Here is a 57000-nt window from a genome sequence, read left to right on the forward strand (position 1 = left end):
ATGTTGAAGTGGTGCCCGGGGGCGGAATCGAACCACCGACACGAGGATTTTCAATTATCAAAAGCCATCTTCCGATATTGGTCAAAACGATCTGAACCAATTGGATTTTATCGATAAATGAGTGCGATCTGAATACGATGGTATCGGAAGCGATTGGGGTCAATCGTGAACATTCTGTGCTTGGTTACACACAAGTTACACAGGTCTGGTGCGATAAAAACCAATAGCAGCTTATGGAACTTGGCATGCCTTTTGAACCAACAGCGCGCGAGTGTTTCCCGCAAGGCTTCAGATGTCCGGTTTGGGCGACGGCGGACATTGGGGCGGCGCGGCAAAAGTCCGGAAGTACCGCAGACATTCATTGAAGGAGACGCAAAGGAATGGCCGGTTTGGGCTGCGTTAAACATGTCGAGCCAGTTGATGGGGCTCTCATGGCAAATGCATGCAGCCTTCTTTTGGGCAGACGTCGTTCAGTTTCTGCCGGCTAGATTACTTCGTAGACCGGGAACTTTTCGCACAAGCTGAGTACGCTTTGCTTGATCCGAGCTTCGACGGCTAAGTTTTCTTGTCCGTCAGCGTCACGAAGCCCATCCAGAACTTCGACGATCCAATCGCCAATCTGACGGAATTCAGGTTCAGAAAAGCCTCGTGTCGTTCCGGCTGGTGAGCCCAGGCGGAGCCCCGACGTGATGGTCGGCTTTTCTGTGTCGAATGGAATGCCGTTCTTGTTGCAGGTGATATGGGCGCGTCCGAGTGCGGCCTCGGCCTTGTTTCCCTTAACGCCCTTTGGACGCAGGTCGACCAACATCACGTGGGTATCTGTGCCGCCTGTCACGACATCCAAACCGCCCTTCTGCAACTGATCAGCCAACGCCTGAGCGTTCTTTACGACCTCCTGCTGATATTGGCGAAAGGACGGCTGCAGCGCTTCGCCAAAGGCCACGGCCTTTGCGGCGATCACGTGCATCAACGGGCCGCCCTGAATACCAGGAAAAATGGCAGAGTTGAACTTTTTGGCGAGCGCTTCGTCGTTCGTCAGGATCATGCCGCCGCGCGGTCCTCGAAGTGTCTTGTGGGTTGTCGTGGTTGCGACGTGCACATGCGGGAAGGGCGACGGATAGAGCCCCGTCGCAATCAGTCCGGCAAAATGGGCCACATCCGCCAGAAGGTACGCGCCCACCTTGTCCGCAATCTCGCGGAACCGCGCGAAGTCAAGCTGGCGCGGAATGGCCGATCCACCAGCGATAATCATCTTAGGCTGATGTTCCACCGCCAGCGCTTCAATCTGATCATAATCCACGTCCAGCGTCTCGCGATCCACGGCGTAGTGGACTGCATTGAACCACTTGCCCGACTGGTTTGGCTTTGCGCCGTGGGTCAAATGCCCGCCTGCGTCCAGCGACATGCCCAGGATCGTATCGCCCGGCTGCAAAAGAGCCAGAAACACACCCTGATTGGCCTGACTGCCCGAGTTTGGCTGCACATTTGCAAAACCGCAGCCAAACAGGGCGCAGGCCCGCTCGATGGCGAGCGTTTCCGCCTGATCAACGAACTGGCAACCGCCATAGTAGCGACGCCCCGGATACCCTTCGGCATATTTGTTTGTCATCACAGAGCCTTGCGCCTGCATGACAGCGCGGGAGACGATATTCTCGGATGCGATCAGCTCGATCTCGTCGCGTTGGCGGCCCAGTTCACGGGTGATGGCGCCAAAAATCTCTGGATCCGTGTCGGCCAGATCAGCCGAAAAGAAACCTGTGTCACGGTGGGGTGCGTTCATCTGTCTGGCTCCATTAGGTCAGGCGACGCGATCGCGCGGCGCTTTGCCCTCAAAAAAGTCGTTGAGGTTGTCGAGCACACGAAAGCCCATTGCTTGCCGCGCCTCGCGGGTTGCGCTGCCAAGATGGGGCAGCATCACAAGGTTGTCGCATTGTGCCAGCATCGGATTGATCACTGGTTCACGTTCGAACACATCAAGTGCTGCACCGCCAATGGTGTCGAACATGAGTGCTTGCGCAAGGGCTGCTTCGTCCACGACCTCGCCGCGGGCGGTGTTGATTAGGAACGCATCGGGTTTCATCATGTCCAGACGGCGCGAGTTAATCATCTTGGCGTTACTTGCTCCGCCAGGGCAGTGCAACGAAACGAAGTCGCATTGCGGCAGCAGCGCATCGATGCTGGGCGCCTGCGTGGCGTTAAACCTTGCCAGAATGTCAGGCCGTACCTCGGACCGGTTGTATACGACGATATCCATGCCAAACCCGAAATGCGCTCGTTTGGCCACTTCCTGACCGATCCGACCAAATCCGATGATACCTAGCGTCTTGCCAGATACCTTTGTCCCAATCAAATGCGTAGGACGCCAGCCATACCAGTGGCCCGCGCGCAGTTCGCGCTCACCGTCGCCCGCGCGGCGGGCCACCATAAGCATCAGCGTCATGGCAAGGTCTGCTGTACACTCCGACAATACGTCGGGTGTATTGGTGATGGCGATACCGTGGATCTTGGCCTTTTCCACGTCGATATGTGTGAAACCGACACCGTAATTGGCAAAGATCTTGGTCTGCGGCTTGGAGACATCCAACGCCTCGGCGCTGATCTTGTCCGTGACGGTGGGCAACACGGCGTCATAGCGCTGGATCGCCTCGCGGAACTCGGCAGCTGTCAGCGGACGGTCGCTGCGGTTCAATTCAACATCATAATGCACGGCAAGCTGCGCCTCGACTGCAGATGGCCACCGTCGGGTGACCAGTACACTTGGTTTTGCCATCACGCGACCTCCATCACTTTTGCAATTGTTGCGCCAATCACCGCTGGGTTGTCGGCCACTGTCACACCAGCAGCGGATAGGATTTCCACCTTTTCCGATGCGCTTTCCCCGAAGGCCGAGATGATGGCACCTGCGTGCCCCATCGTGCGGCCCTTGGGTGCCGTCAGACCAGCCACGTAGGCGACAACAGGTTTGGATACGTGATCGCGGATGTATTCGGCAGCTTCCGCCTCCTGCGGTCCACCAATCTCACCAATCAAAGCAATGACATGAGTGTCTTCGTCCTGCTCGAACCGCTCAAGGATGTCTTTAAAGGATGACCCGTTGATCGGATCACCGCCAATCCCCACAGACGTGGACACACCGATGCCCAGTTCCTTCAACTGGCTTGCAGCTTCATAGCCCAGCGTGCCCGACCGCCCCACGATGCCAACATGGCCTTTTTTGTAGATGTGGCCGGGCATGATGCCCAACAAAGCCTTGCCCGGACTGATCGTGCCTGCGCAGTTCGGACCCGTCAGCACCATGCGCCGTTCTTTGGGATAACGGTACATATACCGCTTCACACGGATCATATCCTGCGCCGGAATACCGTCGGTGATGCAGACGCAATAGCGAATACCAGCGTCTGCCGCTTCCATAATGCTGTCGGCCGCAAAGGGCGGGGGCACAAAAACAAGCGACGCTTCGGCTCCAGTTGCCGTCACAGCCTCTTCAACCGTGTCAAAGACCGGCAATCCTTCGACGGTTTCACCACCCTTTCCTGGGACAACGCCGCCGACCACATTCGTGCCGTACTCGATCATGTCCCTGGTGTGAAAGCGCGCCATTTTACCGGTGATGCCCTGGACGATAACGCGGGTGTTTTTGTCGAGAAGAATGCTCATGACACGGCCCTCAAGTTAACCCCTTGAGAGAGGTCGTTTCTCCAAGCCCCCACTGCACGTTCGGCGGCTTCATTCAGTGTTTTTGCGCGGATGATCGGCAGACCGGACTTGGCCAGGATCTTCTGGCCTTCTTCAACATTCGTTCCGGCAAGCCGCACAATAACGGGCACCTCAACGCCCACCTCTTTCATGGCCTGCACCACACCTTCCGCCACCCAATCACAGCGGTTAATGCCAGCAAAGATGTTCACCAAAATCGCCTGAACACTCTTATCCGACAGCACCAGACGAAAGGCCTTAGCCACACGGTCGGGCGTTGCGCCACCGCCAATATCCAGGAAATTCGCTGGCTCACCGCCCGCTAGCTTGATTGTGTCCATGGTCGCCATGGCCAGACCCGCGCCGTTGACGATGCAGCCGATGTTGCCGTCGAGTCCTACATAGTTCAGACCTCGATCCGCCGCGCGGCTTTCGCGGGGATCTTCCTGGCTCTTGTCGCGCAACTCAGAAATTTGCGGGTGCCGAAACAGAGCATTTCCGTCAAAGGTCATTTTGGCATCCAGCGCAATTACCCGGCTGTCTTCAGTGATGACCAGTGGATTGACCTCGACCATCGTCGCGTCCAGTTCAGTAAATGCGCGATAGCAACCCTGCAGCGTGCGAACCATTTGTTGGACCAACGCAGCATCAATACCCAGTTTGAAGGCGATCTGGCGGCACTGGAATTCGCGCAAGCCAACGGCAGGTTCGACTACCGCCCGCACGATGCTATCTGGCTTCTGTTCCGAGATCTCCTCAATCTCCATACCACCTTCGGCCGAAGCGACGATCATCACACGCTGCGTGGTCCGATCCAGCACAAAGCCCAGGTAAATCTCCCGCTCGATCGGCACTGCCGCTTCGACATAGACGCGATAGACGCCCTTGCCTTCTGGACCCGTCTGGTGCGTGACCAGCTTCATGCCAAACATCGCTTCGCTAGCGTCCTGTATCTCGGTGTCGCTGCCGCACACCTTCACGCCGCCTGCCTTGCCACGCCCACCTGCGTGGACCTGTGCCTTGACCACCCAACGCTCACCGCCCAGTTCGCGGGCACGATAAGCCGCCTGCTCCGGGCTGTAGGCCAGCGCGCCGTCCGGGACGGTCACGCCAAACCCAGCAAGGATTTCCTTGGCCTGATATTCGTGGATATCCATAGTGTTCCTCCCGATTATTCGGCTGCGATTGCTGTGCCGTAGTGCCCCTGAAGCACCGCATCGATTTGCGTCTGGTCCACATCCGCCCCAAGGTCCCGCAGGGCGGTGGCAAAGCGGTTTACGATGTCAGTAATGGCCGCCTCGGACAGCAGGTTCAGAATGCCAATGCGCACCTGAACCGGCTCTGACAGGGTGGGCCAAATGCCAAAATTCTGCGCCCGGCAATGCTGCACCAGCTCCATTTCGCGACCGGCCAGCGCGTCAGGCAAATTCAGAACGACGAGCGAAGGCATGTTCGAGGTGGCACGACACCCCATCGCCTCAACGCATTGGCGCAACGCCGTTTCGTGGAACGTGTAATCCGCCGCCCGCTGCGTGATGGTCTGTTGCAGGCAGATGCGCAGAGCCTCGTGAAAGGCCGACACGGCATAAGCCGAATGGGTCCGGTGATAGGTGCCCTTCTCAACATCCTGACCATCGATGATCCCCCAATGACGCGCCTCAAGGATGGGGTGGTGGCAGAACGTGCGCGTGCCTGTCGTTCGCAACGTCTCAATATACTGGTCGCTGAAGGATACGGGTGCGTAGGTTAGCGGCAGACAGCAAATGCCTTTTTGCGGGCAGGACGCCCAGCCGTGCACGCCGGGATAGTCATCAATGCGGAAATCGCCTACGCCCAGGCTCGAGACCGCATCGACCAGCCCCATCGCACCATGCCGCTCACAGGCGTTGCTGAAGCCTTGGATGTCGTTCACGCGACCCGATCCGGTTTCCCAATGCGCCATGGCGGCCCATTTGGGTTTGTGTTCGGCCAGCGCCGCCTCGACGATCTCTCCGGTCACGCTATCACCATGCGGTACGTCGATGATCACCACGTTGTCGGTCTGTGGATCCAGCGAGTTTGCAGCCAGCTCTTCGGCTGACGCGGCTTTCATCCGCACTGTCAAACCGTCAATGCCCGAGAATGTGCCATTCACAAACATCACCACCTTGTCGCCGGGCATGACGGCCGCGAACATCATGTCCAACCCGCTCCACCCCGTGCCAGCGACACCAAACGTGTGCGTGTTGCGGGTGCCCATGACCTCGCGCAGCATCTCCTTGCACTCGACCATCCCGCGCAGAACGTCCGCATGCATGTGATCTGCCAACCCGGCACCGGCATATCGCGCCAAAACTCTTGCATCGGTATTGCCCGGACCCGGACCAGCAGCGATTGTGTTCGGAATTTCAAGCTGTGGGAAGGCGATCGTGTTGGTCATAGTGTCTCCTGTCACGCTGGTCCGCGAAAGATCATTGCGGAAAAGATTGGCAGGATGATTGATAAATACGTTGCAGACCAAGAAAACGCCCCTTAGTCCTACTTATGGGTATCTATATGGGTGGGAAATTTACTACCCTTAAGTCTAAATATACCGGGGTATACCGAAAAATTTACCACCCTAATGGGTAGTTTATTGGAAATAGCGTATATGAATCAAAATCTTGATAATTCTGATGCACCCATCGAGATCATGCTCGCCGACAGCAATCCGCTCGTATTGTCGGCCTTGTCCGAGATTATCGACCGCGATCCGCGATTCTCTTTGGTGGCCACCGCCGCCACGGCCGAGGGGTTTCTCGGCACTGTCATGCGCGTGCCAGTTCAGGTGGGCGTAATCGACTGGAACTTGCCCGCGCTTGGTGGTGCGAAACTCATCGAAGTGCTCCGCGATCAGGAAAACGCGCCGCGCATCGTAGTCTATGCCGAAGATACTGGCGACCTGCCCCGCCTGGCCATGACGGCAGGGGCCGCCGCCTTTGCGCCCCGCTCCAGTGAAGCGGAAACGCTCCTCGACACCTGCATTGACGTAGCCGCAGGCAAGATGGTGTTTCCCTTTCTCGACGTCCGGGACCTGCAAAGCGACCCGATCCACCAACTGTCGCGCAAAGAACGCGGTATGCTCGAAGCGCTGTCAAAGGGGCTGACCAACCGTGAGCTGTCGAAAGAGCTTGGTATCACCGTCAACACTGTAAAATTCCACCTGTCCAACCTCTACGAAAAACTCAGCGTCAAGAACCGCGCCCAAGCCATTGCATTCTATTATTCGTCGCGGCTCGCGCTCGAACGGGATGACGCGGACGGTATACCCAGATAGACTGAAACTCTGCTTGACAGAATCTTACGTCGCTGACCTTTCTCGCGCAATTTTAATACGCACGAAAGGCTGCGCCATGTCGTTTCACCCGGTCACTCAAGCCCCCGGTCGTCTCAATCGTTCTGAACTTGCCGTTCCCGGAAGCCAGCCTCAAATGTTTGAAAAGGCGGCAGAATCCGATGTCGATGTTATCTTCCTCGATCTTGAGGACGCGGTGGCGCCCGATGAAAAGGAACAAGCGCGCAAGAATATCATCAAGGCGCTGAACGAGATTGATTGGGGCCGCAAATCCATGTCGGTTCGGATCAACGGGCTCGACACGCACTATATGTATCGCGACGTTGTCGACGTAGTTGAACAGGCCGGCGAGCGCCTAGATCTTATTATGATCCCCAAGGTCGGGACGGCCGCCGATGTCTATGCCGTCGACATGATGGTCACCCAGATCGAGGATGCGAAAGGCTACAAGAAACGCATCGGGTTCGAGCACATCATCGAGACCGCGCTTGGAATGCAGAACGTAACCGAAATCGCAGGTGCCTCCCCCCGTAACGAAAGCCTCCACTTCGGAGTTGCTGATTACGCTGCCTCAACCCGTGCCCGCACCACGATCATCGGTGGCGTGAACAAGGACTATGCCGTTCTGACTGACCCGGACGAAGCCGGACAGCGCGACACTCACTGGGGCGACATGTGGCACTATGCGCTTGCCCGTATGGTCGTCGCCGCGCGTGCAAATGGACTTCGCCCGATTGACGGCCCGTTCGGAGATTTCCAGGACCCCGACGGCTACCGCGCTGCCGCCTACCGTGCAGCCGTTCTGGGATGCGAGGGCAAGTGGGCTATACACCCCAGCCAGATCGCTCTCGCCAACGAAGTGATGAGCCCGTCTGACGCCGAGATCGACAAGGCACAACGCATCCTCGCCGCCATGGCCGAAGCCGAAGCTGCTGGCAAAGGCGCGGTCAGCCTTGATGGCCGGTTGATCGACTATGCATCTATTCGTCAAGCCGAGGTTCTAGTCGAAAAAGCAAAACAGATCTCGGACGGCTAAAAGACGATCCACCGATCAGCGAAGGGCCAAAATGAAAGACCCTTCGCGAATATCAGCAACCACCATGAGTAAAAAAAGTTGCACGCGGAGAAAATATCTGGAACGTTCGCTCCAACAAGCGCAGCGACCAGAATGAGTCTTCCGTGAAAGACAATGCTCTAACCCACCACCAGATCGACGGCCGGGCCGTCGCGTCGCGAATTCTAGATGACTGCCGCGCGTTCATTCGCAACAGCGGTCCTATCGGTCGCCTTGTCTCGGTCTCGATCGGTGACGTGCCGGAAATTGCGGTCTACGTGCGCAATCAGCAACGGGGCGCAGCCCGCGCCGACCTGCCGTTTGAAACCCAGTTCTGGCCCGGCGACATCACCCAGGATCAGGCGAAGGCACAGATTCAAGCGATGAATGATGACGCCGATGTACTGGGGATCATCCTGCAGCGCCCTGTACCCGACCACATCAACCTGCGCTCGCTGCAATCGGCGATCCACCCCCTCAAGGATGTGGAGGGGATGAACCCCGCCTCCATCGGCAACATCGTCTATTCTGACGTGGCCCTGGCCCCCTGCACGGCGGCGGCCAGCGTCGAGTTGATCAAGGAAACAGGCCTTGATCTCAAAGGGCTGGAAGTGGTCATGATCGGCCACTCGGAAATCGTTGGCAAACCTGCCGCCATGATGCTGATGGCCGAAGGGGCAACCGTCACCGTCTGCCACCACCTGACCCGTTCGGTTGCCATGCACTCGCGCCGGGCCGACGTGGTCGTCGTGGCCGTCGGCATTCCGCACTTTCTGGGACCCGACATGATCAAACCCGGTGCTGCGGTGATCGACATCGGGATCAACCAGATCGATGGGCCGGACGGCACACCCGAAATCGTGGGCGACGTCGACACAGACGCGGTTGTAGACATCGCAGGCTGGATCACCCCGGTACCGGGGGGCGTCGGGCCGGTCACGGTGGCAATTCTGATGCGCAACGCAACCGTAGCGCACCAGCGCCAGGTCGCAGCAGGATGGATGGATTGAGATGGGCAAACCCGACAATCGCTTTGACGTCGCCGCCGCAATAGACACCCAAGCGCAGTCGCGGATGATCGAAATCCATGTGGCCAAGGGGTTCAGTGGGCTAGAACTGACATCAATCACCCACGTGCTGGCCACCGCCAACACGCTTTTGGGGCGCGATCTGTTCTCCTGGCGCTACAGCACTGACACACCGGGCATCATCGCAGGCGATCAGGGCGCCCTTGTGCGGGCCGAGCCGGCCATTGGCGACCACCGGCTGGCCGACATGATGTTTGTGGTCGGTGGTAAAGGGGCCGCAGCGGGCAAATGGCTGGCAAGGGCACGTGCGATGCAGCGCAAGGCACGCACCGTGGTGCTGCTGTCGGATGCCGCCACCGCCTATATTCAGACGACCAAGGCCCCCAGTGGGCGCGTCACCACCCACTGGCGCGACATCACCAACCTTGTCGAAACGGGCTACCACCCCAAACTCACCACGCATCTTAGCGAAAACTCCGATGGGATCATCACCGCAGCAGGAGCGGGGGCCACGCTTGAATTGATGGTGGGGCTTGTCGCGCCCCACCTGACCAGCCCGCAAGTGGCCGAACTTGGCAACCATCTGCTGCTGCAGACCCTCCGCAAAAGCGACGCGGAACAACCCAAAGGCATGGCGGACAACGAAGGCATGTTTGACGCGCGGCTGACCAAGGTCATCCGCCTGATGGAAGACACGGTGAATGATCCCCTGTCCATGGACGACATCACGGCACGGGTCGGCGTCTCGACCCGGCATCTGGAGCGCGTGTTCCGCACCACGTTCAATGACACGCCCGCGCGGTTCTACAAGCGCCTGCGGGTGAAACGTGCGCGCAAGATGATCGAAGAGTCTCTGCTGCCCATGATCGACATCGCCATTGCCTGTGGTTTTGCGTCCTGCACAACCATGTCCAAAGCGGTCAAAGGGGAATACGGCGTAACGCCGTCCAAAATGCGGTCACGCAAAAGCATCCAGCTTTTGACTTATGAAGGTCGCTAGACGGCCAGATAGCCAATCGCCGCAAACACGACCAAGATCCCGAGCCACTGGATGCGGACCACCGCCTCGCGCAGAAACACGGCAGCCAGAATGATGGTCAGTACCCCGAAGGTTGACGCCGCCACAGACGCAAAGGCGGGATAGGCAAAGCTGCCTGCCAGCATCACCGCACCAATCGCGGTCGCGTCCAGCACGCCCATAACCGCCAACACCGGCAACGCAGACTTGGCCGGCATGATCGGTTGCCGCAGGATCAACGCAGCTGCCCCAACGACACCGACCGCAGCCACGCGCGCAATCGCGATGGCTGTCATCTCGGCCCCGCCGTCAACGGACAATTGCCCAACGGCAAAAGATACCGCGAACCCGATGGCCGCCAGCGCGGACCACAGGATGGCTGCAGGCTGCGCACCGGCGCCTGTATCATCCTTTGACGTGGCTGCAACGAACCCGCAGCCCGTGACGACGATCAGCACCGCAACCCATTGAAAGGCTGTCACGGTCTGTCCATTCATCACCGCCCAGCCCACCGAAAGGATGGGAAAGCTTGCAACAATCGGCGCTACGACCCGCACCGGCCCAATCGCCAGCGCCTTGTAAAATGCGGCCCCCGTGAGGCCAAAGATCACGCCGGACAGAACAGCATAGACGGCAGCATTCGTTGCAAGCCCGCCTGCGCCAAGCGCGCCTGCTAATATGGTCGTGGCGATACATCCGCTCACCAGCACCGGAAACAGGGATTGGAACACGCCCACCCTTTGCGAAATGTAGCGCACAAGCGTATCGTGCACGCCCCAGCAAAACGCCGCGATCAGGCCGAGCGTCAGTGCGCCCATTGTCGGCCCGTCAAGATCGGAAATGTTTTTCGCACGCGGCGCTGCCCCTTTGCTTGCGGCATGGCCACCGCCTCGTTATTCTCACAGTTAAACATTTATTCCGCTAGTGCAAAGTTTGGCGGCGTGGGAGGCGACAATGCTTGACGATCCTTATCCCAAGGTGAAGCCCGGTCCGCCGCTTCCCAGCCAGATCATTCAGCCTGCCCAGTTCTCTTTGCCGCCCGGCACTGAACGCTATGTCGTGCAGGGCGGTGGGGCCGTTCTGATTCCGGTCGAAGCTGGCGATCAGGTCTTAATCATCAATGACGAAGGTGGACAGGTCTGCGAAGTGGTCTGCGCAGACGGCCAAGGGCGTGTAGCGGACAGTGTGCTGGATCGTCCAGCGGACGCGCCTGCCGATGGTCTGCGAGCTTTGCTAGCGGGCAGTGATCAGTCGCTGCGCGGCTTACGGATGGGCCTTGATGCGCGGCGCATTGATCTGGCCGCGGCGCGCGCGGTTCGGCTGTTTGAATTGGGCACCCGCGCCAAGGCCGAAGAAGACATGCGCGTCACCGGCGATGGGACGCTGATCATCGCGGCCCCGGGCGGTGCCATGGATGCCGAAGTACAGGACACCGTCACGCCCCTGACCGTGATGATCAAGCGCGCCACAATCAAAAGCCACGTAAAGTTCGAATTGCCTGACCCTTTGGCCGACCCGGTGGCTGACATCCGGGTGCACAGCGCCACAGCCGAGGCCTTCTTTGTCAAAGCGGGCGACTACATACAGATTATCGACGTCGATGGCCGCCAATGTACGGATTTCGAATGCTTTTCGGCCCGCAAGCTCGACAAGGGGATCGAACACGCGCTTGACGTCACCACCACCCGTACGCTGATGGGCCACGCCTATCCGATGCCCGGCCTGCACGCCAAATACTACGATCAGGAGATGCTGCCGCTGGTCGAAGTGGTGCAGGACACTTGCGGGCGCCACGACGCCTTCGCGCTTGCCTGTTCGGCCAAGTATTACGACGACATCGGCTATCCCGGTCACATCAATTGCTCGGAAAACTTCAACACCGCCTTGTCCGAGTTCAACGTCACAGGACGCCCTGGCTGGATGGCGATCAACTTCTTCTTCAACACCTATCTCGACGAACACGGCGTCATGTATTCGGACGAGCCATGGTCGCGCCCCGGCGACTACGTCCTGCTGCGCGCGCTCACGGACATCGTCTGCGTCTCCTCTGCCTGCCCCGACGACACCACTGCCGCCAATGGCTGGAACCCCACCGACATCCACGTGCGCACCTATAGCGGGCGCGAAACCTTCCAACGCAGCGTCGCCTACCGGCCCACCCCTGATGCGGACCCCAAAATGACCAAACAAACCGCCTTCCACGACAGCTTTGCCAAGCACACCCGCAACTTTGTCAATTACAACGGCTACTGGCTCGCCAACTGCTTTGCCGAAGCGGGCCCGATTGAGGAATACTGGGCCTGCCGCCAAAAGGCGGTGATCATGGACCTCTCCCCGCTCCGCAAATTCGAGATCACCGGCCCCGATGCCGAGGCGCTGTGTCAATACGTCTTCACCCGCAACATGAAAACACTGGCAGTGGGCGGGGTGGTGTACACCGCCATGTGCTACGAACACGGCGGCATGATCGACGACGGCACGGTCTTCCGGCTCGGCAAGGACAACTTCCGCTGGATCGGTGGAAATGACTATGGCGGCGACTGGCTGCGCGAACAGGCCGACAAGCTGGGCCTCAAGGTCCTCGTCCGCTCCTCCACCGATCAGCTGCACAACGTCGCCGTCCAAGGCCCCGAAAGCCGCGATCTCTTGCGCAAGATCGTCTGGACCGCCCCCCATAACCCCGAGTTCGACCAGCTCGGCTGGTTCCGCTTTACTCCGGCCCGCCTCAACAACGAAAGCGGCACCCCCTTCGTCATCTCGCGCACCGGCTATACAGGCGAACTGGGCTATGAAGTCATGTGCCACCCCAAACACGCCTCTGAAATCTTCGACGCGATCTGGGAGTCAGGTCAGGATCACGACCTGCGCCCCATGGGGCTCGAAGCGCTCGACATGGTGCGGATCGAGGCCGGGCTGATCTTTGCCGGTTACGACTTTTCGGACCAGACCGACCCGTTCGAAGCCGGGATCGGCTTCACCGTCCCACTCAAATCCAAACCCGACGACTTCATCGGGCGCGACGCGCTGATCCGGCGCAAGGAGCACCCCAGCCGCAAACTTGTCGGCCTCAACATCGACAGCAATGTGCAGGTCGATCACGGCGATTGCATCCACATCGGCCGCGCCCAGATTGGCGAGGTCACGTCCTCCATGCGCTCACCACTCCTGGACAAGAATATCGCACTGGCCCGCATCGATGTGGCCCACGCCGACATCGGCACACAGGTCGAGGTCGGCAAACTCGACGGCCACCAGAAACGCCTGCCCGCCGAAATCGTCCCCTTCGCCCACTATGACCCGAAGAAAGAGCGGCCCCGCTCATGATCCGCCGCGCCTTCCTTGCCGGACTGCTCACCCTCGCCCTGCCCGCCCACGCGCAGGCAGTGAAACTCAAGGCGCACGAGATCGACGCGCTGCTGTCCGGCAACACCGCCATCGGCAAGTGGGAGGGCACCGGCTACCGCCAATACTTCAACCCCGACGGCACCACGATCTTTGCACTGGAAAACGCCCGCTCGACCCGCGGCGAATGGCGCATCGACGCGGACAAGCACGAATACCAAAGCATCTGGCCCCGCGACGCCGACTGGGAGGGCTGGTTCGTCATGGAATGGGACGGCACGTTCTACTGGGTCAGCAAGGCAACGCCGCCCACACCGTTCAAGCTGGTCGACGGCGAACAACTGGTGGCCGAATGATCCGCCACGCGGCCCTCCTGACGCTTGCCGCCACAGTGGCGCATGCGGATACGTATTGCGCGAACCTCACAGCACTCACCCAAGGCACCACGACCGAAATCGCCTTGCCCGACGGCACGCCCGGCATCTGCGCTATGTCGCTCGATCTGACCGGTGCCAGAGCCATCAACTGCCGTTGGCCCTTCGACTACCGCGCGCAGGCCGCAACCGACACGTTCACAGAATTGCTTGATGCAACAACGCAATGCCTGAACACGGATGGCCTGACCGACCAGGGCGTGAACCACCCCGACAGCTATGACCTGCGCATGTTCGACACAGACACCGCGCAAGTCAGCATTTCGATCAAAGACAAGGGCGCGCTGCAGCAGACTTTCATATTCCTGCGCGTCGCGCCCAAAGATTGAACGCCTGCGACCTCGCGTCGTTTTTGCACAAGACCGGCATTGGATTTGCGGCTCAGACTCTCGGCATGAATGCGAATGATGTCTTTGAAAACCTGTTGCACGCAACCCGCACGGTCTGCATCCGGCACCCGGACGTCCGCGCCTTCGTTCCTTTCCCGACCGACGTGACGCAGCAGGATATGACACCCAAATCCTGTCCCTGCGGCAGCTATCTGGCGCAAGAAACCCGCTGGCGTCACCACCCGACCTACGAAGCGCTGAGCCAGGCCATCATTCGCGCCGGACCAACGGCACATTGGCGCGAAACCTACAAGGATACGGATATCGGCGACGACTTCATGGACCGGTTCGGCTGCTACTGCATTATCGGACCAGACGCCCCGTTCTGGTCAAACACAGCGCGCGTCTTCATGGTCTATATGCCGCCCGGCCTGTACTACCGGTGGCACCACCACCCCGCCGAAGAGCTTTACCTCGTGCTGTCAGGCTCTGCCGTCTTCCGCAAGGCTGGCGCACAAGATACGACGCTGCGCGCCGGAGACGCTTGCTTTCACGCGCGCAACCAGTCGCACGCGATGGAGACGCGCGATGATCCTGTTCTGTGTCTGGTGCTGTGGCGGAATGAGTTCGACACACCGCCCATCCTCGACGCGCAGGTACAAACGGCCCTCGCATAGATCAAAGGCTAGTTCTGCAAATACACCTCAAGGCTGTCGTCCAGCGCATCCACCCACGGTGTGTGGTGCTTAGGCGCCATCGTCCCAGTCATCACCGATTTGTAGCCATTGTCGCGGAACGTCATGATCCCCTGCTTCTTGTGGCCCTTCCACTCCTTGAACGCCTTGCAGGCCCCTTCGACGTCAAAGGACGGATAGTCCGTCTCAGCAATCAGTTCCTTGATGTAGTCCCCCTGATACCAGATCGCGTCATAGTCATCCGCGCCCGCATCCTCGCGCGCGACGCGGTCGACCACATCGGCCTCCATCTCGGCCTTCGACGGCATCGCGATCTTACCCATGATCGCATCGCGCACCCACCAGGCCTGCGCGTCGAACATGTTGAAGGTGAACCACTGGTCCTGCATGCCCAGATAATACAACGCCGGATTATGCACCCAAGCCACACCTTTATACAGGTCTGCTGTCGCCAGCCGGTTCGCCGTTTTCAGGCATAAATCCTCTGCCATGAAGGGGAAGTGGTGCTGATAGCCCGTGCACAGAATAACCGCATCCACATCGCGGCTGGTGCCATCCTTGAAATGCGCCGTTTTGCCATCGACATGGGTCAAGAGCGGAACCTCGGCCCAGTTGTCGGGCCAGTCATAGCCCATGGCCGCCGTGCGGTGTGACACGGTGATCGACTTGGCGCCGTACTTCCAGCATTGCGACCCGATGTCTTCCGCCGAATAGCTGGTGCCGACAATCAGAATATCCTGATCCTTGAACTCCAGCGCATCGCGAAAGTCGTGGGCGTGCAAAACCCGACCCTTGAAGCTTTCAAAGCCCGGGAATTCCGGCACGTTGGGGGTCGAAAAGTGACCTGAGGCGCAGATCACATGGTCGAACTCTTCGGTGTATTCCCGGTCGTTCGGCAGGTCTTTGACCGTCACGCTGAAGACCCCGCCTTCAAATTCGACCCGGCGCACCGCCGTCTCGAACCGGATCCAGTCACGCACGCCCGCCTTTTCAACGCGCCCTTGGATGTAGTCGAACAAAACGGCGCGCGGCGGATAAGAGGCAATCTGCTTGCCGAAATGCTCCTCGAACGAATAGTCGGCAAATTCGAGGCCCTCCTTCGGCCCGTTCGACCACAGATACCGATACATCGACCCGTGCACAGGCTCACCATACTGATCCACGCCTGTGCGCCATGTGTAGTTCCACAGCCCACCCCAATTCGCCTGCTTCTCGAAACAGACGATCTCGGGAATGTCTTCGCCATTCATCTTTGCCGATTGGAACGCGCGCAGTTGTGCCAAACCCGATGGGCCGGCCCCGATGATGGCGATACGTTTGGGCATGGTGCGACTCTCCTGGCGATTTTTGCTTCCCTTCAATTCGACCGCTATCACCCCTGCAAGTCAACTAATTTGAACTACAGTGAAAATAATTTGGTGACTTTTGCACGTGCTTGGTGTTCGGATTGGGCGTATTCATGGGATGGGACAGACAGGTTCACACATGGTGAAACCACATTTCAGTTTCTGGATCATCGCTGGCTTGGGTCTGGCTTGGAACCTGATGGGATGTCTGAACTTCATCACCCAGATGAACGCAGATGCCGTCGCCCAAATGCCCGAGTTGTATCAGCTGATTATCGCCGCCCGCCCCCTCTGGGCCACGCTCGCTTTCGGTTTTGCCGTTTTTGGCGGCGCGCTCGGCTGCATCCTGTTGCTCTTGCGGCGTCGGATGGCCACGACAGCCCTTGCGGTGTCACTGCTGGCGATTGGACTGACAGTGATCCAGACGATTTCGGTGGTCGGGATGGCCCCGAGTACGTTCCTTGCGTTGCTCGTCGGCGCCGCCCTCTTTTGGTACGCCACCATCGCACAAAGAACGGGCTGGTTGCGCTAGGAACCGGCGACCGCCTACCTGCGGCGTCAGCATGCCAAAAACGTGGTTAGAATCCGGCAAACGCAACGCGCGCAGAACCAAGTGTTTGATCCTGCGCGAGAATGCCAAAAACGTTCAGATATGGTAACGGCTGCGAACAGCTTGTCCCCGCGGGGACAGACTCAGATATCCAGCGTATTGTCCTTTTCCCACTGCGAAAAATGCGCCGTGAAATCGTTCCATTCCTGCGTCTTCATCTTGATGTAAGAGGCCGAGAACTCTTCTCCCATCGCGGCCTTGAGGCTCTTGTCCTTATCGTATTCGCGGATCGCATCCAGCATGTTCAGCGGCAGCTTTGGCGCACCGCGCACCTTGTGCCCCTCGGCATACATATCGATGTCATGGCGCTTGCCCGGATCGGCTTCGCTGCGGATACCGTCGAGGCCTGCCGCGATGATTACCGCTTGCAGCAGATAGGGGTTCGTGGCCCCATCCGGCAGCCGCAATTCGAAGCGGCCAGGGCCCGGCACGCGTACCATGTGGGTCCGGTTGTTGCCGGTCCATGTCACCGTGTTGGGTGCCCATGTAGCTCCTGACATGGTGCGTGGCGCATTGATGCGCTTGTAGCTGTTGACCGTTGGGTTGGTGATCGCAGCCAATGCGCTGGCGTGTTTCATGATCCCGCCAAGGAAGTGGCGACCTTTTTCGGACAGGCCCAACTCGGCCGTCTGGCTGCTTTCATTGGGTTCCATGGCGAACACATTGGTTTTTGCATCGGGCCCAGCGGCGTCCCAGACAGAGATGTGGGCGTGGCAGCCGTTGCCGGTCAGACCCTCGACCGGTTTGGGCATGAAGGTCGCGCGGAAGCCGTGTTTTTCAGCCACGGATTTGGTCATGAACTTGAAGAAGGAATGCTTGTCCGCAGTGCGCAACGCATCATCGAACTCCCAGTTCATCTCAAATTGACCATTCGCGTCTTCGTGGTCGTTCTGGTACGGACCCCAGCCCAGATCGAGCATGTAGTCGCAAATCTCACGCACCACGTCATAGCGGCGCATCACGGCCTGCTGGTCATAGCAGGGCTTGGCCGCCGTATCATATTCGTCACTGATCTGGCTGCCGTCCGGTGTCATAAGAAAGTATTCAGCTTCGATCCCGGTCTTGACGTGCAAACCCTCTGCAGCGGCCTCGTCGATCAGGCGGCGCAGCACGTTGCGGGGGGCTTGAGCGACGTCTTCGTCCTCCATCACGCAGTTTCCAGCCACCCATGCCACTTCGGGCTTCCACGGCAATTGGATGACCGAGGACGGATCTGGCACCGCCAGCATGTCGGGATGGGCCGGTGTCATGTCGAGCCAGGTAGCAAAGCCCGCAAAGCCTGCACCCTCTTCCTGCATGTCGGCGATGGCCTGGGCGGGCACCAGCTTGGCCCGTTGACCGCCGAAGAGGTCGGTGAAGGAAATCATGAAGTATTTGACGCCGTTATCCGCGGCGAACTTTGCAAGATCAGTCGTCATCTGTCGGTTCCTGTTGGTCTTCTTTTGTGATGAGGGCGCGTACCGTGGTGGCCGCGCCCTTCGTTTTGGTGATCAATATGATGTGCCGGGTTTCCCGGGGTACCAGTCGGTACCCGCCAGGGGGATTTTCGCCATCGCCGCCGCTTCGAGTGTGATGGCGCAAAGGTCCTCAGGCTCAAGATTGTGCAGATGGTTCTTACCGCAGGCCCGTGCGATGGTCTGGGCTTCCAGCGTCATGACCTTGAGGTAGTTGTTAAGCCGCCGACCGCCCTCGATAGGGTCAAAGCGAGCCATCAACTCCGGATCCTGCGTGGTGATGCCCGCCGGATCCTGGCCCTCGTGCCAGTCGTCATATGCGCCTGCCGTTGTACCAAGGGCGTTGTAATCGGCCTCCCATTTGGGATCATTGTCCCCAAGCGCGATTAGGGCGGCGGTGCCGATGGCCACTGCGTCCGCACCAAGGGCCATGGCCTTGGCCACATCCGCGCCCGTACGGATACCGCCCGACACAACAAGCTGAACCTCGCGGTGCATGTCGAGATCTTGAAGCGCGCGCACAGCTTCGCGGATGCACGCGAGGATGGGTTGGCCGACATGTTCGATAAACACGTCCTGTGTTGCCGCCGTGCCACCTTGCATCCCGTCCAGCACAACCACATCAGCGCCCGCCTTGACCGCAAGCGTGGTGTCGAAATAGGGGCGCGCCCCGCCAACCTTGATGTAGATCGGCTTTTCCCAATTGGTGATCTCGCGCAGTTCTAAGATCTTGATCTCGAGGTCGTCGGGCCCCGTCCAGTCCGGGTGACGGCAGGCCGAGCGCTGGTCGATCCCCTTGGGCAGATTGCGCATCTCGGCTACACGGTCGCTGATCTTTTGACCCAAGAGCATACCGCCGCCGCCGGGCTTGGCCCCCTGACCCACGACAATCTCGATCGCATCGCAGCGGCGCAGGTCGTCGGGGTTCATACCATAGCGCGAAGGCAGGTATTGATAGACAAGCTTGTTGGAATGGCCGCGCTCTTCCTCGGTCATGCCACCGTCGCCGGTTGTCGTTGACGTACCCGCCATAGTGGCCCCACGACCCAGTGCTTCTTTCGCACCGCCGGACAGAGCGCCGAAGGACATGCCCGCAATCGTCACCGGAATGTCGAGTTGGATCGGGTTTTTGGCAAACCGTGTACCGAGCGTGACATTGGTATCGCAGCGCTCGCGATAGCCTTCGAGCGGGTAGCGCGAAATGGAGGCGCCCAGAAACAGCAGATCATCGAAATGGGGCAGCTTACGTTTGGCCCCGCCCCCGCGGATGTCGTAAATACCGGTGGCCGCCGCGCGTCGGATTTCGGCGTTCACGGGATTGGAGAACGTGGCCGACTGGATCGGCATTGTGCGTGGAGCGCCGTTTTGATCGTCTTTCATGTTTCGCCCCTCAATACGCGTTGTCGATGTCGAAGTTATAGAGTTTGCGGGCCGAGCCGTAGCGCTTGAATTCAGACGCTTTGGCGTCGCAATGGCCGCGTTCCAGCAATTCCTCGAGAATGGCGATGTGTTCTGGCCGCATTTCTTTCTCGATGCAGTCGGCACCGAGCGACTTCACTGAGCCGCGCACAAATAGACGCGCTTCATAAAGTGAGTCGCCCAGTGCCTCGCCCGCATCCCCACAGACGACCAGATTGCCCGACTGCGCCATGAACGCCGACATGTGCCCGATATTGCCGTGCACGATGATATCGATCCCCTTCATCGAGATGCCGCAGCGCGACGAGGCGTTGCCCTTGATCACAAGCGTGCCGCCATGACCCGTGGCCCCGGCATATTGCGAGGCATCCCCTTCCACGATGACTGTGCCGGACATCATGTTTTCGGCCGTACCCGGACCGACGGAGCCATGTACATGCACGGTCGCCTGCTTGTTCATGCCCGCGCAGTAGTAACCGGTTGAGCCCTTGATGTTCACCTCGATCGGCGCATCCAGACCCACGGCGATGGCGTGACTGCCCTTGGGGTTCACGATTTCCCAATGTGTCTGGTTGGTGTTGTCCGACTGCGCGTGCAGGGTGGAATTGAGCGCACGAAGCCCCTGCGCTTCCAAGTCAAATGTTTGCATTTATGCCGCTTTCTCTTGCGCGGTTGGGGCCGCATTGTGCGACCAGAAATAGACGGTGGCGGGCTCGGGTTCCCACACTTTGGCGGTGTCGATACCGGGCAGGTTCACGAGTGCCCGGTATTCCGACCCAAAGGCCACATATTGATCAGTTTCGGCCATGACCGCTGGTTTGCAGGCAATCGGGTCACGCACGACGCCAAACCCGTCCTTTGTGCCCACAACGAATGTGAAGAACCCGTCGAGATCATCAAGGCTGGATGTCAGCGCTTCGCCCAAGGTCGATCCTGTCTGCATTTTCCAGGTGAGGTAGGCCGCTCCCACTTCGGTGTCGTTTTCGGTTTCAATGTGCACGCCGAGGCGGCGCAGTTTGCGACGCAGCGAGTTGTGATTGGACAGCGATCCGTTGTGCACGAGGCATTGGTCAATTCCGGTGTTGAACGGATGTGCGCCCATTGTTGTCACCGCCGACTCGGTCGCCATTCGGGTGTGCCCGATCCCGTGCGTTCCGGACATTTGCCGGATCGCAAAGCGCTCTGCCACATTTTTGGGCAGTCCGACCTCTTTGTAGATTTCGAGCGTGGAACCATGACTCATGACCCGCAGATTGGGGCGGATTTCAGACAGGATTTCACGCGCTTCTTTCACCTGATCGGCTTGGAGTGACAGGACTGCATGGGTGTCCTTGATGTCCATCGACACCTTGCCTTTGACCCGCTTGCGCAAGTCATTGTCGAGCTTGTCAAAGTCGACATCCGGTGTGTTCGATTGAACCGTCAGCTTTGCGTTACCCGTTGTTTCATCACCATAAATTGCGATCCCGGCGCTGTCGGGGCCACGATCCGTCATGGTGATCAGCATGTCCGTAAGCATGTCGCCAAGTTTCGGTTCCAACGCGGCGTCCTTCAGAAAAAGTCCGACAATCCCGCACATGGCGAAAGCCCTCCCAAAAAGTGATCTGTCGTTCGACTCGAACGCTAGCATCGTTACATCACATGCTCAACCAATGGGAAACTATTTTTCACTGCAGTTAAAAAAAGAGTCGCCAGACGAAACGTGTCGTGTTTCAATTTGGCCAGCGTCGCGCACTGCATACGACGGCGCACGAAGCCAACAGTCCAACACGGGGGTTCATCGTGGAAGAGCAAATCGCAGAATTGACGGCCCAGATTGCCGCGCTGCAAAGCAAGGGTGGTGTGACCAACACCATGTTTGCCGAAACATTCTATTATCTGACGATCCCGCTGATGATCATCATTCATGCGGGGTTTCTGGCCTATGAGATGGGGGCGTCGCGCCTCAAGAACGTGCTGAGTTCGGGGGTCAAGAACATCTTGGCCTTCGCGTTTATGATCCCGACTTTCTATTTCTTCGGCTGGTGGGTCTATTGGGGCTTCCCAACCGGGCTGCCCGGCGCAGCAGGCCCCGCAGGCATCTCGGGCGTGGAATATGCCAATGCCATCGCATGGGGCTGGGGCGAGAGCGCGCAGTACATGGGGCCGAACATCGCGGATCAGGCATCTGGCGTGTTCTTTGGGGCCTTTGCGCTGTTTGCAGCCACAACGGCCTCGATCATGTCCGGCGCGGTTATCGAGCGCATCCAGACCGTGGGCTTTGTGATCCTGGCCGTCGTGCTTGGGTCGTTTGCCTGGGTCGTGGCCGCCGCTTGGGGCTGGCACGCAGATGGCTGGCTGGTCACGCAATGGGGCGTGCATGACTTTGGTGCAGCGGGCCTTGTGCACGCGGTGGCCGGGTTCTTTGCCCTTGGCGTTCTCATCAACCTTGGACCGCGCATCGGCAAGTTCAACGCCGATGGCACGGCCAACCACATCGCAGGGCACAACATGCCGCTGACGGTGACGGGCCTGATGCTGATCATTGTGGGCTTCTGGGGCTTCCTCATGGCCTGCGTGATCGTGCCCGGAGAAGCGTGGAGCTGGTTTGCGGACAAACCGTCCACCATCTACGGCACACCGATCACCCTTTCAGCGCTGGCCTTCAATATATTGATGGCCGTTGCAGGTGGCATCATAGGCGCCTGGGTGCTGACACGTGATCCATTCTGGATGATGTCGGGTGCGCTGGCGGGGATCATCTCCACTGCCTCCGGTCTCGACATCTACTACCCTGCACTGACGTTCATCGTGGCCTTCTCGGCTGGTGTGATCCTGAAGCCTTGTGCCACGTGGCTTGAAAACCGCGGCATCGACGATGCAGTGGGTGCGGTAACGGTGCACGGGACGATCGGTCTGTACGGTGTGGTCCTGCTGGGCGTGTTTGCCTCGGGCTATCCTGCACTACAAGGAGCTGCGGGCGAAGTGCCGACCATCAGCCTAATGGGTCAGATCGTGGGCGCGATTGTGTTCTTCCTGCTCGGGTTCGTGCCCGGATATGTGGTGTCTTACATCCTGAAGATGTTCGGCATGTTGCGCATCCCCGAAGGCGCGGAAATAGCTGGCATGGACATGGTGAAAGTTCCGGCTGAGGGCTACCCCGAAGGCATCCCCGCACCAGGAATCAACCTGGCGCCCGGCGAGTAATCGAACAGAAAGGACGAAATCATGGGTTTTCCATATGACGAAGCAAGCTGGTCGGTGGTCGACGGGGCCATGTTCATGGGTTGGGGCGGTAGCATGCCGGGCCTCTACACCCTGATCGCAATGTTGATCTGCGTGGCAGTGCTGGTGTTTGGACAAAAGACCGAAAGCGCCAAGACCAAGCAATACGAGAAGTAAGCACGCCAGACGTGTGCGAGGGGCGGCCGGCGGTCGCCCCTTATCTATTCAATATTTGCCCAGCAGGAAAAAAAGTTGCATCGCATTCTTGCTTTTCAAAATGGGCTGAGGCTCAATACGCCGTAACAAGACTCATAACGAACAGGGAAAAACACCATGGCCATTCTATGGAGAACCTCGGCACTTGCCGGACGTCACGCCGAAATCGGCGGAGAGCTGGAAGACTGGAATGGCATGGGTACGGCGTGGTTCTACGACAACACGCCCGAGCGCGCTAAAGCTGACTACGAGGCGATCCGCACCAAGGCCGGCCTGATGGATGTATCTGGTCTTAAGAAGGTGCATGTGGTTGGCGAGGACGCGGCCTATGTGATCGACCGGGTTACGACACGCAACGTCGAAAAAATCGCGCCGGGCCGCGCCGTTTATGCCTGCATGCTGGATGATCGTGGGCTGTTTGTTGACGATTGCGTCATCTACCACATCGCCGTGAACTCATGGCTGGTGGTGCATGGCACCGGTATCGGCATGGAGCAGCTGACGACCGTGGCGGCAGCCAAGAACTGTTCAGTGATCATGGATGATGATCTGCACGACATGTCGCTGCAGGGGCCGAAGGCGGTCGACATTCTGGCAAAGGACATCCCCGGCATTCGGGATCTGGCCTATTTCGGAATCATGCAGACCCGCCTTTACGGTCGTGACGTTATGATTTCGCGCACTGGCTACACCGGTGAACGCGGGTATGAGATTTTCTGCCGTGCCAAGGATGCAGTCCACATTTGGGACAACGTTCTTGAGGCCGGTGGCGACGATGTGCGCCCCACGCAATTCTCGACACTCGATATGCTGCGGATCGAGAGCTATCTGCTGTTTTACCCAGGCGACAACTCCGAAACCTTCCCGTTCGAAGACGGGACACCTGCGGGCGACAGCCTGTGGGAACTGGGCCTCGATTTCACCGTGTCGCCCGGCAAGGAAGGGTTCATCGGGTCCGAGAACCACTATGCCATGAAGGGCAAGGAACGGTTCAAGATTTATGGTGTGCAGCTGGAAGGCGACGCCATGGACCAAATGGAGATGTTTGCGCGGGTTCACCACGACGGCAAGGATGTGGGCGTCATCACTTATGGCCTGTCATCCGAGTTGAACGGCTATTCGGTCGCTATCGCGCGGCTTGACCCGTCGGTCGCCAGCCCCGGCACGAAGTTGACTGTGGTTCAGCCTGACGGCACCGAACTGGCTGCGACGGCGGAGGAAATGCCATTCTATGACAAGGACAAGTCGATCCGCACCGCCAAAGGCTGATTTTTCAAAGGGCGCAGGTGTCAAACACCCGCGCCCTTTACACGTGACGAGGACAGGTATGTCGAAATTCGAATTTCCCCCGTCGATCAAGAGCAGGCCGGTCTACGGCACGCTTGAGGCGCGACCAGGCAAAGGGCATCTGATGATTGCGGATGCCGAAGGGGCCGAGGCCATTCTGGACATCGCGACGCCGGAATTGATGGCAAAGACTCACATCATCTACATTCCCCGCGGCTGCGATTTCGCAGACAAGCTGCGCGCGTTGAACCCGGCGCAATTCTATGAAGGGCCCACCTATGCCGCATCGGTCCAGCGCATCCGCCGGGTCTTGCAGGATGCGCATATGGGATTGCAGGTCTATCTGACCGGCACCGAAGGATTGATGGGCCAGGCCCAAAACGAAGCGATGCAGGCGGGCATCCCGCACACCGCCATTCAGACCGAGCATCGCGGGTCCGTCGCGCGCCGCATGCAGTGCGTTCATTGCAAGGGCATCACCGAGGACGTGGAAACCGACCCGTTTGTGTGCAGCCATTGCGGGCTGAACCTGTTTGTGCGCGACCACTACTCGCGCCGCTTGGCTGCGTATCAGGGTGTGCGCGTTGACGCCGAAGACCACGGCAATGTGCCCGAGCCAAAGGGGATCTACGAATGAGCGCCGCCCCGCAGAAAGCCAAGCCCGGAGCCGAAAAGATCGACGTTGTCGTATCGGCCGTTGTTCCGCTCAATGACCTAGTCACCCGGTTCGAATTTCAGCGCCGCGATGGTGCGCAGTTTCCGCCTTTTTCCGGCGGCGCGCATACAGTTGTGAGCATGCAGGACGGGGATCGCACCCGCCTGAACCCCTATTCACTGATGTCCGACCCGGCCGATCTGACCACCTACGCCATTTCCGTGCGACGCGATGACGAGGGGCGGGGCGGGTCACTGTTCATGCACCGCAATGTGTCGGTGGGTGACGAAATGACAATCACCTATCCGGTGAACTTGTTCTCGCTCGATCTGCGCGCACGCAAGCATGTGTTTTTTGCGGGCGGCATCGGCATCACCCCGTTCATGTCGATGATTGCTCAGCTTGAGCGTATGGGCGGGGCTTGGGAATTGCACTATGCCTGCAGGACGGAAGCGTTGGGCACTTATGTGGATCAGTTGACCTACAAGCATCCCAACAAGGTGCATGTGTACTACGACGATCAAAGCCAATCGATTGATCTGGAACACCTGTTGGACGGGCAACCGTTGGGCACGCACGCTTATGTCTGTGGCCCAAAAGGCATGATCGACTGGGTGCACGCGACGGCTGACGCTGCGGGGTGGCCCGACGCCCATGTGCATTCCGAGGAATTCCTGGCGCCTGCGCCCGGTGTGCCGTTCGAAGTGCGCCTGTGCAAGTCTGACAAGACCATCACTGTGGGCGAGCACGAGAGCCTTCTGGAAGCCATCGAGCGCGCCGGGGTCGAGGCACCGTTCCTGTGCCGTGGCGGGTCCTGCGGGCAATGCGAAACAGATGTTGTGCGCGCGGATGGTGACTTTGTGCACCGCGACCACTGGCTGGACGATGGCCAGCACGCCAGCGGGGACAAGATCATGCCCTGCGTCAGCCGCTTTATCGGAACATTGGAGCTTGAGCGATGACCATTCAATTCAACGACGAGACGTTCCGCGACGATTATTCGTTTCACAACTCGGACTGGGCGATCAAACGCTTTCCGTTTCCGTTCCACGAAGACAGCTACATGTATGCCGTCAACATGGAGCAGCACCGGGGCGGGCCCGAAGGGTCGGTTTACGAAAAGCGGTTCGATGTGGACGAACACTATGTGTCCGAGATGCGCGACCGGGCGATGGTGCTGGCGGATGATCCGCTGCGGTGCCAGTCGCTGCCACACATGACGCTGGCAGGCTGGGACCTGCTGGAGCTGATCATGGTGTCGAAGTCCGAAGACTATCCGGACCTGTTCGAGCTGCACCGCGATGGTGATCAATGGCGCTGGGTGAACAAGCCCCTGGGCATTGATGACACGTTTACTTTCCTTGATGACACCACCCTGCCCTATGGCCCAATGGAATACATCACACGCCAAACGCAGGGCGATTTCTGTGTGCTGGATCAGCGCGACAACAACCTGTGGATGGATGCCGGGATGGTGACAACGCAGGCGGACTGGAGCCTGGATTTCGACATCGGCATGAACTTCTTTGAATGGCACGCGCCGGTGCCGCTGGCGCATGAAAAGGGCATCTTTGTTCGGGCGCTGAAGTTCCTGCTGAACATCCAGCAGGGCGCGCCCGCGCGGCGTCTGAACTGGACAATGACGGTCAATCCGTTGCTCGACACCAGCCCCGAGAACTACCACAAGTGGGGTATTCAGAAGACGACGCTGACACCCGAGAACATTGGCGCGAAACAGCATCTGCGGGTCGAGTTGCAGACGTTCTTCCGCCTGCCCCGGTCAAACGCTCTGGTGTTTCCAATCCGCTGCTACCTGTGCAGCTTCCAGGATCTGATGGCAATGCCGAAATGGGGCCGCCGTCTGCACCGGGTTGTGCGCGATCTGCCTGTGGAACTGGCGACTTACAAAGGGTTCATCGACAACCGGCCAATGATGCTGGATTACTTGTCGCAGTTCGATGATGGGTTGCCCACTTCGCCAGGTGTTTGGCCAGATTTTGACACGGAGCCACCTCTCGAGAAGTGATTTCAGGTGTTCTGCGGGTAGCTGATAACCGATAGGTAGCGTGCGGGAAGAGTGACCAGCTTTTCCGGCCCGTGCGGTGCATCTGCATCAAAGAATAGCGTGTCACCTGGTTTGAGAGGGTAGACATCGTCGCCGTGGCGATAATCCACTTCTCCTTCAAGCATGTAGATGGTCTCGATCCCGCCGTGCTGGAAGGTCGGAAAAACATCCGATTCAGCGGTCAGCGTGATCAGATAGGGTTCGACAATGACGCCAGAGGCGTTTGCCCCGATATGGCCGAGCAAGTTGTATTGATGGTTCGCGCGTGTGCCTTCGCGGTCGATAGACACGCCTTCGCCGGACTTTGTGTGCACCGCGAGGCGGGTTTCCTCGAACCGACGGAAGAAACTGGTCAGCGGCACCGACAGCGCATTGGCCAAAAGTTGCAGTGTCGTCAGGGACGGTGAAGTATTGCCGTTCTCGATCTTCGACAGCATCCCGATCGACAAACCGGTGATCTGCGCCAGTTCGGCCACGGTGATTTCCTGCTGACGTCGAAACGATCGGACTTCCCGCCCGATGGCCACCTCCAGCACCTTTTCGCGTTCGCCGTCGCGCGTTCTATGCGGGTCTTGAGTAAGCTTGCTGACCATTTCCGCGTCATTTTTCTCTATGTTCACGCCGTCCGCTTTCTAGGCACCCAAGTGCCAGTAAACAATTCCGTTTTGCCTCTATAGTTGAGTATCATAAGCTGTTTTTTTCCCGAGAGAACACAAAAGTTGAATGACAGTGAAACAATGCAGATCGGGTTTCTGATCTTCCCGGGTTTTCCGATGGCGTGTCTGACATCCATCATCGAACCCTTGCGCGCGGCGAACGAGATTGTGGGCACTGCTGTTTTTGACTGGCACGTCATTTCCGAAACCGGAGCACCAACCACTTCAAGCGCGCGTGTCGTCTTTGAGCCCGAGGCCAAGCTAGCCGATGTGTCGGACCTAGACATCCTGTTCGTTCTGGGTGCGCCGAATAGCGTTTTTGACGCGCCGAAATCAGGCAATGCGACATTGCGCAGGCTGGATCGGCATGGCGTCGTCTTGGGAGCGATCAGCGGCGGCGTGTTCCCGTTGGTCCGTGCGGGCGTGATGGCCGGTTATCGATGTTCTGTCCATTGGTGCTATGAGGCGGCTTTTCGCAGCGCCTTTCCCGACATCGAGATGACGGATGATGTCATCAGCATGGATGGGCGCCGGTACACGGTGTCGGGTGCAGCATCTGCCTTTGATCTGGCACTGCGGTTAATCGAGAATCGGTTGGGGGCGGACGTCGCGCATGAGGTGGCCTGCTGGTTTCAGCATGCGACCATGCGCGGCGAAGGGGTGCAGCAGCGCATCCCGATGCGTCCAAGCGCGAAGCCTGATTTGCCAGATCTTGTGGCGGACGCGGTCGCCCTGTTTGCTGAGCATATAGAGCATCCGATTTCTGTCGCTGAGGTGGCGCAGGCCGTGCAAGTGACCCCGCGCCAGGTGGAACGTGCTTTCAAAAGGGCGACGGGACAGAGCCCGACGCACTATTATCGCGGTATGCGGATGAAGGCGGCGCGCCAGCTGGTGCTGTATTCCAAGCAGAATATGCAAAGCATCGCGCAGGCCGTTGGCTACACCTCTGCCACACCGCTGATCGCCCATTACCGAACTGCGTTTGGTGTCAGTCCGCAAGAGGATCGCAAGCAGATCAATTCGTTCCGTGTGCAGGGCAACGTGCCGCTGCCACCGGCCTAAAGTGCCGCGGCCATTGCCGTTGTTATGGCATGGTGCAGTGACCCGGCAGATGCACGCGGGCCAAGGATGCGGACCGACTGTCCGGCTTCGGTGCATATGACGAAGCAGCCAAGGTGGTGGATCGAGGTGCGCGTGGCGTGACTTGCATCAAAGCGCGTGAGGTCGATGTTGCACATCAGTTCGAGCACGGCATTGATCCGTGGACCTGTCAGGTCAAAGCAGGCCCATGCGTCAGTCTGTTCCGTGACGGACACCGTGTCGGACAAATGGGTTTTAACCTCGGCTGCAATGTCTTCGTGCGTGTCGAAATCGGCACTGAGCATCCACTGGTCCGGTCCTGTCCACACCGCGGCGTAGTCCCTGCCGACGGCTGCGCGACCGGGTTCCGGTACTGTAGCACCCAACAAGATCTTGAGCTTTTTCGCACACGCACTTTCCTGCCCGATCCGTGCTGCGATAGAGGCAAGCGCGACATTTGGGACTTCGGTCAACGTCACGTCTGCAACGGTATCCACGCGGGGTGCCGTGCCACCGAGGGCGGTGATGGGGGTCAGATCATGCACGAACGCGTTCTCCTTCCGGGTCGACAAAATGGGCGGAGACTACTTCGACCTCGACAGTTAGATCTGTTACCGGCGAGACGAGGCGCAACGTTTCGCCGGTGCGGTTGCCGCCATCCTTGAGAAAGCCGAGCCCGATCATGCAGCCTAGCGTGGGCGAGAAGGCGGCAGAGGTGACGTAGCCCTGGTCGTGCTTTGCATCGACGGGCCCGGTGGCATTCATCAGATGGCCGCCCGCTGTGACCTTGTCGTCGGGTTTGACCGGGCGCAGGCCGACCTGCATCAGTGCGTCCGCCTCGTTCAGGCCGGGCCGTTCCGACAGTATCGACCCGATGCTGTCCTTGGTCTTGGACACCATGCGTCCCATTCCGAGATTCAGCGCGGTAGTTGTGCCGTTGAGTTCATTGCCTGCCGCGTGCCCCTTTTCGATGCGCATCACACCCAACGCTTCGGTGCCGTATGGTGTGACGTCGAACTCCTCACCCTCTGCCATCAGCTTCCGCATAAGCGCGTCGCCGTAGCGGGCGGGCACGGCGATTTCGAAAGCCAATTCGCCCGAGAAGGAGATGCGGAAGAGCCGCGCGCGCAGGCCGCCGCAAACCGTGATGTTGGCGCAGGCCATGAAAGGGAAGCCTTCATTCGAGATGTCGTGGTCGGGGTCTACGATTTTTTGCAACAGGCGGCGCGAATTGGGGCCGGCCACCGCGTATTGTGCCCAGGCTTCGGTGGTTGAGATCAGCTGCACATCCGCATCGGGCATCAGGCATTGGCGTACGAATTCCATGTGTTGATACACTTTGGCCGCGTTTGCGGTCGTGGTGGTGACGACGAACTGGTCCTCGGCAAGACGAGCGGCGGTGCCGTCGTCCATGGCGATCCCGTCCTCGCGCAGCATGAGGCCGTAGCGGGTCTTGCCCACCGCCAGCTTGGCAAAGCCGTTGCAATAGACCTTGTTCAGGAAGGTGGCTGCATCTGTGCCCTGCACGTCAATCTTGCCCAGCGTGGTGCAGTCGCACACGCCGACCGATGCGCGGGTTGCCGCGACTTCGCGGTCCACCGACTCCCGCCAGTGGGTTTCGCCGGGCAGCGGGAACCACTGGGCGCGGAGCCAGTTGCCGACCTCGACGAACACCGCGCCGCGTTCTTCCGCCCAGTAATGCGAGGGCGTCAGGCGGGTTGGGTGGAACTCCATTCCCCGCATCCGGCCTGCGAACGCACCGATGGCGGTGGGGGTGTAAGGCGGACGGAAGATGGTGGTGCCGACCTCGGGGATCGACTTGCCCGCAAGCTCGGCCATGATGGCCAGCCCGCCCATGTTCGACGTCTTGCCCTGATCGGTCGCCATGCCCAGCGTGGTATACCGCTTAAGATGCTCGACCGACCGGAAGCCTTCCTGATGGCTCAGCTTCACATCCTTGACGGTCACGTCGTTCTGCTGGTCAAGCCACGCGCGAGAGCAGCCTTCGACATACCAGAACGGCGTCTGGGTGACCGGGGCATCTTCGGCCTCGGGCACAGCGGGCGCGCGGCCTTTGAGGCCAAGCGCTTTGCGGGCGGCATCCGCGCCAGATTTGAGCGCACCGTGGGTTGAGAAGTTCCCCATGGTCGCGCCTGCCACCGCCATGCCTGGTGGAAGTGTCCCCGCAGGGACAAAGGCGGCTAAATCGTCATTCCATGCGGGGCGCCCACGTTGGTGGCAGGTCAGGTGCACGTTGGCGTTCCATCCGCCGGACACGCCCAGGGCGCCGCATTCGATGGTGCGGGTGCTGCCGTCAGCTTGCGTCACCTCGATAAAGGTGAGGCCCAGACGACCCTTGGTGTCGTTGACCTGCGCGCCCTGCAGCACCTCGTAGTCGTGGCTGCGTGGTGCGTCTGGACGGGTGTCGATCACGGCGGCGATCTTGACGCCCTTGGCATGCATGTCCTGTGCTGTGCGGTGCCCGTCGTCATTGTTGGTGAAAACGGCGACACGGCGGGCCGGTGTCGCGGCCCAACGGTTTGCATAGGCGCGCAGGGACGCAGCCAGCATGATGCCAGGTCGGTCATTGTTGTCGAACGCGATGGGCCGTTCCGTTGACCCGGCACAGAGCAAGGTCTGCTTGGCGTAGATGCGCCATAGGATCTGGCGGGGTTTGCCCTTGGGCGGTGTGGCGAGGTGGTCGCTGATCCGCTCGACGGCACCATAGATGCCGTGATCGAAAGCGCCGATCACAGTGGTTCGCGCCATCAAACGGATATTGGGCAGCGATGCCAGTTCCGCCACTACTTGCGTGGCCCAATCGGCACATGCCATGTCCGAGATGGAAAACGTCTCGGCGTTCAGACGGCCTCCCATTCGGAAATCCTCATCTGCGAGGATGACTTGCGCGCCCGCCCGCCCTGCGGTCAAGGCTGCGTTTAGCCCGGCAGGGCCCGCCCCAATGATCAGCAGATCACAGTGACGAAAGCCCTTGTCATACTCGTCCGGATCCGCCTGCATCGACAGTGACCCCAAACCTGCCGCCTTGCGGATGATCGGCTCGTACAGCTTTTCCCAGAAGGCTGCGGGCCACATAAAGGTCTTGTAGTAAAAGCCTGCCGTTAGGAAATTCGACAGCCGGTCGTTGATCGCCATGGCGTCGAAGGCAAGGCTGGGCCAACGGTTCTGCGATGTGGCTGCCAGGCCATCAAACAGCTCTGCTGTTGTAGCGCGGGTGTTGGGTTCCCGCCGCGCGCCACTGCGCAATTCGACAATCGCGTTGGGCTCTTCCGATCCGGCAGTCAGGGGGCCACGCGGCCGGTGATACTTGAACGAGCGACCCATGAGGCGGACGTTGTTGGCCAGCAGAGCCGATGCAAGCGTGTCCCCACGATGCCCAGTGTATTTTTTGCCGTCGAAGGTGAAGCTGATCGTTGTCTTGCGATCCAACTGACCGCCGGCGAGCCTGTTTTGCTGGGTCATGCCTGTGCCCCCGTCCTACGGGCCAACTCAACGGACGAAATCTCGTGCGTGGTGGTGTCGCGTGTGACGATCAAGATCGACCTGTCGCCTCCTTCATGAAACCACAACTCGCGATGCATGCCCGCTGGATTATCGCGCAAATACGCATAGTCGTGCCAGTCGTCAGCACTGGCTGTCTCCGGGTCGGGGCGGTTCATCAAGTCGGCGGCGCCAAGATAAACAAATTCTGCGCTGTCGCGCGGGCCAAGCAGGGGGTGGTTGATGATCATGTCGTGCGGCCCCTCAATGCAGGTTGGGCTGATTGCCCATCCCTTTTTCGTCGATCATGTGACCGGTGCGGAACCGGTCAAAGCGGTAGGCAGTGGCGGTCTCGTGCGGCTCGTCACGTGCCAGCAGGTGGGCAAAGGCGTAGCCGGAGGCGGGCGTGGCCTTGAACCCGCCATAACACCAGCCGCCATTGAAATAGAGTCCGTCGATATGCGTGCGGTCGATGATGGGCGAACCGTCCATGCTCATGTCCATGATCCCGCCCCACATGCGCAGCAGCCGCGCACGCCCAATCATCGGCATGATGGCCATGCCGCCCTCGCACACGTCCTCGACCACCGGCAGGTTGCCGCGTTGGGCGTAGGAGTTGTAGCCGTCGATGTCGCCGCCAAAGACCAGCCCGCCCTTGTCGGATTGGGAAACATAGAAGTGACCCGCGCCGAAGGTGATCACACCGGGTAGAACAGGTTTCAGCCCTTCGGAGACAAAGGCTTGCAGCACGTGGGATTCAATTGGCAACCGCATCCCGGCCTTGGTCATCAACCGGCTTGAGTTGCCCGCGACGGCACAACCGACCCGGCCCGCACCGATGAACCCCTTGGACGTCTCGACACCCAAGCATTTGCCATTTTCGACGCGGAAACCCGTGACCTCACAATTCTGAATGATGTCGACACCGCGGCTGTCGGCGGCGCGGGCATAGCCCCAGGCGACTGCATCATGGCGCACGGTGCCACCGCGCCTTTGCGCCAAACCACCCTTGATCGGGAAACGGGCGTCGTCGAAGTTAAGGAACGGGTACTCCTTCTTGATCTGGTCAAGGTCGAGGTATTCGGCGTCCGCCCCGTTCAAGATCATGGCGTTTCCGCGCCGGATGAACGCATCACGCTGGGCGTCCGAATGGATCAGGTTCATGATGCCGCGCTGGGACACCATGGCGTTGTAGTTCAGATCCTGTTCCAGCCCCTCCCAAAGCTTAAGAGAGAACTCATAGAACGGCTCATTTCCATCGAGCAGGTAGTTCGAGCGAATGATGGTGGTGTTGCGGCCCACGTTGCCGCCGCCAATCCAGCCTTTTTCGATCACGGCGACACGCTTCTGGTCGTAGACCGATGCGAGGTAATGGGCCGTAGCCAACCCATGACCGCCGCCACCGATGATGACAATGTCGTAATGCGCCTGCGGCTCTGGATCACGCCATGCCGGCTTCCAGCCTTTGTGGCCGGTTAGTGCCTCTTTTATCACCTTGAACCCGGAATAACGCATGGAATCGGACCCCCTGCCCCACACCTACGTCAGTTTTTTGCAAAAAATGAGTTTGAGATGCGACACGCAGCATCTGAAATCGGACATTCGCCACAGATTTACTGCTCGTACGGATATCACAAAATCATCTCAACAAGAAAAAAACTTGCTTGATAGGAAAATAATGCAAGAGTGTTGGCACCAAGAAATGGCGCATGTTCGGATTCGATTTCGAACCCTGCACAAGACAGCCATTCGTGATGATCAAGCCGCGACACAGCGGTACACCACTAGGGAGACTATCAATGAACAAGATTACAACTGCGTTGACGGCGGGCGTTTTGGCGTTTGCGCCAATGGCGCTTCTGGCCGAAGACAGCAGCGATCCGATCGTGATCCCGATCCACAACTGGTCGTCACAGATCGTGATGAGCCACGTGGTCGGCCAGATCTTTGAGTCCATGGGCAACAATGTCGAATTTGTCACAACCGACAGTCAGGCTGTGTATGAATCGGTGCGCCTCGGTGACGTAACGCTGGAGCTGGAAGTTTGGGAGGGTGCGTTTGGCGCGTCCTTCCGTGCGGCTTTGGAAAAGGGTGGTCTGCATGATGCCGGGGATCACGACGCGGTCACGCGCGAAGACTGGTGGTATCCCATGTGGACCAAGGACGCCTGCCCGGGCCTGCCAAGCTGGGAAGCGCTGAACGACTGTGCCGCGCTTTTTGCGACCGCCGAAACTGGCGACAAGGGCCGGTATCTGGATGGGCCGGTGGACTGGCTCAAGCACGGTCAGGAACGCGTTGAAGCGCTTGGCATGGACTTTGTCGTTGTGAACGCGGGTTCCGCCGCCGCCCTTTGGGCAGAGATCGGCGCCGCCGAAGCGGACAAACGCCCTGTTGTGGTGTTCAATTGGACGCCCAACTTTGCCGAAGCCGTCTGGCCCGGTGAATTTGTCGAATTCCCGACATGGGTCGACGGGTGCGACAAAGACCCCGCCGTGGGCCCGAACAAGGACGCGCTCTATGACTGCGGCAACCCTGCTGACGGCTATCTGAAAAAGGCCGCTTGGGACGGGATGAAAGACAAGTGGCCAGCGGCCTATGACGTGCTTACCAAAATCTCTTTCACCAACCCCCAGATCGCTGAAATGGCACGTCTGGTCGACGTAGAGGAGATGGAACCCGAAGAGGCAGCAGCCGAGTGGCTGGAAGCCAACCCGGACGTCTGGCAAGGCTGGACCTCGTAAGGTCTTCAGAATTTGTTGAGACCTTGCGCCCGTCCGGGGTTACACTCCGGGCGGGCGTTTTGAACACCGGCGTTCAGTCTGGTGAGGAGAGAGCATAAATGACCGCCGACACCGTGATTTCCTGCAAGAACGCGTGGAAGATCTTTGGCCCTGATCCCAAGGGATACCTGAAGTCCATGCCTGCCGGGCACAGCTTCGATGACATCCAGGCCGATGGCTACATTGCCGGGGTCAAGGATGTCTCCATCGAGGTCAACCGGGGTGAGATGCTGGTAATCATGGGCCTGTCGGGATCGGGCAAATCGACGCTGGTGCGTTGTTTCTCGCGCCTGCATGACATCACGGGCGGAACAGTGACGGTCGAAGGGCAAGACTTGATGTCCCTCTCCGAAAAAGAACTGATCGAGTTGCGTCGCAGCAAGATGGGTATGGTGTTCCAGTCTTTTGGCCTGCTGCCGCACCGGACGGTGCTGGAGAACGTGGCCTTCCCGCTTGAGATGCGCGGACAGGACAAGCACACACGCCGCGAACGGGCGCTTGAAGTTGTAAAACTGGTGGGCCTTGAAGGGCGTGAAGAATACTTCCCGCGCGAGCTTTCGGGCGGCCAACAACAGCGTGTGGGCATTGCCCGCAGCCTCGCCATCGAACCGGACATCTGGTTTCTGGACGAGCCATTCTCGGCGCTTGATCCGCTGATCCGGCGCGAGATGCAGGATGAGTTCCTGCGCTTACAGGGCATGTTGGGCAAAACCATCGTCTTCATCACCCACGATTTCGACGAGGCACTGCGCCTTGCTGATCGGATCGCCATCATGAAGGACGGCGCAGTCGAGCAATGCGACACGCCCGACCAGATCGTTCTGAACCCCGCCACCGAATATGTCCGCAAGTTCACCGAGGAGATCGACAAGGCCCGCGTGGTCCATGCCGGTGTTTTGGCACACGAAGGCACCAACGGCGAAGGTGACCCAGTGGACGCAACGGCGTCCGTTCAGGACCTTGCGCGCCTGCTGGTGCAGGACACTCGCGCGATCATCCCCGTCGCCAAAGGCGGCCAGATAATCGGCGGGATGGATCGTGCGGCGGCGTTGGAAATCCTGCTGGAGGCCAGCTGATGGCCGATATCGCAAGCGATCTGAAATCAGATACCTCCGGCGTCGCACAATGGACGCGGGGCAAGTGGGCCTCTGTATTTCTGATCGCGGCCGTTCTTTTGACCATTCTGCGCTATGGCGGGCTTTTGCCGGAAGCGCTGCATCGCATCCCTGACGCATTGATCCCGCCCTTTGCCGCATGGCTGGATGTATTTTTTAACTTTGTGAAGGACGACTTGGGCCTTTTGGCCCTTACGCGCACATTGACCGAAGGGTTGGAGTGGCTGTTGGACGCCACAGCCAATCTGATGTTCGGCAAGCGCCGATGGCCGCACATTGGCCCAATCCCTTGGACGGCAGTGGCAGGCGTCGCCGCTGTGATTGGCTACTATCTGGGCGGCTGGCGCATGGCGGTACTGGGCGCGGGCACGTTTATCTGGACGGCCCTGATCGGTCAGTGGAAAATCGCCATGGAAACCATGTCGGTGCTGATGGTCGCTGCCCCGCTCGCGTTCTTCATCGGTCTGGGCCTTGGCATCCTGGCATGGAAATACACAGCCGTGAATCGGGCCATCAAGCCGATCCTATCGGTGCTGCAGACGCTGCCCTTCTTCACTTACCTGCTGCCCGCCGTCATATTCTTCAAGGTGGGGCCCACCGCCGGGGCCGTCGCCACGACGATCTACGCCATCCCGCCCATGATCCTGATGACAACGCTTGGACTGCAAAAAGTGCCGTCCGAAGTGGTCGAGGCGGGCAACATGAGCGGCTGCACCAAGTGGCAGCTTCTGCGCCACGTGTATCTTCCATCGGCGCGGACAGAAATCCTCGTGGGTGTGAACCAGGTGATCATGTTGTGCCTGGCGATGGTGGTTCTGACCGCCTTCATCGGCATGCCCGGCTTGGGGGCCAAATTGCTGGCAATGATGGGCAGCTTCAAGTTGGGGCGCTCCTTCGAGATTGGGGTGACCATCGTGCTGCTGGCGGTGATGCTGGACCGGATGTCGAAGGCCTGGGTGGTCAAGCAACCAGAGCACTTCGAGCGTAACACGCCCTGGTGGCGCAGACATATCTACCTGCTGACGGGCATCGCCGTCTTTGTCTTCTTCTGCGTCGCTGCGCAGTTCGTGCAGGTCTTTGCCGAAATCGGACGCAAGCAGAACTTCAGCCAAGGCAAGGAGATCGATACGGCGATCAAAGCGTTCCTTGCCTTCGATCCAGTGCAGAACACCACACAATCCATCCGGTATGTGCTGAATGTCTGGATCCTGAACCCGTTCCGTGACTTTCTGCTGTCGATTCCCACACCCGCTTTCATCCTGCTGGTGGTGGCCTTTGCGCTGTCTCTTGGAGGCAAACGTCCCGCTATCTACGCGGCGATTTTCTTTGGCCTTGTCGCACTTTCCGGGTGGTGGGACCGGTCGGTGATCACGCTCTATTCTGTTATTTCAGCCGTCATGCTGGCGTTGTTGATCGGTGTGCCGCTAGGCATTGCCGCCTCCCGCTCCGAAAAATGGTCGCGCCGGGTTCTGCTGGCCTGCGACACGGCGCAGACCTTTCCCAGTTTCATCTACCTGATCCCGGCCATCATGCTGTTCGGCATCACGGCAACATCGGTTGTGATGTCGATCCTGATCTTTGCGATGGTGCCACTGACCCGCTACACGATTGAAGGGTTGCGAACGGTGCCGTCAGAGATGACGGAAGCCGCCGACATGTCAGGTGCCACACGTATGCAGAAGCTGCTGAAAGTGCAGTTACCTTTGGCGTTGCCGACGATGGCAGTGGGGTTCAACCAAGCCATCATGTTTGCGTTTTTCATGGTCATTATCGCAGCCTTTATCGGCACGCAGGATTTGGGCCAGGAATTGCAACGCACTCTGGCAGGCACGGATCTGGGCAAGAACTTTGTTCTGGGGATTTGCGTGTCGCTCATGGCGCTGACATTTGATCTTACGATCATGAAATGGGCGACGGATCGAAAGAAGGCTCTTGGATTGCCTGACTGAGACAGATCAATCGGAACAGATGGATCTGGTTGGGATATGGATTTTGGCCGGCACCTCGTTTTTTAGAGATGTGAGTGCTCATACTCTCCAGTCCAGATTTGAAAGTGTCTGAGTGCCAACTGGACTTCAATGGCCAAAGCTAACCGTTCGCTTTTAGTATTCGGACCCAAGCGCGACGCGCAAAGCGACTGTGTGCTTACTATGAGGTGGATAAAATCGCGTTCCAAAGCCATCGAGCCAAGCATTCATCTGGACAAGTTAAATGGCAACTTTCTTCTCAACTCAGTCATATTCCCAATTCTGCTGAGCGCCCCCTGTACGGCAGGAAGCGGACGTTCAAATTACCGACTTGTCCAGTTTTTCTAGCAATAGCTCCAGCTTTGTGTCCAAGTCCTTGCCCTTACCGGCATTGCGGATCAGTTCACGCTGACGCGCAAGAGGAATTTGTCCATAGCTGGAAAGTGTGGTGACGACACTTTCGTGACCGAGATTTTGGCTAAAGGCCTTGAACTCTTCAGGTGTTCTGCATGTGAGATATGCGTACTCGACTACAGTGTTTCGCACCCGATGTGGGGTGAAGTAGGGCAAGCCAGCACCGAGAAATGCACGCTTGAAAATCTCTCGCACTGGTCGGGAACCGGACCAAACTTGAGCTTTGATGCCGTCTACTATCGGACCCTTCTGAGGATGAATCCGCTGCCTGGATTGTGGAAACAGCGGATCGTCGGGATTCCACCCACGATCGTCACGCAAGTACGACACCCATGAAAGAAATGCCTCTTCGACGTCAGTACCGAGGGGCAAAAACACCGACTCGATCAGCTTGCTGTTTTTGGTGCGCACAGCATTGGGATCTTGAACGATCATCAAACGGTCTACATCCACATGCCGCAACAAAAGCGAAGCCGCAGCGTTGTCGCGAATGCCTGTTAGCATCAATAGGGCAAAGACGGCACGATCCCTTTTGTTCAAAATCGTCTCGGAGGGCATGGTGGCCAACACGCGCTTCAACTGATCCATTGTCGGTGATGGTTTATTAGGCGAAGAAGTTGCCGCTCGAATGTCTTTTCCCGAGAGGTTGAAATACGCGATCGCGTTCGCGTCGATCTTAGACTTGAAACCGGGCTGCACCGAAAGCCACCGGAAGAATCGTTGCACCGCTTTCAACGTCGAAAGAACAGTCGAGTTTCCGAGGCGCTTTCCTTCGTCGATCGGAGCGCTCAATGCCACCCTGAAGCCCTTTGCTTGATCGCGATTGAAACTACCAAACTTCTTGAAGCCAGTGTATTCTTCGAAGCGTAGGATTGCTTTTTCGACCCCACGCACGGTGGCTTCGGACTTTTGATCGGCTTCGCGCAGAAACTCTGTGTAGTCGCGCTTTATCCGTTCATTTTCCGCGTTGAATTTGACCATTTTCGTCTTGCTCCTCAAAGTCACTATCCAAGAGGGGAATGCTACTCTCCTTTAGACAGCGAAATTCCATTTTAAAGGTTCGCGGGAATGGCTATTCGCTTCTCAAAACTGACACGTCCTGCCATCCGCAGTCTGAAGTCAGGGTCCTCCATAACAGAACATGGGATAACCTTCCGCCGCGATTCCAACGGCGATGGAGTTTTTTCGGTCAACGTCATGGTGGACCGTAGGCGCATTCATCGCGTGATTGGTCGGGAGTCCGAAGGCGTGACGAGGAAACAGGCAGAAGATTTCATTGCCCAAGTCCGCACCGATGCACGCCGTCAGCGCCTTGAGTTGCCTGAAGGGCGCAAGACGCCACTGAGCTTCGTAGAAGCCGCAAACCGTTACGTTCAAAGACTTCGGGAAAGTGACGGAAAAAACATCGCCACTAAAGAGCGCCAGTTAAGGCAGCACTTGGGCCCATTTCTTGCTGCGAAGCCTCTGAGTGCCATCGAATCCTTCGACATCGAACGCTACAAAAAGGGTCGCTGCTCTGAGGGTGCAGCAAAAGCGACCGTGAATCGGGAACTGGCCACGCTTTCCCATCTGCTGAACAGGGCAGTCGAGTGGAAATGGATCAAGAGCAAGTCGGTCAAGATTAGTCGCTTCAAGGAAGACAACCAGCGGATCGTTTACCTAACGGATGATCAGTGCGTTGCTCTGCTGGATGGGGCAGCATCGGATCACAACGAAAATGTACATGCCTTCGTAATGGTCGGTCTCCACACAGGGATGCGCCACGCGGAGATTCTCGCGATCCGTCGCGAAGACGTCGACGTCAAGAAGCGAGTGATATGGGTTCCTCAGGCCAAAGCAGGATCTCGCGAGCAACCCATCACACGCGAACTGGCCGAGTATCTTGAAAGACGCATGGATATGTTGCCGCTCGGTTGTGAGTGGTTGTTTCCCTCTCCAGGAAGCGCCACCGGCCACGTCCACACGATCCGTAAGGCCTTTCGTCGCTCTGCTGAACGCGCTGAACTTGATCCTGACCAGATCACTCCTCACACCCTTCGCCATACGGCGGTGACGCATCTGGTTCAGGCGGGTGTAGACCTACCCACAGTCCAGCGAATTTCTGGTCACAAGACGTTGTCAATGGTTGCGCGCTATGCGCATCAAAGCGGGTCGCACATCGAAGCAGCAATGGATCGGCTGGAAGGGCGGGTCAACGGCACTCTGCAAAGCAATGTCCGCAAGCTAAAGTCGAAAAGTTCGGTTTGATTACACATGAATTACACATGCATTTGACCGCACCCAACATGAAATCTCTTAAGTCATTGATTTGAATGGTGCCCGGGGGCGGAATCGAACCACCGACACGAGGATTTTCAATCCACTGCTCTACCCCTGAGCTACCCGGGCACGGGTGAAGCCTGACGCTTCGGGTGGGCGCGTGATAAGCGTATCGTCAGGTACTGTCCATAGCAAAATCACACCAATTGCTTAGTGTGGCAAAGGACCATCTTCATCCGTGACATCGCCGTCTTCTTCACGCTGGGATGGAACAGAATAGGCGCCGTTCATCCATCGCGCCAAGTCGATGTCAGCGCAGCGGCGCGAACAGAACGGGCGATATTCTTGCACCATGTCTTCGCTGCAGATGGGACAGGTCAAGACAGCACCTCGGCGAGTGGCAAGCGTGCGCGCTTGCGTTGCAATTCGAAATGGCCAAGCGGGGTCCAGCCAGCCATCACCGTATCCACGTCATCCTTGCGCAAGGCTGCGCGCAACACCGCTTCAAACGTCTTGCGTTCCTTTTTCGGCATAGGTGCGAGATCGATTGTGATCTGCCCACCCAAACCGCGCACACGCAGGGCAGACGGCAATAGGCGCGCGCAGGCCAAGTTGGCCTTCAACCCCGCGGCAAATGAACCATCGGCGCCGGTATTCACATCCACGGCAACAAGCGCCCGTGTCGATTCGACAAACATGCTGGCATCTGCACCCAAACCCACGCGTGCCACCCTCGCTCCGTCCAGCGCATCCAGAATGCCATGGTCTTTGAAGCATCCCGGTTCTGTCACAACCGCTGCCGGATCGGTCCAGTCCCGCCACGCCAGGACATGGGGCCCATCGCCTTCGGTCAGAGCCTCGGGACCCTCACCCTGATCCCCCATCACCGTTTCTGCCAGATCGCGCATTGCGGCAATGTCATCCGACACCGCCTCGGCATCTGCGCCAGCGGCCGCCGACCTCAGGATCAGACCCATCTGACTTCCGTCCATCCCCTCATGTGCAAGCGCCATCAGTTCATCGCGAATGTCATCATCTTTAATGCTGCGGGACAGGTTGAGACCGGGAGCATCTGGAGTGACAATCGCATAGCGGCTTTTGAACAGAACCTTGTGGCTGACGGGGATGGCCTTGCCCGGCTCGGCGTAGCCAGTGACCTGCACCAAAAGCGTCTCGCCTTGCCCGATCCCTTTGACGCCGCGCAAGTACGCCGCCCCATCCGGGGTCTTCAGGAAAAGGCCCCCCTGCCCTTTGACAGGTCTGTCCGTGACTGCACGGTAGACGGTGCCTGGACGCGGAGCATCGGAGTCGATCAGCAGATCATCCAGATGTCCGTCCACGAGAAGTGCTGCCGCCTCGCGGCCATTCAGATGGTCCAAACAAATCTGGCGACCCTTCATGCCCAAACCTTCATGCCTGCGGCCTGCAAAAGCCCCGCGGTCTCGGACAAGGGCAACCCGACAATGGCGGAAAACGAGCCTGAAATCCAAGGGATCAAAGCACCGGCTGGACCCTGTATGCCATAGCCCCCTGCCTTACCCTGCCAATCGTTCATCGCCAGATAGCCGGTGATTTCATCTGCGGACAGGGCTTTCATGCGTACCGTGCTGACAACATCGCGTTCCCAGAGACTGTCACCCTTTTTCACCGCGACTGCTGTGATAACCCGGTGGCGCCGCCCCGACATCTGGCTCAGGAATGCGCGCGCTTCGGCTTCGTCTTCGGGCTTGCCCAGAATGCGACGCCCCAGTGCAACGGTTGTGTCAGCGCACAGGACGACATCGTCGGCACCCGCGACCACTGCGTTCACCTTCTCGCGAGCCATCCGCGCGCAGTAGGGGCGCGGCAGTTCACCTTTTCGGGGCGTTTCATCAATATCAGGTGGGCGCACATCATCAGGCGCAACATCAATTTGCCCGAGCAGCTCAAGCCGCCTCGGGCTTCCGGATCCCAGAATAAACGCCACGAAAGGAGTTTATTTGAAGCGGTAGTTGATCCGACCTTTGGTCAGATCATAGGGGGTCATTTCGACCTGCACCTTGTCGCCTGCCAGAACGCGGATGCGGTTCTTGCGCATTTTTCCTGCCGTATGTGCGATGATCTCATGGCCATTCTCAAGCTCGACCCGAAACGTCGCATTGGGCAGGAGTTCCTTCACGACACCGGGAAATTCGAGCGTATCTTCCTTGGCCATGGTCTCTCCTTCATTGCATTGCCCGCCAATGTGCGGACGCGCCACTAAATGCGCCTCTACGGCCCATAATTCAAGGGCTAATCAGGCGAGTGTCACGACTGTGACAGGATCGGCACGACCACTTTGCGCCATCCAGTCCCGGCGGTTCAGGACCGTGCCATTTGCCCGTACCTCGGCTATGTGGGCCAGATCAATTTCGCCATAGACCCATCCCGGCGCGTTCAGCGTACCCATTGCAATCACGCCAGTGTCAGGAAAACCCCGATCTGGCGGCCCGAAAATGCCGCCCGCCCCTGTCGAGATATCGACGGCCTCGGACCAGGATGCTTCCCCAACAACGGACGACATCACAGTAACACATTGATTTTCCAAGGCGCGCGCCTGCGCACCGATCCGAACGCGGGAATAGCCCGACACCGCTTCGGTCACAGACGGCACCAAAATGATATCGGCATCGGCCAGAGCCCGCCCCAGAAGTGGAAACTCGCTGTCGTAGCATATCAGGATGCCAATCCGCCCCAGCGCAGTATCAAACAGTTGCAGGGGATCGCCTGGCACGACATTCCATGTTTCCGCCTCGAACCGGGTCATAATCTGTTTGTCTTGCACACCAACCCCACCACTGGGAGCAAACAAGCGCGCACGGTTCACAGGGCGGGCGATGTCATCGTGTCGAGCGGGACCGGAGGCGGCAAGGATATGCACACCGAATTGGGCAGAAAGGTGTGCATGTAACGCATCCGCATCGGGCAACCGATCCGCCACGGCGAAAAGGGAAGCCTCCAGATCGCGCGCAATGTCCAGCCCTGCAAGCGTGGCCAACTCCATCGCGCCATATTCTGGGAAGACCAGCAAATCCGCACCAGCTTCCGCCGCTTCAGAGACCCATGCCGTCAACTTGTCCTCGTAGGCCGCCCAATCGGGCAGTACATCAAGAGGATACGAGGCTGTTGCAATCTTCATACCCTTTTGTGCCTCACTCTGATCGCTTGACGCAAGACGCGGCATGTCTTTCGAAAAACCAAAAGCAATGTGACATGATGGCTGATTTTTCTTGACCAGTCCGCACCTGAACATTCAAAGAATACAAAACTGTGTAAAGGTATCCCATGTTAAGCAAGGGTGTCACCCTGCGTGGCCTTGAAGTGTTCGAGGCGCTCGCCGCAACCGGTTCAGTTGCCCAAGCCGCGTCAGTGACCGGCCTCAGCCAACCTGCCGTCAGTCAGCAATTGCGGAACCTCGAAACGGCGTTGGCCACTGATTTGGTCGATCACGGAAAACGCCCCATGCGGCTGACCCCTGCCGGCACCAGCTTTCTGGCACGGGCCGAGGCCGCTTTGTCGCAACTGCGTCTTGCGCAATCCGAATTGACGGTAATGGACCTGGCGCATTTGTCGGCCCTTTCCATCGGGGTCATCGATGACTTTGAGAACGACCTGACCCCAAGGCTGGTGACGATCCTGGCTGACAGCCTGACGCGCTGCAAATTCACACTTGCGACCGCCCCCAGCCACGAGATCCTGCAAGCGATTGCCGACAAAAGCCTGCACATCGCAATCTCGGCCAGTGATGGCACGATGCGCGATGGCGTTCTGGAATACCCGCTGGCGCGTGATCCGTTCATTCTGGTCGCCCCGCGCGGTGTGGTTCGCGATGGCGATCCCATGTCCATCCTGCCCGACCTGCCATTTCTCCGTTACGAGCGGGAACAATTGATCTCGCGCCAGATCGAGGCGCACCTGGCACGTCAAAAGCTAGATTTCGCGGACCGCTTCGAGATCGGTAGTCACTTGGCATTGATGGCAATGGTGGCACGACGCATCGGGTGGTCCGTGACCACACCGCTGGGGTATATGAGGGCCGGGCGTTTCCATGATCAGGTCGATGCCTTCCCGCTGCCCTTCAAGCCGTTCTCACGCACCATATCGCTCTATGCCAGTGCGGATTGGGCAGGTGAGGTTCCAACCGATGTCGCCAACACGATGCGGCGTCTGATCAAAACGCATATGATGGATCCGGCCCTGATACAGTTGCCGTGGCTCGCCGGTGAGCTGCGTTTGCTCGATGGTTGAGCGCTTGCCCTTTTTGCCTGATCACGTCCACATGTGTCCCCAGCAATGAGGAGATGCACCATGACCGCCCCTTCTATCGTGATCCTCACGGGCGCCGGTATTTCGGCCGAAAGCGGTCTTGGGACATTTCGGGACGAAGGTGGCCTGTGGGCGCAACATCGGATCGAAGATGTCGCAACCCCAGAAGGTTTCGCGCGCAATCCGCAGCTTGTTGTCGATTTCTACAATGCGCGCCGTGCGCAAGCGGCCGAAGCCAACCCAAATGCAGCCCACGCAGCCCTGGCGCGCCTGCAAGCCGAACATTCCGGTTCCGTCACCTTGGTGACGCAGAACGTCGACGATCTGCATGAGAAGGGTGGCAGCACAGATGTGATCCACATGCACGGCGCATTGAATTCCGCCCTGTGCGCGATGTGTGAACATCGCTGGCCCGCGCCGCTTGCAATGTCGGTACGGCAGGAATGCCCTAGCTGCGCAGGACCGACGGCCCGGCCAGACATCGTCTGGTTTGGCGAAATACCCTATCATATGGAACGGATTGAACTTGCTTTGGCAAATGCGGACGTGTTTGTCGCCATTGGCACGTCGGGCAACGTCTATCCGGCAGCCGGGTTCGTTCAGATGGCCCGACATGTCGGCGCAGAAACGATTGAGATGAACCTGGAACCAGGCGAGAATGTCGGCCTGTTCGATGACGTTCGCGCAGGCAAAGCATCAGAAACGGTACAAAACTGGGTGGCCGAAGTTTTGGCGGGATAAGGCGGATCGAGATCCGCCTTACGACGCTTCCAGCCGTGCCCCATCTCGAATTCAAACGGGTGGAGCAAATGTAAGGCGGATCTTGATCCGCCAGCCTTCAGTGCGAGTGGTCGCCGTGCGCGCCGGCTTCGGGCTTGCGCGCATTGTCGACAGGTATCGTTACCGCCACATCGCCAGCTTTCTCGAATGTCAGGGTCACTTCGATGGTGGCATCCTGCTCCAATGGGCCGGTCAGCCCCATCAGCATGACGTGGTCGCCGCCCCGCACCATGTGGTGCGTGCCACCTGCGGGGAGTGGAATACCACCCTCGATTTCAGTCATCTGCATCACGCCATCACTCACCTCAATATGAGTGTGCAATTCAACGCGGGCAGCTGCATCCGTGCTGGCGGAAATCAGGGTGTCGTCTTGCCCTGTCTCATTGCGGATCATCATGAAGGCCGCACCCGATTTTGCAGCTGGGCTGGCCGCCCGGGCATATGGATCCATAACCATGATGCCGTCAGCAAATGCAGGAACAGTAAGAAGCGTCGCCGCGATAGCGGCAACAAGGGTAGTACGAAGGGACATTGGGTCCTCCTTGAGTTAAGTCATCTGTTGTTGGGAAGTCCGGAACAGATCGACAGGAGGGGCCCGCGCAGATGCCCGAAGCTGGCACGAAACGGAATGCTGCTCCACAGGCGGAACAGCCCGCAGCACCGTGGCGTTGTCCAGCCATTTTGAAATGGTGTTGAAAGGCACCACAACCGCAAACAAGTGCAACGCGCAGTCGGGGCACAGGTGCGGGGCAGTTGTGGGCTGTCCGTCCGCATCGATAAAGACGACGGCCACCGTGGTCCCCGAGCAGATCACCATTTGATCGACGGCTTGCGGCCCACCACGTGCCACCGCCGCGCTGTGGCTTGTCGCCATCAGCACAAAGCTCAGGACTATGGACACAAAGGCGCGATTCATGTCGCACACTTAGAGAGACTCAGGGCACATCACAACTGCGGCACAATTGCCGCTTGCCCGCCTCTGTGAATGGGCACGGCCATCATGCAACAAGAAAACCCCGCCTTCTTGCGAAAGCGGGGTTACAAGCTGAAAGGCTTTGAAATCAGGCGGCGGCGGCTTGTGCCTTCGCGATCTCTTTCTTGACCTTCAGGGCGCGGTCCGACAGCTCAACGTCCTTGGCTTTCGCCAGATACGCGTCCAGACCACCACGGTGGTCCACCGACCGCAGCGCCGCTGCCGAGATGCGCAGCTTTACGCCGCGGCCCAGCGTCTCGGACTGAAGGGTTACGTCATTCAGGTTCGGCAGGAAGCGCCGACGTGTTTTGTTGTTGGCGTGGCTGACATTGTTGCCAGTCATCGGGCCTTTTCCGGTCAATTCGCATACGCGCGACATCGGCTTGTCCTCTTTCGTCCGGCAAGGGACGCGCCCTCGCAAATATCAAAATGGCGCCGCAATGGCAGCGCCTGAAACTTGGTCAGCGGCTACTATGCCCCTGACCGAGATTCGTCAACCCCCAGACCCATCAAGGGCAGCCGCCTTCGCGCTTGCAGCCTTGGAAAGTTTGGCTCGCTTGCGCTGCTTTGCAAGTTCAGCGAGTTTTGTCCAGTAAATCGCGGAATGCCGACGGCCATTTCGGTGCAGCGCAGTGACGGCGCAAGATGAGACGGGCGGGTCAAACAACATGCGTTGCAAGGCCGGAAACTGCCCCGCCTCGCGCAACACACGACTGGCTGGATGACCGGAGCACGCCGTCCGCGCCAACCCGATCCGTGGGAACAGGGCTTGGATCATCCGGGCATTGCGCATGTCCAGCCTGCGAAACGGATCCACAATCAATGTCCCTGCCAATTGACGCCGCCCATGCACACCCAAATCCCCTTTCGCAAAGTCGAAATCACGGGAAGACGCGCGAAAACGCTTGTCGAACGGCACCACGTCCGGGTGGATCGACACTTGCGGCGACACAAGGATCACGTGGCGCGGTCAAGACACCGCGACAGCCGCAACGCGGCGTATCCCCCCATTGAAAACCCCATAGCACCCGGCGACCATACCCGCGCAGTGCGTCCGCCAAGCAGTGTTCAAGTGCTGCGGTCTCGTCATTGACAAACCAGTCGTTGAACCGCGACTGAATGTGCAGATGCGCGTGGTCTTGCGCGATGAAACTGCGTACCGGATTGGGCCGGCTGAACACCCCATCAACTGATACGCGTTGGCGGAAACTGACGAACAAGCGCCGCCCCGACGGATTGAAAAGGTCGGCCCGCAGCAGATCGCCGTCAAAAACGCGTTCGGGGTCAGCCATCCAGATGTTCAGTAAGGAACATTTGTGCAGCGGCCGATGGGCTGCGCGTCCCCGCCTCAACCTCGGCCGCCAGTTTGCCAAGCGCGGCCCGTGCCGTGGGCCTGTCCAGCCGAGCGAGCAAGCCTGCGCGCACATCGTCTTCGAACCAGTACCGCGCTTGCGCAGCACGTGTTGCGGCAAAGAAGCCTGCCTGCTTTCGCCAATCAATCAGCGCCTGCATGTCGGTCCAAGCAGCTTCCAGACCTTCTCCGGTCATTGCCGACACCATCATTGCCTTGGGAAATCCATCCGGGTCCTGGGGACGCTTGCGCAACAAGCGCAACGCGCCAGCATAGTCGGCACAGGTACGTGTCGCGGCGGGTTTCAGATCGCCATCCGACTTGTTGACCAGGATCATGTCGGCCATCTCCATGATCCCGCGCTTCACCCCTTGCAACTCATCACCGCCCGCCGGGGCCAACAGCAACAGAAACAGGTCGGACATCTGCGCCACAACCGTTTCGGACTGTCCGACACCAACCGTTTCGATCAGTACGACGTCGAACCCGGCACCTTCACACAAGGCGACCGCTTCGCGCGTCCGGCGGGCCACACCGCCCAGATGAGTCTGGCTCGGTGATGGGCGAATGAAAGCAGCTGGCTCGCGGCTCAACCGGTCCATGCGCGTCTTGTCGCCCAGGATCGACCCGCCGGACCGAGCAGAGGACGGATCAACGGCCAGAACCGCAACGCGCAACCCGGCCTGCACAAGCGTCATTCCAAACGCCTCGATAAAGGTTGATTTGCCGACGCCCGGTGTGCCTGACAATCCGATCCGCAGCGCCTGCTGATCTCGCGGCAATGCCGCCAAGACCTCGGCCGCCTGCACCCGATGATCGGCCCGTCCGCTTTCCACCAGCGTGATGCCGCGTGCCAGCGCCCGGCGCTCACCAGCTGCAATCCGTTCAGCAAGATCCTTAGTGTCCATGGCCGCTTTTCTGCGGGGGCATGTCCAGAATGTCCAGTGTTGGCGGGCCATGACGGTTGCGCCATAAGGCGACGTATGACCCGGTTGCCTATTGATGACATTCTACCTGATCTGTTGGACACACTGCGCCAGCACGGGCGCGCTGTGCTTCAGGCTCCGCCGGGTGCGGGCAAAACCACGAGGGTGCCCTTGGCCATACTTGATGATGGGTTGACCGACGGGCGCATTCTCATGCTGGAACCCCGTCGCTTGGCCGCACGTACGGCCGCAGACCGAATGGCTAAAACGCTTGGAGAACAGACCGGGCAAACTGTCGGATATCGCATCCGCGGCGACAGCACTGTTGGCTCTGCCACGCGCATCGAAGTGGTGACCGAGGGGATCCTGACAAGGATGCTGCAGGACGCGCCGGACCTGCCTGGCGTGGGCGCGGTGATCTTTGACGAATTCCACGAACGGTCCTTGAACGCCGATCTGGGTCTTGCCCTGTGCCTGGAAGTGGCCGAAGCTCTGCGCGATGATCTGATCCTGCTGGCCATGTCCGCCACGCTGGACGCTGCACCAGTGGCCGACGTGATGCAGGCACCGATCCTAACGTCTGAAGGCAAGAGCTATGATGTTGCGGCGCGTTGGCTGGACCGTCCGCCAGCAAAAACGACCCGCTTCGAAAACGCGATGGCGGACTTGATCCGTGAGGCATACCAAAACGAACCCGGTGGCCTGCTGGCTTTTCTGCCGGGAGAAGGAGAAATCCGGCGTACCGCGGCGCTCCTGTCCGATCTGCCCAATGTGCAGCCGCTTTTCGGCGCCATGGACTTCAAAGCACAGCGCGCCGCCATTTCCCCGTCTGACCAACGCAAGATCGTGCTGGCCACAGCAATTGCGGAAACCTCGCTCACCATTCCGGACATCCGCATCGTTGTTGATGGCGGCCGTGCCCGTCGCGCGCAATTCGATCCGTCATCGGGCATGTCACGCCTGATCACTGAAAAAGTAACGCGGGCCGAAGCCACCCAACGTGCTGGCCGCGCTGGCCGCGTTGCCCCCGGTGTCGCCTACAGGCTTTGGACCAAGGGGGAGGATGGCGCCCTTGCCGCCTTCCCGCCGCCCGAAATCAGCGCAGGCGATCTGGCCAGCTTTGCGCTTGAACTTGCCATCTGGGGCGGAGGCGAGAATGACCTGCGATTTGTCACCCCGCCCCATGAGGGGCGCTTGGCCGAGGCGCGTGCCGTCCTGCAAATGCTGGGTGCTCTCGACGCTCAAAACCGGATCACCGACCATGGGCGACTGCTTGCTCAGCAACCCTTGCACCCCAGGCTGGCCCATATGCTGGTGACGGCTGGCAAACAGGCGGCACCGCTGGCTGCCTTGCTGAGTGATCGTGATCCGCTGCGTGGGCGCGGTACAGACCTTGGACTAAGGCTACGCGCGCTCAAGAACCCCGGTGACTTTGGTGAAAGTGTTCATCGCGGGGCCATCGCCCGGATCAAGGACGAGGCAAAAAGGCTGGCCGCAAAGCAGAATGAAGCTGCACCGCTTTCGGCGGCGGCAATGGCCAGTCTTGCATATCCGGACCGCATCGGGTTGAGGCGTTCCGGTGACCAACCGCGCTATGTCCTGTCTGGCGGCAAGGGCGCCGTCATGCCCGAAGGTGATGGCCTAGCCGGTCAGAAATTGATCGTGGCGACGGATCTGGACGGCAACCCGCGCGAAGCGCGGGTCAGGCAAGCGGCGGCTTTGACACTGTCCGAGTTGGAAGCCCTTTTCGCAGATCAAATCCGGTGGAACGACATCTGCGTGTGGTCCAAACGGGACGGCGGAGTTCAGGCCCGCACGCAACGTCAGTTTGGCGCACTGACCCTCGAAGACAAACAATGGCACGCGGCACCGGATGAGGCCGTGGCAATGGCGATGATGGACGGTATTCGTCAGATCGGTCTTCGCCCATCCAAAGGAGCGAAACGGCTGATGGCGCGTGCGCGTCTGATGGGAAGCGAATTTCCTGATTTGGGAGAAGAAGCACTGCTCGGCTCCCTCGACACATGGTTGCTTCCGCACCTTGCGGGGATCCGCACAGCGTCGGACTGGAAAGCCTTCGATATCTTGCCCCCATTGCAGGCGCATTTGGGGTGGGACATGCTGCAAAGACTTGACCGCGCAGTGCCCGGGCATTTTGAAACACCCCTCGGCCGGCGTATTCCCATCGATTATGATGAAGAGGTGCCGGGCATCTCTGTGCGCCTGCAAGAAATGTTCGGTGTAACCCGACACCCGATGGTGGGGACTGTGCCGCTACAAGTCACCCTGCTGTCCCCTGCCCAGCGCCCCGTGCAGGTGACGTCGGACCTGCCCGGATTCTGGGCGACTTCCTATGCCGATGTGCGCAAGGACATGCGAGGGCAGTATCCGAAACACCCCTGGCCCGAAGACCCAACGCAAGCAGACCCCACACTTAGAGCAAAGCCAAGGCGCTGAGCACTTCCGTAGCTACAACCGAATATCGGTCGGAGTTAGCCCGGGTGGCCCCTTGCCAGCCGCTTCCGCCTCACGGATCAGTGTACGCATCCGAGCATTCAGCGGAGCTTGCCGCCCATACCGTTCGGCAAGTGCAATGATGGCACCCTGCAAAGCGTCGATTTCGGTGCGGCGCCCCTGTTTCAAATCATCCCACATGGACGAGCGGGCCTGAGCGTCGATGGTGAGCATCTGCGCTGCAATCCGGCGAAACAGTGGCGTGGGCAGACGTAGGATATGAGGGATCAGGCCGGGTGGTGCAGCGGTTGTCTTGGCGGGTTTGATCCCAGCGGCAGACAATATGCGCAGTGCTTCGGCCATTTGATCCGCCATCAGGTGGCGCCACGCGCGATCCTGCAACTGTGTCAACAGCGGCAGGTCAGACAGCGCGTTGATTGCATTGCCCAGATTGATCAGCAGCTTACCCCACTGCACCGCTTCAATGTTTTCGACCTGCTGCCACGCAAGGGTGGGCGTATCAAATGCGGGCAAGGGCCCGGCTTCGACCAAAATGTCACCGGACGTCGCCCGGTGGTAGTGCGCAGCCCCTTTAGGCACGACATTGAACGGGACCATCGCGGCGCGAACATCGGCACCCGGTACTGCGCCGCGCAAGATGGAGGCATTGTCGACCCCGTTCTGCAAGCTGACAATCTGTGCCGAAGGCGCATGTGCTGCGATGTCTCGTGCCATGGTGGCCGTATCGCCTGACTTTGTGCAAACAAGGATCACGTCCGCACCGGCGAATGCGGCTTCGGCCGTTTCGACCATCTGCGGCTTGGGCAGGTGCACATCATTCCCAGCATAGTCCGTCATGCGCAGGCCACGCTGCGCACAGGCTTGGGCGATCCGCGGCCGCGCCAGAAAACAAACGTCATGACCAGCCGCCGCCAGCAAGCCACCAAAATAGCAGCCAATACTGCCCGCGCCCGCGACTGCTATGCGTGCGCCCGCCATAAGATCAGACCCCAAGACACCAGCGCATGATGGCCTTTTGGGCATGTAGACGGTTCTCAGCCTCGTCAAAAATGACCGAATGCGGGCCATCCATCACTTCCGACGTCGCCTCGTCATCACGGTGAGCAGGCAGACAGTGCATAAAAAGGCTGTCCTGTTTGGCCTGTGCCATGAGGTCTTCGTTCACCTGGTAGCCGCGCAGTTGGTTGTGGCGCCGCTCGCGCGCGGATTGTGGATCGTGCATGCTGACCCATGTATCCGTGACAACGAGATCGGCATCTTTTACCGCGGCATGGGGATCGCGCTCGATCGTATAAAGACCGTCCAGTGCGCGTTCCGGATCCAAGGGTTCCGGCCCTGTAAAGGTCAGATCAAACTCGAACTGCTTGGCCGCGTGGGCAAAACTGGCGAAGACGTTGTTGCCATCGCCAGACCACACAACCTTCTTGCCCTTTATGGGACCGCGATGCTCTTCGAAGGTCATAACGTCCGCCATGATCTGGCAGGGGTGAGTGCGGTTAGTTAGCCCATTGATGACAGGAACGCTGGCATACTCCGCCATCTCAAGCAGTGTGGCCTCTTCAAAGGTGCGGATCATGATCAGATCCACATAGCGGCTCAGCACTCGCGCAGTGTCGGCAATGGTCTCTCCGTGGCCAAGCTGCATGTCACTCCCGGACAGCACCATGGTCTGCCCACCCATTTGGCGCACACCAACGTCAAAGGACACGCGCGTCCGGGTCGAGGGCTTTTCAAAGATCAGGGCGACCATATGGCCTGCCAATGGCTGATCGTCGTCCTGGGTGCCTTTGGGGCGCCCGGCACGCGCCGTTTTCATGGCTTGGGCATTGTCGATGATGTGCCGAAGATCTGCTTGGCTGGTGGTGTGGATGTCCAGGAAATGGGTCATGTCGTTGTCTCTTGGATCGAAGGGCTGAGAGCCAAAGGCCCCCAACCCTCGAGGTTTATTCAATTAAGGAAAGTTCAGGCCGCGACCTTTTGCGCTGCAGCATCAAGGCGTTCAACAGCCGTGGCGAGTTCCTCATCCGATATGGTCAAGGGCGGCAGAAGGCGGATGGTGTTGTCTGCTGCAGGCACTGTAATGACCTCTTTGTCATAACCGGCAGCAACGACATCCCCGCACGGAACCTTACATTTGATGCCGAGCATGAGCCCTGATCCACGCACCAGCTCGAACACATCGGGATGGGCCGCGACCAAGCCTTCGAGTTTTTGGCGCAGAAGTCCCGCTTTGCGATTCACATCATCCAGAAATTTGGGATCCGCAACGATGTCCAACACAGCGCACCCCACGGCACATCCCAGTGGGTTCCCGCCATAGGTTGATCCGTGTGTTCCGGCTGTCATGCCGCTGGCTGCGTCTTCGGTGGCGAGCACGGCCCCAAGCGGAAATCCTCCGCCGATGCCTTTGGCCACCATCATGATGTCAGGCTCAATTCCCGCCCATTCATGGGCAAAGAGTTTGCCGGTGCGCCCCACACCGCATTGGACCTCGTCAAGGATCAAAAGGATACCCTTTTCATCACACAGGTCGCGCAGACCCTTGAGGCATTGATCCGGTATGGGGATGATGCCGCCCTCGCCCTGCACGGGTTCGACCAAGATAGCGGCGGTTGCGTCTGTAATCGCGGGCTCAATTGCATCGTGATCGCCAAAAGCAAGATGCGTGAAGCCAGGCAACAGGGGGCCAAAGCCCTTTGTCATCTTCTCGGACCCGGCAGCGGCGATGCCTGCAGAGGACCTGCCGTGAAAGCTGCCGGAGAATGTGATGATGTCCACCTTTTCCGGATGCCCTTTGTCATACCAGTATTTGCGCGCCATTTTGACGGCCAGCTCGCACGCCTCGGTTCCCGAATTGGTAAAGAAAACGGTGTCAGCAAAGGTCACGTCGACCAACTTGTCAGCCAGCGCCTGCTGCTGTGGGATGTGATACAGGTTGGATGTGTGCCACAGCGTGCCAGCCTGATCGGTCAGCGCCTGTGTCAGCGCAGGATGAGCGTGACCCAAGGCGTTCACGGCAATGCCAGCCCCAAGATCAAGAAAACGTCGACCGTCCGCCTCGATCAGCCAAGTGCCTTCGCCTTTGACAAACGTCAAAGGAGCACGGTTGTAGGTCGGCAGAACGGACGTGATCATGCGGATCATCCTTTTTGGAAGGCCAATACATCAAAGCACGTTGGTGCATGAGGCATGAGGCAGGGTCAACAGATTTGAGGAAAAGCGTGCCATCACGGCACATCAAGATCAGGCGCAGCGGTCAGCTGCGTCGCAAGGCTCGTCGGAGGTGTGCGAATTTGATCATGCAACCCCTCTAGGTCAGTTGCAGCACATTTGCCAGCAAAAATGCGCTTGCACTCGGGGCGGCACAGGCGCAGGCACGCGACATGTACCAGCCCAAGGTCGAGAACCCTGTTTTTGCCGCGCTGCTGATCGTCGTGGCCTGTGCCTTCATCGCAGCCTCGACCTTATTTGCAAAAGCGCTGGGGACGGACCAGTTTGGTGCCCGGCTGCATCCGTTCCAGATCAGCTTTGGCAGGTTCATGTTTGCATTTCTGATCCTGAGCATGGCCGCGCTGGTCCTGCGCCCGGAATTGCAGCGCCCTCATCTCGGGTTCCATTTGGCCCGCACAACGAGCGGTTGGGCGGGTGTTACGCTGATGTTCGCATCCGTTGCGTACATCCCATTGGCCGATGCAACTGCAATTTCGTTTCTCAACCCGGTCTTCGGTATGATTTTGGCCATCCCATTGCTGGGCGAGCGGGTGGGCAAATGGCGCTGGCTGGCTGCCCTGATCGCCTTTGTCGGAGCCATGATCCTGTTGCGTCCGACACCAGCGAGTTTTCAGCCCGCGGCGCTCTTGGCCCTCGGGGCCGCCATGGCACTGGGGTTTGAGCTGGGCTTTATCAAGAAACTGACCGGTCGCGAGGGTCCCTTTTCGATTCTGTTGGTCAACAACGCGCTTGGACTTTGCATTGCCACGGTGGCCGTATCCTTTGTTTGGCAAGCCCCCACTGTCAGCCAATGGATGCTCATGGCTGGGGTCGGATGCGCAATGGCTGCTGCACAGGCATGCTTTGTAAACGGCATGGCCCGGGCCGATGCCAGCTTTGTCGCGCCGTTCAGCTATGCCACCCTGATATTTGCCGCGGGGTACGACACTATCTTCTATCGCGTTGTCCCGGATGCAGTCACGATCCTTGGCGCCGGTATCATCATCGCCGGGGCATTGCTTCTGGCCTGGCGCGAAGGCTTGCGCGCATCATCCAAAGACTAAGGTGATCCCTTGTAACTTTGGGCTGTGTGACTACTATAGGGCGCTGACACTGAACTGAGACACAAGGCGGCCCCACGTGAGGCCGCTTTTTAAATCGGAAAGCCTGCTGATGTCCTGGACCGACGAACGCGTTGAACTGCTGAAAAAAATGTGGGGCGAGGGCCAATCGGCCAGCCAGATCGCCAAGGAACTTGGTGGCGTCACCCGCAACGCGGTGATCGGCAAGGTGCATCGCCTCGGTCTTTCGAACCGTGCCGGTGGCGGTGGTTCAAGCGCAAGCACGGCCAAGGCAGAAGCCAAACCGAAAGCGGCCCCGAAGGCTAAGGCTGAACCAAAGGTTCAACCCAAGACGGAACCAGCCGTCAAACCGGTATCCGAGACAAAGACAAGCCTGCCTGCACGCAAGCAGATCATTCCAGCAGGCCAGCCCCTGCCCCCGCAGCCCTCGGCCAACGAGATCAGCCCGGAAGCACTGGCCAAGGTCAACGAGGTCGAAAAGAAAGCCAAGAAAATCAGCCTGATGGAACTGACCGAACGGACCTGCAAATGGCCCGTAGGTGATCCGGCCACAGACAATTTCTGGTTTTGCGGCCTGCCCGTGCAACAGGGCAAACCCTATTGCGAAGCGCATGTGGGTGTGGCGTTCCAGCCGATGTCGTCGCGCCGGGATCGCCGTCGCTGATCCTGCGGTCGCCTTGCGGCGGCACGACATTCAAGGGGGCTTTGCCCCCCGGCCTACGGCCTCCCCCATGGTATTTTTAGTCAGAAGAAGACAGGCTGTTTAAAATCGGGCAATCCGGTCTGTTGTCGCCAGCACATGTGTTGACCAGATGGCGCAGCGTATCGCGCATGGCTGACAGGTCAGCGATCTTGGCTTCAATGGCGCCTAGATGTGTCGCAGCGATCTTGCGTACATCGGCGCTGGCCCGATCTCGATCCTCCCACAACGCAAGAAGGGAACGGCAATCCTCGACAGAAAACCCAAGCGCACGGGCGCGCG

Annotated in this window: 56 protein-coding genes and 1 tRNA gene (1 of these 57 only partly in view); 25 read left to right on the forward strand and 32 right to left on the reverse strand. The window is 59.0% G+C overall.

All coding sequences use genetic code 11. From position 1 onward, the window contains the following. Positions 1-484: 484 nt before the first annotated feature. The 5 genes from glyA to AC6RA8_RS01095 are packed head-to-tail and all read right to left on the reverse strand — an operon-like array spanning position 485 to position 6115. The gene (glyA, locus tag AC6RA8_RS01075) at positions 485-1780 is read right to left on the reverse strand and encodes a serine hydroxymethyltransferase (protein WP_500350279.1); all 1296 of its coding nucleotides are present in this window, start codon (positions 1778-1780) and stop codon (positions 485-487) included. Positions 1781-1798: 18 nt separating this feature from the next. Beyond that, on the reverse strand, positions 1799-2770 hold the full coding sequence (locus AC6RA8_RS01080; RefSeq protein ID WP_500350280.1) for a 2-hydroxyacid dehydrogenase: 972 nt from the start codon (positions 2768-2770) through the stop codon (positions 1799-1801). Continuing rightward, on the reverse strand, positions 2770-3657 hold the full coding sequence (gene sucD / locus AC6RA8_RS01085) for a succinate--CoA ligase subunit alpha (RefSeq protein WP_500350281.1): 888 nt from the start codon (positions 3655-3657) through the stop codon (positions 2770-2772). The genes AC6RA8_RS01080 and sucD overlap by 1 nt, the downstream gene beginning before the upstream one ends. Continuing rightward, positions 3654-4853 (reverse strand): malate--CoA ligase subunit beta, encoded by a 1200-nt coding sequence (locus AC6RA8_RS01090; protein ID WP_500350282.1) that lies wholly within the window; start codon positions 4851-4853, stop codon positions 3654-3656. Before AC6RA8_RS01090 ends, sucD begins: the two co-directional genes overlap by 4 nt. Before the next feature lie 14 nt (positions 4854-4867). Then, positions 4868-6115 (reverse strand): aminotransferase class V-fold PLP-dependent enzyme, encoded by a 1248-nt coding sequence (locus AC6RA8_RS01095; protein ID WP_500350283.1) that lies wholly within the window; start codon positions 6113-6115, stop codon positions 4868-4870. Between the two features lie 252 nt (positions 6116-6367). Here AC6RA8_RS01095 and AC6RA8_RS01100 point away from each other — a divergent pair, with 252 nt between their 5' ends. From AC6RA8_RS01100 to AC6RA8_RS01115, 4 genes are all read left to right on the forward strand, one after another. After that, positions 6368-6991 carry a response regulator transcription factor gene (locus AC6RA8_RS01100; protein WP_500350354.1) on the forward strand — a complete coding sequence of 208 codons (624 nt, stop codon included), beginning with the start codon at positions 6368-6370 and terminating at the stop codon, positions 6989-6991. A 76-nt stretch (positions 6992-7067) separates the two neighbouring features. After that, entirely contained in the window at positions 7068-8045 is a 978-nt protein-coding gene (locus AC6RA8_RS01105) for an HpcH/HpaI aldolase/citrate lyase family protein (protein WP_500350284.1), read from the forward strand. A gap of 143 nt (positions 8046-8188) precedes the next feature. Continuing rightward, positions 8189-9073 (forward strand): bifunctional 5,10-methylenetetrahydrofolate dehydrogenase/5,10-methenyltetrahydrofolate cyclohydrolase, encoded by an 885-nt coding sequence (locus tag AC6RA8_RS01110; RefSeq protein WP_500350285.1) that lies wholly within the window; start codon positions 8189-8191, stop codon positions 9071-9073. A gap of 1 nt (position 9074) precedes the next feature. Beyond that, a complete protein-coding gene (locus AC6RA8_RS01115) occupies positions 9075-10091 on the forward strand; it encodes a GlxA family transcriptional regulator (protein WP_500350286.1) in 1017 nt (338 codons plus the stop codon). Here the strand turns inward: AC6RA8_RS01115 and AC6RA8_RS01120 are convergent. Continuing rightward, a complete protein-coding gene (locus AC6RA8_RS01120; RefSeq protein WP_500350287.1) occupies positions 10088-10927 on the reverse strand; it encodes an EamA family transporter in 840 nt (279 codons plus the stop codon). The genes AC6RA8_RS01115 and AC6RA8_RS01120 overlap by 4 nt on opposite strands. Positions 10928-11063: 136 nt before the next feature. Here AC6RA8_RS01120 and AC6RA8_RS01125 point away from each other — a divergent pair, with 136 nt between their 5' ends. From AC6RA8_RS01125 to AC6RA8_RS01140, 4 genes are all read left to right on the forward strand, one after another. Further along, positions 11064-13433 (forward strand): trimethylamine N-oxide demethylase, encoded by a 2370-nt coding sequence (locus tag AC6RA8_RS01125; protein ID WP_500350288.1) that lies wholly within the window; start codon positions 11064-11066, stop codon positions 13431-13433. Continuing rightward, positions 13430-13807, forward strand: a complete 378-nt coding sequence (locus AC6RA8_RS01130) for a hypothetical protein (protein ID WP_500350289.1) — start codon at positions 13430-13432, stop codon at positions 13805-13807. The genes AC6RA8_RS01125 and AC6RA8_RS01130 overlap by 4 nt, the downstream gene beginning before the upstream one ends. Then, positions 13804-14214, forward strand: coding sequence for a hypothetical protein (locus AC6RA8_RS01135; RefSeq protein WP_500350290.1), 411 nt, complete (start codon positions 13804-13806; stop codon positions 14212-14214). The genes AC6RA8_RS01130 and AC6RA8_RS01135 overlap by 4 nt, the downstream gene beginning before the upstream one ends. 65 nt (positions 14215-14279) lie before the next feature. Beyond that, positions 14280-14891, forward strand: coding sequence for a dimethylsulfonioproprionate lyase family protein (locus AC6RA8_RS01140; RefSeq protein ID WP_500350291.1), 612 nt, complete (start codon positions 14280-14282; stop codon positions 14889-14891). An 8-nt stretch (positions 14892-14899) separates the two neighbouring features. Here AC6RA8_RS01140 and AC6RA8_RS01145 read toward each other — a convergent pair whose 3' ends face one another. Beyond that, positions 14900-16234, reverse strand: a complete 1335-nt coding sequence (locus AC6RA8_RS01145; RefSeq protein ID WP_500350292.1) for a trimethylamine monooxygenase — start codon at positions 16232-16234, stop codon at positions 14900-14902. A 160-nt stretch (positions 16235-16394) separates the two neighbouring features. Here AC6RA8_RS01145 and AC6RA8_RS01150 point away from each other — a divergent pair, with 160 nt between their 5' ends. After that, positions 16395-16787: a hypothetical protein gene (locus AC6RA8_RS01150; RefSeq protein ID WP_500350293.1), complete on the forward strand. Its 393-nt coding sequence runs from the start codon at positions 16395-16397 to the stop codon at positions 16785-16787. Positions 16788-16948: 161 nt separating this feature from the next. Here AC6RA8_RS01150 and glnT read toward each other — a convergent pair whose 3' ends face one another. The 4 genes from glnT to AC6RA8_RS01170 all read right to left on the reverse strand — a co-directional run bounded on the left by glnT (position 16949) and on the right by AC6RA8_RS01170 (position 21317). Then, positions 16949-18283, reverse strand: coding sequence for a type III glutamate--ammonia ligase (gene glnT / locus AC6RA8_RS01155; protein ID WP_500350294.1), 1335 nt, complete (start codon positions 18281-18283; stop codon positions 16949-16951). 72 nt (positions 18284-18355) lie between these two features. Beyond that, complete coding sequence (locus AC6RA8_RS01160) at positions 18356-19699, reverse strand: FMN-binding glutamate synthase family protein (RefSeq protein WP_500350295.1); 1344 nt, start codon at positions 19697-19699, stop codon at positions 18356-18358. Positions 19700-19709: 10 nt separating this feature from the next. Beyond that, positions 19710-20387, reverse strand: coding sequence for a protein GlxC (locus tag AC6RA8_RS01165; protein WP_500350296.1), 678 nt, complete (start codon positions 20385-20387; stop codon positions 19710-19712). Continuing rightward, positions 20388-21317 carry a class II glutamine amidotransferase gene (locus AC6RA8_RS01170; protein ID WP_500350297.1) on the reverse strand — a complete coding sequence of 310 codons (930 nt, stop codon included), beginning with the start codon at positions 21315-21317 and terminating at the stop codon, positions 20388-20390. Positions 21318-21520: 203 nt separating this feature from the next. Between AC6RA8_RS01170 and AC6RA8_RS01175 the strand changes: the two genes are divergently transcribed. The 6 genes from AC6RA8_RS01175 (at position 21521) to AC6RA8_RS01200 (ending at position 27126) form a co-directional block, all read left to right on the forward strand. Continuing rightward, positions 21521-22924 carry an ammonium transporter gene (locus AC6RA8_RS01175; RefSeq protein ID WP_500350298.1) on the forward strand — a complete coding sequence of 468 codons (1404 nt, stop codon included), beginning with the start codon at positions 21521-21523 and terminating at the stop codon, positions 22922-22924. Between the two features lie 21 nt (positions 22925-22945). Then, positions 22946-23119, forward strand: coding sequence for a hypothetical protein (locus tag AC6RA8_RS01180; protein ID WP_500350299.1), 174 nt, complete (start codon positions 22946-22948; stop codon positions 23117-23119). 156 nt (positions 23120-23275) lie between these two features. After that, a complete protein-coding gene (locus AC6RA8_RS01185) occupies positions 23276-24427 on the forward strand; it encodes an aminomethyl transferase family protein (RefSeq protein WP_500350300.1) in 1152 nt (383 codons plus the stop codon). A 58-nt stretch (positions 24428-24485) separates the two neighbouring features. Then, positions 24486-25082 carry a dimethylamine monooxygenase subunit DmmA gene (gene dmmA / locus AC6RA8_RS01190; RefSeq protein WP_500350301.1) on the forward strand — a complete coding sequence of 199 codons (597 nt, stop codon included), beginning with the start codon at positions 24486-24488 and terminating at the stop codon, positions 25080-25082. Next, complete coding sequence (locus tag AC6RA8_RS01195; RefSeq protein WP_500350302.1) at positions 25079-26062, forward strand: PDR/VanB family oxidoreductase; 984 nt, start codon at positions 25079-25081, stop codon at positions 26060-26062. The genes dmmA and AC6RA8_RS01195 overlap by 4 nt, the downstream gene beginning before the upstream one ends. Beyond that, a complete protein-coding gene (locus AC6RA8_RS01200) occupies positions 26059-27126 on the forward strand; it encodes a heme-dependent oxidative N-demethylase family protein (RefSeq protein WP_500350303.1) in 1068 nt (355 codons plus the stop codon). The genes AC6RA8_RS01195 and AC6RA8_RS01200 overlap by 4 nt, the downstream gene beginning before the upstream one ends. Positions 27127-27128: 2 nt before the next feature. Here the strand turns inward: AC6RA8_RS01200 and AC6RA8_RS01205 are convergent, their stop codons facing one another. Next, positions 27129-27758 (reverse strand): helix-turn-helix domain-containing protein, encoded by a 630-nt coding sequence (locus AC6RA8_RS01205; protein ID WP_500350355.1) that lies wholly within the window; start codon positions 27756-27758, stop codon positions 27129-27131. A 144-nt stretch (positions 27759-27902) separates the two neighbouring features. Between AC6RA8_RS01205 and AC6RA8_RS01210 the strand changes: the two genes are divergently transcribed. Further along, the gene (locus AC6RA8_RS01210; protein ID WP_500350304.1) at positions 27903-28883 is read left to right on the forward strand and encodes a GlxA family transcriptional regulator; all 981 of its coding nucleotides are present in this window, start codon (positions 27903-27905) and stop codon (positions 28881-28883) included. On the opposite strand, the gene AC6RA8_RS01215 is transcribed toward AC6RA8_RS01210, so the two are convergent. From AC6RA8_RS01215 to AC6RA8_RS01230, 4 genes are read right to left on the reverse strand one after another with little or no spacing between them, the layout of a single operon-like run. Continuing rightward, positions 28880-29446: a sarcosine oxidase subunit gamma gene (locus AC6RA8_RS01215; RefSeq protein ID WP_500350305.1), complete on the reverse strand. Its 567-nt coding sequence runs from the start codon at positions 29444-29446 to the stop codon at positions 28880-28882. The two genes, AC6RA8_RS01210 and AC6RA8_RS01215, sit on opposite strands and share 4 nt — an antisense overlap. Then, positions 29439-32384: a sarcosine oxidase subunit alpha family protein gene (locus AC6RA8_RS01220; protein ID WP_500350306.1), complete on the reverse strand. Its 2946-nt coding sequence runs from the start codon at positions 32382-32384 to the stop codon at positions 29439-29441. Before AC6RA8_RS01220 ends, AC6RA8_RS01215 begins: the two co-directional genes overlap by 8 nt. Continuing rightward, positions 32381-32653 carry a sarcosine oxidase subunit delta gene (locus tag AC6RA8_RS01225; protein ID WP_500350307.1) on the reverse strand — a complete coding sequence of 91 codons (273 nt, stop codon included), beginning with the start codon at positions 32651-32653 and terminating at the stop codon, positions 32381-32383. Before AC6RA8_RS01225 ends, AC6RA8_RS01220 begins: the two co-directional genes overlap by 4 nt. A gap of 13 nt (positions 32654-32666) precedes the next feature. Continuing rightward, positions 32667-33917, reverse strand: coding sequence for a sarcosine oxidase subunit beta family protein (locus AC6RA8_RS01230; RefSeq protein ID WP_500350308.1), 1251 nt, complete (start codon positions 33915-33917; stop codon positions 32667-32669). Between the two features lie 284 nt (positions 33918-34201). Here AC6RA8_RS01230 and AC6RA8_RS01235 point away from each other — a divergent pair, with 284 nt between their 5' ends. The 3 genes from AC6RA8_RS01235 to AC6RA8_RS01245 all read left to right on the forward strand — a co-directional run bounded on the left by AC6RA8_RS01235 (position 34202) and on the right by AC6RA8_RS01245 (position 38246). Further along, positions 34202-35143, forward strand: a complete 942-nt coding sequence (locus AC6RA8_RS01235) for an ABC transporter substrate-binding protein (RefSeq protein ID WP_500350309.1) — start codon at positions 34202-34204, stop codon at positions 35141-35143. Between the two features lie 98 nt (positions 35144-35241). Beyond that, complete coding sequence (locus AC6RA8_RS01240) at positions 35242-36258, forward strand: quaternary amine ABC transporter ATP-binding protein (protein WP_500350310.1); 1017 nt, start codon at positions 35242-35244, stop codon at positions 36256-36258. Continuing rightward, entirely contained in the window at positions 36258-38246 is a 1989-nt protein-coding gene (locus AC6RA8_RS01245) for an ABC transporter permease (protein WP_500350311.1), read from the forward strand. The genes AC6RA8_RS01240 and AC6RA8_RS01245 overlap by 1 nt, the downstream gene beginning before the upstream one ends. A gap of 336 nt (positions 38247-38582) precedes the next feature. Here AC6RA8_RS01245 and AC6RA8_RS01250 read toward each other — a convergent pair whose 3' ends face one another. Continuing rightward, positions 38583-39659, reverse strand: a complete 1077-nt coding sequence (locus AC6RA8_RS01250; RefSeq protein ID WP_500350312.1) for a tyrosine-type recombinase/integrase — start codon at positions 39657-39659, stop codon at positions 38583-38585. An 87-nt stretch (positions 39660-39746) separates the two neighbouring features. Between AC6RA8_RS01250 and AC6RA8_RS01255 the strand changes: the two genes are divergently transcribed. Next, positions 39747-40925, forward strand: a complete 1179-nt coding sequence (locus tag AC6RA8_RS01255; protein ID WP_500350313.1) for a tyrosine-type recombinase/integrase — start codon at positions 39747-39749, stop codon at positions 40923-40925. A gap of 66 nt (positions 40926-40991) precedes the next feature. Here the strand turns inward: AC6RA8_RS01255 and AC6RA8_RS01260 are convergent. The 6 genes from AC6RA8_RS01260 to AC6RA8_RS01285 form a co-directional block, all read right to left on the reverse strand. Then, positions 40992-41066, reverse strand: a tRNA-Phe gene (locus AC6RA8_RS01260). Positions 41067-41147: 81 nt separating this feature from the next. After that, entirely contained in the window at positions 41148-41318 is a 171-nt protein-coding gene (locus tag AC6RA8_RS01265; protein ID WP_500350314.1) for a DNA gyrase inhibitor YacG, read from the reverse strand. Continuing rightward, positions 41315-42337, reverse strand: a complete 1023-nt coding sequence (locus tag AC6RA8_RS01270; RefSeq protein WP_500350315.1) for a ribonuclease E/G — start codon at positions 42335-42337, stop codon at positions 41315-41317. The genes AC6RA8_RS01265 and AC6RA8_RS01270 overlap by 4 nt, the downstream gene beginning before the upstream one ends. Further along, positions 42334-42903 carry a Maf family protein gene (locus AC6RA8_RS01275; protein WP_500350316.1) on the reverse strand — a complete coding sequence of 190 codons (570 nt, stop codon included), beginning with the start codon at positions 42901-42903 and terminating at the stop codon, positions 42334-42336. The genes AC6RA8_RS01270 and AC6RA8_RS01275 overlap by 4 nt, the downstream gene beginning before the upstream one ends. A 9-nt stretch (positions 42904-42912) precedes the next feature. Further along, positions 42913-43131: a translation initiation factor IF-1 gene (infA, locus tag AC6RA8_RS01280; RefSeq protein ID WP_005978431.1), complete on the reverse strand. Its 219-nt coding sequence runs from the start codon at positions 43129-43131 to the stop codon at positions 42913-42915. A gap of 81 nt (positions 43132-43212) precedes the next feature. Continuing rightward, a complete protein-coding gene (locus tag AC6RA8_RS01285; protein ID WP_500350317.1) occupies positions 43213-44094 on the reverse strand; it encodes a carbon-nitrogen hydrolase family protein in 882 nt (293 codons plus the stop codon). Between the two features lie 146 nt (positions 44095-44240). On the opposite strand from AC6RA8_RS01285, the gene AC6RA8_RS01290 reads away from it, so the two are divergent. After that, complete coding sequence (locus tag AC6RA8_RS01290; protein WP_500350318.1) at positions 44241-45203, forward strand: LysR family transcriptional regulator; 963 nt, start codon at positions 44241-44243, stop codon at positions 45201-45203. A gap of 60 nt (positions 45204-45263) precedes the next feature. Beyond that, positions 45264-45962 (forward strand): NAD-dependent deacylase, encoded by a 699-nt coding sequence (locus tag AC6RA8_RS01295; protein ID WP_500350319.1) that lies wholly within the window; start codon positions 45264-45266, stop codon positions 45960-45962. A gap of 97 nt (positions 45963-46059) precedes the next feature. Here AC6RA8_RS01295 and AC6RA8_RS01300 read toward each other — a convergent pair whose 3' ends face one another. The 5 genes from AC6RA8_RS01300 to meaB form a co-directional block, all read right to left on the reverse strand. Next, on the reverse strand, positions 46060-46533 hold the full coding sequence (locus tag AC6RA8_RS01300; RefSeq protein WP_500350320.1) for a copper chaperone PCu(A)C: 474 nt from the start codon (positions 46531-46533) through the stop codon (positions 46060-46062). A gap of 15 nt (positions 46534-46548) precedes the next feature. After that, on the reverse strand, positions 46549-46917 hold the full coding sequence (locus tag AC6RA8_RS01305) for a hypothetical protein (RefSeq protein ID WP_500350321.1): 369 nt from the start codon (positions 46915-46917) through the stop codon (positions 46549-46551). 145 nt (positions 46918-47062) lie between these two features. After that, positions 47063-47353, reverse strand: coding sequence for a 50S ribosomal protein L28 (rpmB, locus tag AC6RA8_RS01310; RefSeq protein ID WP_299374978.1), 291 nt, complete (start codon positions 47351-47353; stop codon positions 47063-47065). Between the two features lie 114 nt (positions 47354-47467). After that, on the reverse strand, positions 47468-47935 hold the full coding sequence (locus tag AC6RA8_RS01315; protein ID WP_500350322.1) for a hypothetical protein: 468 nt from the start codon (positions 47933-47935) through the stop codon (positions 47468-47470). 323 nt (positions 47936-48258) lie between these two features. Then, complete coding sequence (gene meaB, locus AC6RA8_RS01320; RefSeq protein WP_500350323.1) at positions 48259-49233, reverse strand: methylmalonyl Co-A mutase-associated GTPase MeaB; 975 nt, start codon at positions 49231-49233, stop codon at positions 48259-48261. A gap of 75 nt (positions 49234-49308) precedes the next feature. Here meaB and hrpB point away from each other — a divergent pair, with 75 nt between their 5' ends. Further along, the gene (hrpB, locus tag AC6RA8_RS01325; RefSeq protein WP_500350324.1) at positions 49309-51708 is read left to right on the forward strand and encodes an ATP-dependent helicase HrpB; all 2400 of its coding nucleotides are present in this window, start codon (positions 49309-49311) and stop codon (positions 51706-51708) included. Between the two features lie 12 nt (positions 51709-51720). Here the strand turns inward: hrpB and AC6RA8_RS01330 are convergent, their stop codons facing one another. The 3 genes from AC6RA8_RS01330 to AC6RA8_RS01340 form a co-directional block, all read right to left on the reverse strand. Further along, positions 51721-52719 (reverse strand): 2-dehydropantoate 2-reductase, encoded by a 999-nt coding sequence (locus AC6RA8_RS01330; protein WP_500350325.1) that lies wholly within the window; start codon positions 52717-52719, stop codon positions 51721-51723. Then, the gene (argF, locus tag AC6RA8_RS01335) at positions 52709-53614 is read right to left on the reverse strand and encodes an ornithine carbamoyltransferase (RefSeq protein WP_500350326.1); all 906 of its coding nucleotides are present in this window, start codon (positions 53612-53614) and stop codon (positions 52709-52711) included. The genes AC6RA8_RS01330 and argF overlap by 11 nt, the downstream gene beginning before the upstream one ends. Before the next feature lie 74 nt (positions 53615-53688). Further along, on the reverse strand, positions 53689-54861 hold the full coding sequence (locus tag AC6RA8_RS01340; RefSeq protein ID WP_500350327.1) for an aspartate aminotransferase family protein: 1173 nt from the start codon (positions 54859-54861) through the stop codon (positions 53689-53691). A 248-nt stretch (positions 54862-55109) separates the two neighbouring features. Here AC6RA8_RS01340 and AC6RA8_RS01345 point away from each other — a divergent pair, with 248 nt between their 5' ends. Both AC6RA8_RS01345 and AC6RA8_RS01350 read left to right on the forward strand, forming a co-directional pair. Then, positions 55110-56000, forward strand: coding sequence for a DMT family transporter (locus AC6RA8_RS01345; RefSeq protein ID WP_500350328.1), 891 nt, complete (start codon positions 55110-55112; stop codon positions 55998-56000). Between the two features lie 109 nt (positions 56001-56109). Further along, positions 56110-56682: a GcrA family cell cycle regulator gene (locus AC6RA8_RS01350; RefSeq protein ID WP_500350356.1), complete on the forward strand. Its 573-nt coding sequence runs from the start codon at positions 56110-56112 to the stop codon at positions 56680-56682. Positions 56683-56758: 76 nt separating this feature from the next. On the opposite strand, the gene cueR is transcribed toward AC6RA8_RS01350, so the two are convergent. After that, a protein-coding gene (gene cueR, locus AC6RA8_RS01355) for a Cu(I)-responsive transcriptional regulator (protein WP_500350329.1) crosses the window boundary here: on the reverse strand, positions 56759-57000 show its 3' portion. The gene runs 148 nt beyond the window's last position; the window shows 242 of its 390 coding nt (coding positions 149-390); its start codon lies off the right edge, out of view; its stop codon occupies positions 56759-56761.

It is taken from the genome of Tateyamaria sp. (assembly GCF_059783535.1).

Coding starts and splice junctions, on each gene's coding strand:
- AC6RA8_RS01180 (WP_500350299.1), top strand. CDS start 22,946: ATGGGTTTTCCATATGACGAAGCAAGCTGGTCGGTGGTCGACGGGGCC.
- AC6RA8_RS01240 (WP_500350310.1), top strand. CDS start 35,242: ATGACCGCCGACACCGTGATTTCCTGCAAGAACGCGTGGAAGATCTTT.
- AC6RA8_RS01290 (WP_500350318.1), top strand. CDS start 44,241: ATGTTAAGCAAGGGTGTCACCCTGCGTGGCCTTGAAGTGTTCGAGGCG.
- AC6RA8_RS01295 (WP_500350319.1), top strand. CDS start 45,264: ATGACCGCCCCTTCTATCGTGATCCTCACGGGCGCCGGTATTTCGGCC.
- AC6RA8_RS01250 (WP_500350312.1), bottom strand. CDS start 39,659: ATGGTCAAATTCAACGCGGAAAATGAACGGATAAAGCGCGACTACACA.
- rpmB (WP_299374978.1), bottom strand. CDS start 47,353: ATGTCGCGCGTATGCGAATTGACCGGAAAAGGCCCGATGACTGGCAAC.
- AC6RA8_RS01205 (WP_500350355.1), bottom strand. CDS start 27,758: ATGGTCAGCAAGCTTACTCAAGACCCGCATAGAACGCGCGACGGCGAA.
- AC6RA8_RS01225 (WP_500350307.1), bottom strand. CDS start 32,653: ATGATCATCAACCACCCCCTGCTTGGCCCGCGCGACAGCGCAGAATTT.
- AC6RA8_RS01150 (WP_500350293.1), top strand. CDS start 16,395: ATGGTGAAACCACATTTCAGTTTCTGGATCATCGCTGGCTTGGGTCTG.
- AC6RA8_RS01245 (WP_500350311.1), top strand. CDS start 36,258: ATGGCCGATATCGCAAGCGATCTGAAATCAGATACCTCCGGCGTCGCA.
- AC6RA8_RS01125 (WP_500350288.1), top strand. CDS start 11,064: ATGCTTGACGATCCTTATCCCAAGGTGAAGCCCGGTCCGCCGCTTCCC.
- AC6RA8_RS01210 (WP_500350304.1), top strand. CDS start 27,903: ATGCAGATCGGGTTTCTGATCTTCCCGGGTTTTCCGATGGCGTGTCTG.
- dmmA (WP_500350301.1), top strand. CDS start 24,486: ATGTCGAAATTCGAATTTCCCCCGTCGATCAAGAGCAGGCCGGTCTAC.
- AC6RA8_RS01120 (WP_500350287.1), bottom strand. CDS start 10,927: ATGGGCGCACTGACGCTCGGCCTGATCGCGGCGTTTTGCTGGGGCGTG.
- AC6RA8_RS01140 (WP_500350291.1), top strand. CDS start 14,280: ATGAATGCGAATGATGTCTTTGAAAACCTGTTGCACGCAACCCGCACG.
- argF (WP_500350326.1), bottom strand. CDS start 53,614: ATGACCCATTTCCTGGACATCCACACCACCAGCCAAGCAGATCTTCGG.
- AC6RA8_RS01090 (WP_500350282.1), bottom strand. CDS start 4,853: ATGGATATCCACGAATATCAGGCCAAGGAAATCCTTGCTGGGTTTGGC.
- AC6RA8_RS01300 (WP_500350320.1), bottom strand. CDS start 46,533: ATGTCCCTTCGTACTACCCTTGTTGCCGCTATCGCGGCGACGCTTCTT.
- AC6RA8_RS01220 (WP_500350306.1), bottom strand. CDS start 32,384: ATGACCCAGCAAAACAGGCTCGCCGGCGGTCAGTTGGATCGCAAGACA.
- AC6RA8_RS01130 (WP_500350289.1), top strand. CDS start 13,430: ATGATCCGCCGCGCCTTCCTTGCCGGACTGCTCACCCTCGCCCTGCCC.
- AC6RA8_RS01235 (WP_500350309.1), top strand. CDS start 34,202: ATGAACAAGATTACAACTGCGTTGACGGCGGGCGTTTTGGCGTTTGCG.
- AC6RA8_RS01255 (WP_500350313.1), top strand. CDS start 39,747: ATGGCTATTCGCTTCTCAAAACTGACACGTCCTGCCATCCGCAGTCTG.
- AC6RA8_RS01080 (WP_500350280.1), bottom strand. CDS start 2,770: ATGGCAAAACCAAGTGTACTGGTCACCCGACGGTGGCCATCTGCAGTC.
- AC6RA8_RS01200 (WP_500350303.1), top strand. CDS start 26,059: ATGACCATTCAATTCAACGACGAGACGTTCCGCGACGATTATTCGTTT.
- AC6RA8_RS01095 (WP_500350283.1), bottom strand. CDS start 6,115: ATGACCAACACGATCGCCTTCCCACAGCTTGAAATTCCGAACACAATC.
- AC6RA8_RS01285 (WP_500350317.1), bottom strand. CDS start 44,094: ATGAAGATTGCAACAGCCTCGTATCCTCTTGATGTACTGCCCGATTGG.
- AC6RA8_RS01350 (WP_500350356.1), top strand. CDS start 56,110: ATGTCCTGGACCGACGAACGCGTTGAACTGCTGAAAAAAATGTGGGGC.
- infA (WP_005978431.1), bottom strand. CDS start 43,131: ATGGCCAAGGAAGATACGCTCGAATTTCCCGGTGTCGTGAAGGAACTC.
- hrpB (WP_500350324.1), top strand. CDS start 49,309: ATGACCCGGTTGCCTATTGATGACATTCTACCTGATCTGTTGGACACA.
- glyA (WP_500350279.1), bottom strand. CDS start 1,780: ATGAACGCACCCCACCGTGACACAGGTTTCTTTTCGGCTGATCTGGCC.
- AC6RA8_RS01270 (WP_500350315.1), bottom strand. CDS start 42,337: ATGAAGGGTCGCCAGATTTGTTTGGACCATCTGAATGGCCGCGAGGCG.
- AC6RA8_RS01145 (WP_500350292.1), bottom strand. CDS start 16,234: ATGCCCAAACGTATCGCCATCATCGGGGCCGGCCCATCGGGTTTGGCA.
- AC6RA8_RS01160 (WP_500350295.1), bottom strand. CDS start 19,699: ATGAAAGACGATCAAAACGGCGCTCCACGCACAATGCCGATCCAGTCG.
- AC6RA8_RS01185 (WP_500350300.1), top strand. CDS start 23,276: ATGGCCATTCTATGGAGAACCTCGGCACTTGCCGGACGTCACGCCGAA.
- AC6RA8_RS01115 (WP_500350286.1), top strand. CDS start 9,075: ATGGGCAAACCCGACAATCGCTTTGACGTCGCCGCCGCAATAGACACC.
- glnT (WP_500350294.1), bottom strand. CDS start 18,283: ATGACGACTGATCTTGCAAAGTTCGCCGCGGATAACGGCGTCAAATAC.
- AC6RA8_RS01340 (WP_500350327.1), bottom strand. CDS start 54,861: ATGATCACGTCCGTTCTGCCGACCTACAACCGTGCTCCTTTGACGTTT.
- AC6RA8_RS01195 (WP_500350302.1), top strand. CDS start 25,079: ATGAGCGCCGCCCCGCAGAAAGCCAAGCCCGGAGCCGAAAAGATCGAC.
- AC6RA8_RS01135 (WP_500350290.1), top strand. CDS start 13,804: ATGATCCGCCACGCGGCCCTCCTGACGCTTGCCGCCACAGTGGCGCAT.
- AC6RA8_RS01345 (WP_500350328.1), top strand. CDS start 55,110: ATGTACCAGCCCAAGGTCGAGAACCCTGTTTTTGCCGCGCTGCTGATC.
- AC6RA8_RS01165 (WP_500350296.1), bottom strand. CDS start 20,387: ATGCAAACATTTGACTTGGAAGCGCAGGGGCTTCGTGCGCTCAATTCC.
- AC6RA8_RS01230 (WP_500350308.1), bottom strand. CDS start 33,917: ATGCGTTATTCCGGGTTCAAGGTGATAAAAGAGGCACTAACCGGCCAC.
- AC6RA8_RS01105 (WP_500350284.1), top strand. CDS start 7,068: ATGTCGTTTCACCCGGTCACTCAAGCCCCCGGTCGTCTCAATCGTTCT.
- AC6RA8_RS01100 (WP_500350354.1), top strand. CDS start 6,368: ATGCTCGCCGACAGCAATCCGCTCGTATTGTCGGCCTTGTCCGAGATT.
- AC6RA8_RS01170 (WP_500350297.1), bottom strand. CDS start 21,317: ATGTGCGGGATTGTCGGACTTTTTCTGAAGGACGCCGCGTTGGAACCG.
- AC6RA8_RS01305 (WP_500350321.1), bottom strand. CDS start 46,917: ATGAATCGCGCCTTTGTGTCCATAGTCCTGAGCTTTGTGCTGATGGCG.
- sucD (WP_500350281.1), bottom strand. CDS start 3,657: ATGAGCATTCTTCTCGACAAAAACACCCGCGTTATCGTCCAGGGCATC.
- meaB (WP_500350323.1), bottom strand. CDS start 49,233: ATGGACACTAAGGATCTTGCTGAACGGATTGCAGCTGGTGAGCGCCGG.